At 44.4% G+C, this 49,829-nt stretch carries 52 protein-coding genes, 11 tRNA genes, 1 riboswitch and 1 other annotated feature (1 of these 65 cut by a window edge); of the genes, 16 read left to right on the top strand and 47 right to left on the bottom strand.

Going from position 1 to position 49,829, the window contains the following annotated elements; genetic code table 11:
- Window positions 1–28 precede the first annotated feature (28 nt).
- From P8596_RS01585 to P8596_RS01530, 12 genes are all read right to left on the bottom strand, one after another.
- Window positions 29–102, bottom strand: a tRNA-Gly gene (locus tag P8596_RS01585).
- A 14-nt stretch (window positions 103–116) separates the two neighbouring features.
- Window positions 117–193, bottom strand: a tRNA-Pro gene (locus tag P8596_RS01580).
- A 53-nt stretch (window positions 194–246) separates the two neighbouring features.
- A tRNA-Arg gene (locus tag P8596_RS01575) sits at window positions 247–323 on the bottom strand.
- 19 nt (window positions 324–342) lie between these two features.
- A tRNA-Leu gene (locus tag P8596_RS01570) sits at window positions 343–428 on the bottom strand.
- A 75-nt stretch (window positions 429–503) separates the two neighbouring features.
- A tRNA-Leu gene (locus tag P8596_RS01565) sits at window positions 504–585 on the bottom strand.
- 64 nt (window positions 586–649) lie between these two features.
- Window positions 650–725: transfer RNA gene (locus tag P8596_RS01560), tRNA-Lys, on the bottom strand.
- Window positions 726–729: 4 nt separating this feature from the next.
- A tRNA-Gln gene (locus P8596_RS01555) sits at window positions 730–804 on the bottom strand.
- Between the two features lie 80 nt (window positions 805–884).
- A tRNA-Asp gene (locus tag P8596_RS01550) sits at window positions 885–961 on the bottom strand.
- 52 nt (window positions 962–1,013) lie between these two features.
- A tRNA-Glu gene (locus P8596_RS01545) sits at window positions 1,014–1,085 on the bottom strand.
- A 16-nt stretch (window positions 1,086–1,101) separates the two neighbouring features.
- Window positions 1,102–1,192 (bottom strand) — tRNA-Ser (locus P8596_RS01540).
- A gap of 7 nt (window positions 1,193–1,199) precedes the next feature.
- A tRNA-Asn gene (locus P8596_RS01535) sits at window positions 1,200–1,274 on the bottom strand.
- 116 nt (window positions 1,275–1,390) lie between these two features.
- Window positions 1,391–1,861, bottom strand: coding sequence for a SprT family protein (locus P8596_RS01530; RefSeq protein ID WP_224521605.1), 471 nt, complete (start codon window positions 1,859–1,861; stop codon window positions 1,391–1,393).
- Between the two features lie 143 nt (window positions 1,862–2,004).
- On the opposite strand from P8596_RS01530, the gene cmpA reads away from it, so the two are divergent.
- Window positions 2,005–2,118: a cortex morphogenetic protein CmpA gene (gene cmpA, locus P8596_RS01525; RefSeq protein WP_094075192.1), complete on the top strand. Its 114-nt coding sequence runs from the start codon at window positions 2,005–2,007 to the stop codon at window positions 2,116–2,118.
- A 94-nt stretch (window positions 2,119–2,212) separates the two neighbouring features.
- Here cmpA and P8596_RS01520 read toward each other — a convergent pair whose 3' ends face one another.
- From P8596_RS01520 to acpS, 14 genes are all read right to left on the bottom strand, one after another.
- Complete coding sequence (locus P8596_RS01520) at window positions 2,213–4,396, bottom strand: Tex family protein (protein ID WP_481900316.1); 2,184 nt, start codon at window positions 4,394–4,396, stop codon at window positions 2,213–2,215.
- 138 nt (window positions 4,397–4,534) lie between these two features.
- The gene (locus P8596_RS01515) at window positions 4,535–5,131 is read right to left on the bottom strand and encodes a PP2C family serine/threonine-protein phosphatase (RefSeq protein ID WP_224521607.1); all 597 of its coding nucleotides are present in this window, start codon (window positions 5,129–5,131) and stop codon (window positions 4,535–4,537) included.
- On the bottom strand, window positions 5,131–5,928 hold the full coding sequence (sigB, locus tag P8596_RS01510; RefSeq protein WP_224521608.1) for an RNA polymerase sigma factor SigB: 798 nt from the start codon (window positions 5,926–5,928) through the stop codon (window positions 5,131–5,133). The genes P8596_RS01515 and sigB overlap by 1 nt, the downstream gene beginning before the upstream one ends.
- Window positions 5,906–6,373, bottom strand: coding sequence for an anti-sigma B factor RsbW (gene rsbW, locus P8596_RS01505; RefSeq protein WP_034763252.1), 468 nt, complete (start codon window positions 6,371–6,373; stop codon window positions 5,906–5,908). The genes sigB and rsbW overlap by 23 nt, the downstream gene beginning before the upstream one ends.
- A complete protein-coding gene (locus P8596_RS01500; RefSeq protein ID WP_224521609.1) occupies window positions 6,373–6,705 on the bottom strand; it encodes an anti-sigma factor antagonist in 333 nt (110 codons plus the stop codon). The genes rsbW and P8596_RS01500 overlap by 1 nt, the downstream gene beginning before the upstream one ends.
- Window positions 6,706–6,779: 74 nt before the next feature.
- On the bottom strand, window positions 6,780–7,790 hold the full coding sequence (locus tag P8596_RS01495; protein ID WP_224521610.1) for a PP2C family protein-serine/threonine phosphatase: 1,011 nt from the start codon (window positions 7,788–7,790) through the stop codon (window positions 6,780–6,782).
- A 10-nt stretch (window positions 7,791–7,800) separates the two neighbouring features.
- On the bottom strand, window positions 7,801–8,202 hold the full coding sequence (locus tag P8596_RS01490; protein WP_034763056.1) for an anti-sigma regulatory factor: 402 nt from the start codon (window positions 8,200–8,202) through the stop codon (window positions 7,801–7,803).
- A 2-nt stretch (window positions 8,203–8,204) separates the two neighbouring features.
- On the bottom strand, window positions 8,205–8,561 hold the full coding sequence (locus P8596_RS01485; protein WP_034763058.1) for an STAS domain-containing protein: 357 nt from the start codon (window positions 8,559–8,561) through the stop codon (window positions 8,205–8,207).
- The gene (locus P8596_RS01480; protein ID WP_224521611.1) at window positions 8,558–9,388 is read right to left on the bottom strand and encodes an RsbT co-antagonist protein RsbRA; all 831 of its coding nucleotides are present in this window, start codon (window positions 9,386–9,388) and stop codon (window positions 8,558–8,560) included. Before P8596_RS01480 ends, P8596_RS01485 begins: the two co-directional genes overlap by 4 nt.
- 405 nt (window positions 9,389–9,793) lie before the next feature.
- Window positions 9,794–10,144 (bottom strand): type II toxin-antitoxin system endoribonuclease NdoA, encoded by a 351-nt coding sequence (gene ndoA, locus P8596_RS01475; protein ID WP_034763063.1) that lies wholly within the window; start codon window positions 10,142–10,144, stop codon window positions 9,794–9,796.
- A gap of 4 nt (window positions 10,145–10,148) precedes the next feature.
- Complete coding sequence (locus P8596_RS01470; protein WP_032085355.1) at window positions 10,149–10,430, bottom strand: CopG family ribbon-helix-helix protein; 282 nt, start codon at window positions 10,428–10,430, stop codon at window positions 10,149–10,151.
- Between the two features lie 126 nt (window positions 10,431–10,556).
- On the bottom strand, window positions 10,557–11,762 hold the full coding sequence (gene alr, locus P8596_RS01465) for an alanine racemase (protein WP_279725596.1): 1,206 nt from the start codon (window positions 11,760–11,762) through the stop codon (window positions 10,557–10,559).
- Window positions 11,763–11,999: 237 nt separating this feature from the next.
- Complete coding sequence (locus P8596_RS01460; RefSeq protein WP_279725594.1) at window positions 12,000–13,013, bottom strand: LolA family protein; 1,014 nt, start codon at window positions 13,011–13,013, stop codon at window positions 12,000–12,002.
- A gap of 211 nt (window positions 13,014–13,224) precedes the next feature.
- Window positions 13,225–13,575: a holo-ACP synthase gene (gene acpS / locus P8596_RS01455; protein WP_279725593.1), complete on the bottom strand. Its 351-nt coding sequence runs from the start codon at window positions 13,573–13,575 to the stop codon at window positions 13,225–13,227.
- Between the two features lie 135 nt (window positions 13,576–13,710).
- Between acpS and P8596_RS01450 the strand changes: the two genes are divergently transcribed.
- A complete protein-coding gene (locus P8596_RS01450) occupies window positions 13,711–14,295 on the top strand; it encodes a rhomboid family intramembrane serine protease (protein ID WP_279725591.1) in 585 nt (194 codons plus the stop codon).
- A 43-nt stretch (window positions 14,296–14,338) separates the two neighbouring features.
- On the opposite strand, the gene P8596_RS01445 is transcribed toward P8596_RS01450, so the two are convergent.
- The 7 genes from P8596_RS01445 to P8596_RS01415 form a co-directional block, all read right to left on the bottom strand.
- The gene (locus tag P8596_RS01445; RefSeq protein ID WP_279725589.1) at window positions 14,339–15,796 is read right to left on the bottom strand and encodes a PH domain-containing protein; all 1,458 of its coding nucleotides are present in this window, start codon (window positions 15,794–15,796) and stop codon (window positions 14,339–14,341) included.
- Window positions 15,786–16,265, bottom strand: a complete 480-nt coding sequence (locus P8596_RS01440; protein ID WP_279725587.1) for a PH domain-containing protein — start codon at window positions 16,263–16,265, stop codon at window positions 15,786–15,788. The genes P8596_RS01445 and P8596_RS01440 overlap by 11 nt, the downstream gene beginning before the upstream one ends.
- Before the next feature lie 97 nt (window positions 16,266–16,362).
- A complete protein-coding gene (uvsE, locus tag P8596_RS01435; protein WP_279725586.1) occupies window positions 16,363–17,325 on the bottom strand; it encodes a UV DNA damage repair endonuclease UvsE in 963 nt (320 codons plus the stop codon).
- Between the two features lie 236 nt (window positions 17,326–17,561).
- Window positions 17,562–19,073 carry a degradosome RNA helicase CshA gene (gene cshA, locus P8596_RS01430; RefSeq protein WP_034763086.1) on the bottom strand — a complete coding sequence of 504 codons (1,512 nt, stop codon included), beginning with the start codon at window positions 19,071–19,073 and terminating at the stop codon, window positions 17,562–17,564.
- 261 nt (window positions 19,074–19,334) lie between these two features.
- Window positions 19,335–20,024, bottom strand: a complete 690-nt coding sequence (locus tag P8596_RS01425; RefSeq protein WP_279725585.1) for an alpha/beta hydrolase — start codon at window positions 20,022–20,024, stop codon at window positions 19,335–19,337.
- 87 nt (window positions 20,025–20,111) lie between these two features.
- Complete coding sequence (locus tag P8596_RS01420; protein WP_254652789.1) at window positions 20,112–21,488, bottom strand: UDP-N-acetylmuramoyl-tripeptide--D-alanyl-D-alanine ligase; 1,377 nt, start codon at window positions 21,486–21,488, stop codon at window positions 20,112–20,114.
- A 75-nt stretch (window positions 21,489–21,563) separates the two neighbouring features.
- The gene (locus P8596_RS01415; protein WP_079532958.1) at window positions 21,564–22,634 is read right to left on the bottom strand and encodes a D-alanine--D-alanine ligase; all 1,071 of its coding nucleotides are present in this window, start codon (window positions 22,632–22,634) and stop codon (window positions 21,564–21,566) included.
- A 299-nt stretch (window positions 22,635–22,933) separates the two neighbouring features.
- Between P8596_RS01415 and P8596_RS01410 the strand changes: the two genes are divergently transcribed.
- The 3 genes from P8596_RS01410 to P8596_RS01400 all read left to right on the top strand — a co-directional run bounded on the left by P8596_RS01410 (window position 22,934) and on the right by P8596_RS01400 (window position 25,898).
- Complete coding sequence (locus P8596_RS01410) at window positions 22,934–24,121, top strand: dicarboxylate/amino acid:cation symporter (RefSeq protein ID WP_279725584.1); 1,188 nt, start codon at window positions 22,934–22,936, stop codon at window positions 24,119–24,121.
- A gap of 125 nt (window positions 24,122–24,246) precedes the next feature.
- The gene (locus P8596_RS01405) at window positions 24,247–24,798 is read left to right on the top strand and encodes a GNAT family N-acetyltransferase (protein ID WP_224521618.1); all 552 of its coding nucleotides are present in this window, start codon (window positions 24,247–24,249) and stop codon (window positions 24,796–24,798) included.
- 14 nt (window positions 24,799–24,812) lie between these two features.
- Entirely contained in the window at window positions 24,813–25,898 is a 1,086-nt protein-coding gene (locus tag P8596_RS01400) for an FAD-dependent oxidoreductase (RefSeq protein ID WP_279725583.1), read from the top strand.
- Window positions 25,899–25,968: 70 nt separating this feature from the next.
- Here the strand turns inward: P8596_RS01400 and P8596_RS01395 are convergent, their stop codons facing one another.
- Genes P8596_RS01395 through P8596_RS01365 form a run of 7 tightly spaced genes read right to left on the bottom strand, consistent with a single transcriptional unit; the run spans window position 25,969 to window position 32,517 of the window.
- Window positions 25,969–27,393, bottom strand: coding sequence for a dihydrolipoyl dehydrogenase family protein (locus P8596_RS01395; RefSeq protein WP_279725582.1), 1,425 nt, complete (start codon window positions 27,391–27,393; stop codon window positions 25,969–25,971).
- A gap of 12 nt (window positions 27,394–27,405) precedes the next feature.
- Window positions 27,406–27,987, bottom strand: coding sequence for a CDP-alcohol phosphatidyltransferase family protein (locus tag P8596_RS01390; protein WP_224521621.1), 582 nt, complete (start codon window positions 27,985–27,987; stop codon window positions 27,406–27,408).
- 14 nt (window positions 27,988–28,001) lie between these two features.
- Window positions 28,002–28,661, bottom strand: a complete 660-nt coding sequence (locus P8596_RS01385; RefSeq protein WP_279725580.1) for a TVP38/TMEM64 family protein — start codon at window positions 28,659–28,661, stop codon at window positions 28,002–28,004.
- Window positions 28,662–28,673: 12 nt separating this feature from the next.
- Window positions 28,674–29,642, bottom strand: coding sequence for an ABC transporter ATP-binding protein (locus P8596_RS01380; RefSeq protein WP_224521623.1), 969 nt, complete (start codon window positions 29,640–29,642; stop codon window positions 28,674–28,676).
- Window positions 29,639–30,439, bottom strand: coding sequence for an ABC transporter permease (locus tag P8596_RS01375; protein ID WP_279725579.1), 801 nt, complete (start codon window positions 30,437–30,439; stop codon window positions 29,639–29,641). Before P8596_RS01375 ends, P8596_RS01380 begins: the two co-directional genes overlap by 4 nt.
- 7 nt (window positions 30,440–30,446) lie before the next feature.
- A complete protein-coding gene (locus P8596_RS01370) occupies window positions 30,447–31,307 on the bottom strand; it encodes an ABC transporter permease (RefSeq protein ID WP_279725577.1) in 861 nt (286 codons plus the stop codon).
- Window positions 31,288–32,517: an ABC transporter substrate-binding protein gene (locus P8596_RS01365; protein ID WP_279725576.1), complete on the bottom strand. Its 1,230-nt coding sequence runs from the start codon at window positions 32,515–32,517 to the stop codon at window positions 31,288–31,290. The genes P8596_RS01370 and P8596_RS01365 overlap by 20 nt, the downstream gene beginning before the upstream one ends.
- Window positions 32,518–32,732: 215 nt before the next feature.
- On the opposite strand from P8596_RS01365, the gene P8596_RS01360 reads away from it, so the two are divergent.
- The gene (locus P8596_RS01360) at window positions 32,733–33,221 is read left to right on the top strand and encodes a BsuPI-related putative proteinase inhibitor (protein WP_051758443.1); all 489 of its coding nucleotides are present in this window, start codon (window positions 32,733–32,735) and stop codon (window positions 33,219–33,221) included.
- A 42-nt stretch (window positions 33,222–33,263) separates the two neighbouring features.
- Here the strand turns inward: P8596_RS01360 and sfsA are convergent, their stop codons facing one another.
- A complete protein-coding gene (sfsA, locus tag P8596_RS01355) occupies window positions 33,264–34,007 on the bottom strand; it encodes a DNA/RNA nuclease SfsA (RefSeq protein ID WP_051758444.1) in 744 nt (247 codons plus the stop codon).
- Window positions 34,004–34,783 carry a hypothetical protein gene (locus P8596_RS01350; protein WP_174523042.1) on the bottom strand — a complete coding sequence of 260 codons (780 nt, stop codon included), beginning with the start codon at window positions 34,781–34,783 and terminating at the stop codon, window positions 34,004–34,006. The genes sfsA and P8596_RS01350 overlap by 4 nt, the downstream gene beginning before the upstream one ends.
- Before the next feature lie 662 nt (window positions 34,784–35,445).
- Here P8596_RS01350 and P8596_RS01345 point away from each other — a divergent pair.
- From P8596_RS01345 to P8596_RS01335, 3 genes are all read left to right on the top strand, one after another.
- A complete protein-coding gene (locus tag P8596_RS01345) occupies window positions 35,446–36,621 on the top strand; it encodes an FtsW/RodA/SpoVE family cell cycle protein (RefSeq protein ID WP_034763125.1) in 1,176 nt (391 codons plus the stop codon).
- A 52-nt stretch (window positions 36,622–36,673) separates the two neighbouring features.
- Window positions 36,674–36,878 (top strand) — a binding site (T-box leader).
- Window positions 36,879–36,925: 47 nt separating this feature from the next.
- Window positions 36,926–38,614 carry an arginine--tRNA ligase gene (gene argS, locus P8596_RS01340; RefSeq protein WP_224521627.1) on the top strand — a complete coding sequence of 563 codons (1,689 nt, stop codon included), beginning with the start codon at window positions 36,926–36,928 and terminating at the stop codon, window positions 38,612–38,614.
- A gap of 180 nt (window positions 38,615–38,794) precedes the next feature.
- Window positions 38,795–39,376, top strand: a complete 582-nt coding sequence (locus tag P8596_RS01335; protein ID WP_159361023.1) for a YqaA family protein — start codon at window positions 38,795–38,797, stop codon at window positions 39,374–39,376.
- 45 nt (window positions 39,377–39,421) lie between these two features.
- Here the strand turns inward: P8596_RS01335 and P8596_RS01330 are convergent, their stop codons facing one another.
- The 3 genes from P8596_RS01330 to P8596_RS01320 form a co-directional block, all read right to left on the bottom strand.
- Window positions 39,422–40,321 (bottom strand): diacylglycerol/lipid kinase family protein, encoded by a 900-nt coding sequence (locus tag P8596_RS01330; RefSeq protein ID WP_159361022.1) that lies wholly within the window; start codon window positions 40,319–40,321, stop codon window positions 39,422–39,424.
- Window positions 40,322–40,494: 173 nt separating this feature from the next.
- Window positions 40,495–40,779: a hypothetical protein gene (locus P8596_RS01325; RefSeq protein WP_224521628.1), complete on the bottom strand. Its 285-nt coding sequence runs from the start codon at window positions 40,777–40,779 to the stop codon at window positions 40,495–40,497.
- Between the two features lie 85 nt (window positions 40,780–40,864).
- Window positions 40,865–41,014: an Lmo0850 family protein gene (locus P8596_RS01320; RefSeq protein WP_098351100.1), complete on the bottom strand. Its 150-nt coding sequence runs from the start codon at window positions 41,012–41,014 to the stop codon at window positions 40,865–40,867.
- Window positions 41,015–41,179: 165 nt separating this feature from the next.
- Between P8596_RS01320 and safA the strand changes: the two genes are divergently transcribed.
- From safA to P8596_RS01290, 6 genes are all read left to right on the top strand, one after another.
- A complete protein-coding gene (gene safA / locus P8596_RS01315) occupies window positions 41,180–41,827 on the top strand; it encodes a SafA/ExsA family spore coat assembly protein (RefSeq protein WP_279726948.1) in 648 nt (215 codons plus the stop codon).
- A gap of 86 nt (window positions 41,828–41,913) precedes the next feature.
- The gene (locus P8596_RS01310) at window positions 41,914–42,327 is read left to right on the top strand and encodes a CBS domain-containing protein (protein ID WP_034763135.1); all 414 of its coding nucleotides are present in this window, start codon (window positions 41,914–41,916) and stop codon (window positions 42,325–42,327) included.
- 211 nt (window positions 42,328–42,538) lie between these two features.
- Window positions 42,539–42,706, top strand: a complete 168-nt coding sequence (locus tag P8596_RS01305; RefSeq protein WP_156030145.1) for a hypothetical protein — start codon at window positions 42,539–42,541, stop codon at window positions 42,704–42,706.
- Window positions 42,707–43,036: 330 nt separating this feature from the next.
- On the top strand, window positions 43,037–44,470 hold the full coding sequence (locus tag P8596_RS01300) for an alanine/glycine:cation symporter family protein (protein ID WP_224521629.1): 1,434 nt from the start codon (window positions 43,037–43,039) through the stop codon (window positions 44,468–44,470).
- Window positions 44,471–44,585: 115 nt separating this feature from the next.
- Window positions 44,586–46,034 (top strand): cardiolipin synthase, encoded by a 1,449-nt coding sequence (gene cls / locus P8596_RS01295; RefSeq protein ID WP_224521666.1) that lies wholly within the window; start codon window positions 44,586–44,588, stop codon window positions 46,032–46,034.
- Window positions 46,035–46,116: 82 nt separating this feature from the next.
- Complete coding sequence (locus P8596_RS01290) at window positions 46,117–46,374, top strand: YpbS family protein (RefSeq protein ID WP_224521630.1); 258 nt, start codon at window positions 46,117–46,119, stop codon at window positions 46,372–46,374.
- An 86-nt stretch (window positions 46,375–46,460) separates the two neighbouring features.
- Here the strand turns inward: P8596_RS01290 and P8596_RS01285 are convergent, their stop codons facing one another.
- Both P8596_RS01285 and P8596_RS01280 read right to left on the bottom strand, forming a co-directional pair.
- On the bottom strand, window positions 46,461–46,733 hold the full coding sequence (locus P8596_RS01285; RefSeq protein WP_051758445.1) for a DUF2187 family protein: 273 nt from the start codon (window positions 46,731–46,733) through the stop codon (window positions 46,461–46,463).
- Between the two features lie 477 nt (window positions 46,734–47,210).
- Window positions 47,211–48,383 carry an MFS transporter gene (locus tag P8596_RS01280; RefSeq protein ID WP_279725575.1) on the bottom strand — a complete coding sequence of 391 codons (1,173 nt, stop codon included), beginning with the start codon at window positions 48,381–48,383 and terminating at the stop codon, window positions 47,211–47,213.
- A gap of 261 nt (window positions 48,384–48,644) precedes the next feature.
- Window positions 48,645–48,749: riboswitch (SAM riboswitch) on the top strand.
- 82 nt (window positions 48,750–48,831) lie between these two features.
- Here P8596_RS01280 and P8596_RS01275 point away from each other — a divergent pair.
- Window positions 48,832–49,829, top strand: the 5' portion of a protein-coding gene (locus P8596_RS01275) for a Na+/H+ antiporter NhaC family protein (RefSeq protein ID WP_279725574.1). Its footprint extends 322 nt past the window's final position; the window shows 998 of its 1,320 coding nt (coding positions 1–998); it begins with the start codon at window positions 48,832–48,834; its stop codon lies beyond the right edge, outside the window.

Here is a 49,829-nt window from a genome sequence, read left to right as displayed (position 1 = left end):
TTCAAGGTTCAATGATTAAGGTTTAAATTGGAGCGGGTGAAGGGAATCGAACCCTCATCATCAGCTTGGAAGGCTGAGGTTTTACCACTAAACTACACCCGCATATAAAATTATGATGGTCGGGAAGACAGGATTCGAACCTGCGACCCCTTGGTCCCAAACCAAGTGCTCTACCAAGCTGAGCTACTTCCCGTCAGAAAAGCATATGTATAACCGTGAATCCGACACTCACTAGTAGAAGCAAGATGGCGCGCCCGAGAGGAGTCGAACCCCTAACCTTTTGATCCGTAGTCAAACGCTCTATCCAATTGAGCTACGGGCGCATATATTCTTGAAACCTTTTGGTGCGGCCGAGAGGACTTGAACCTCCACGGGGTCGCCCCCACTAGGCCCTCAACCTAGCGCGTCTGCCATTCCGCCACGACCGCGTTTTAAAGCGACAAACACTATTATAACTGAGGTGAATCTATTTTGTCAATAACTTTTTAAAAGGTTTTTAAAAGTGCGGGTGAAGGGACTTGAACCCCCACGCCTCGCGGCGCCAGATCCTAAGTCTGGTGCGTCTGCCAATTCCGCCACACCCGCATGTATTTCGTTTTTCACATTGGCGAAAAACAATTGTAAGATATTTTGCTTGGGCAAAAATCATTGGTGAGCCATGAAGGATTCGAACCTTCGACCCTCTGATTAAAAGTCAGATGCTCTACCAACTGAGCTAATGGCTCGCTATGGCTGGGCTAGCTGGATTCGAACCAACGCATGTCGCAGTCAAAGTGCGATGCCTTACCGCTTGGCTATAGCCCAATACTTTTTTAAAAAGTGACGAGGTTTTAATATTAACATGTCCACCTCAATAAAGTCAACTACTTTTTTAAAAATAAATCTGGCGGTCCGGACGGGACTCGAACCCGCGACCTCCTGCGTGACAGGCAGGCATTCTAACCAACTGAACTACCGGACCAAAGTTTTTTCGCGATAGCGAAAATAACGATCGTTACCTAAAGTAAGTAAAATGACCCGTACGGGATTCGAACCCGTGTTACCGCCGTGAAAGGGCGGTGTCTTAACCGCTTGACCAACGGGCCACGTTCTAAATAGAAATGGCGGAGAAGGAGGGATTTGAACCCTCGCGCCAGTTGCCCGACCTACACCCTTAGCAGGGGCGCCTCTTCAGCCACTTGAGTACTTCTCCATAAAAATGGCTCCGCAGGCAAGATTCGAACTTGCGACCGATCGGTTAACAGCCGATAGCTCTACCACTGAGCTACTGCGGAACGTGAAGTATTCTTACGCTTAACTCGTCTTATCGACTCTTTAGATTATAATGACTCATCAATTTCTTGTCAACTACTTTCAGTCACTTTTTCAACAAGAAAAACGCCTTTTATAACTACCCTTTTTCAATCACAACTTCTTTTACAAGGCGAAGTTTTCCTTTACAGCGGCCACACACATATTTCGTTGTATTGATTTTTCTTTTTCTTTCGAAGTTCAGACCGCACTCAGAACAGGCATAGTGTAACACCCGACTTCTCCTGTTCACATGTGGCAACGAAGAACAATGCCTTGGTCCCCCGACATGCTCGAGAAGTCTTTTAAAGTCCTGATCCCCATGTTTATATCCCTTTCCTTCAATATGCAAGTGATAATGACATAGCTCATGCTTTATAATTCCAATCAACTCTTCCATTCCATGCTCATCCAGATATCTTCGATTAATATCGATATCATGGCTGCCTAACATGTATCTTCCACCAGTGGTCCGTAATCTTGGATTAAAAAACGCCTTATGGCGGAACGGCTTGTTGAATGATTGGATTGAAATTCTTTCTACTAATTGCTGCAGCTCGGCATTCGTCATACAAATCCTTCTTTCTTAATTAGAACATGACAACCTATTATAGCATAAACTAGGTATCACCCTTATTGTTTCAAACTGACAAACTAATCGGAGAAAGACCGTTTTCTTTAGCGGCACTTTCAACGGGATAAGGAGGTTTACCCATGCCAAATTGGCTTGTCAATCAATTGCGGAAAGCTTATCTTGAAAAAGATCGATACCAGATCAAACTTCTTAATCAATGTTGGAATTTCTACAGAAAGAAGAACTGCTCTTAATGATGTTTTTCTATTATCAAGTAATTCCATCTTATATAAAAAAGAGCTGACCACCAGATAGCTCCCTATCATTCAGTCAGCTCCTATCCATTTCTTAATGGACCATCGTCAGTGCAACCCTGCCTTTTTGGACATCTACACTATCAACCCAAACAGTCACAACATCCCCGACTGAAACCACATCTAACGGATGCTTCACGAAACCATTTTTCAGCTTTGAGATATGGACAAGTCCATCTTGTTTCACACCAATGTCAATAAAGGCGCCAAAATCCACTACATTTCGAACGGTTCCTTGTAACTCCATTCCTTCAGATAGATCCTCCAGTTTTAGAACATCCTTCTTCAGTAGCGGTTTAGGAAACTCATCCCTCGGATCTCGACCGGGTCTAATCAGTGAATCGATAATATCCTTTAATGTCAGTTTCCCAATTTCCAACTCTTCACACACTTCATCAATATTCAATTGTTCCAGAGACTGTTTGAGTTTATCTGACCCGACGTCATTTACACCCATCCCCACTTTTGAGAGGAGCTTCTTTACATCGGTATAATTCTCAGGGTGAATAGACGTCCTATCAAGGACCTCTTTCCCATCCATTATCCTCAGGAAGCCAATGCATTGTTCAAATGTTTTCGCACCCAGCCTTGGGATTTTTTTCAATTGCGCCCTGGATTGAAATTTCCCTTCTTCCTCCCGCTTTTTCACGATATTATTGGCCACTGTTTTAGAAAGCCCCGCTACATATTGCAATAAGGAAGAAGATGCAGTATTTACATTTACACCCACTTGGTTTACAGCCGTTTCCACTACAAACGTTAACGATTCGTTCAACTTCTTTTGGGAAACATCATGTTGATATTGCCCGACCCCGACTGATTTAGGGTCGATTTTCACTAATTCAGCTAATGGATCCTGTAATCTCCGGGCAATGGAAACAGCACTTCTTTCTTCCACTTGAAGGTCCGGGAACTCTTCTCTCGCCACATCTGATGCAGAATATACGCTTGCCCCCGCTTCATTGACTATTAAGTAAGAGATATTCCCGCCTACTTCTTTCAATAGATCCACCACAAATTGTTCGGTTTCTCTCGACGCGGTACCATTTCCAATTGCCACAACCTCAATCGAATATGTTGTCAAAATCGATTTAAAAGCGTCTTCCGCTTTGGTTCGTTGGGATTGAGATGTATGCGGATAGATTACGTTGATATCGAGGGTTTTCCCTGTTTCATCAATGACAGCAAGCTTACACCCAGTCCGAAATGCAGGATCGACACCCAATACCATCTTCCCTTTCATCGGTGGCTGGAGCAATAATTTACGCAAGTTTTCAGAGAAGATATGAATGGCTTGATCTTCCGCTTTGTCAGTTAACTCATTTCGGATTTCTCTTTCTACTGACGGTTGGATGAGCCTTTTATAACTATCTTCCACTGCTTCCTTCACTAGGGGCACAGAAATGGAGTGGATATTCTTAATGACCTGCTTTTCCAAATATGTTTGGATGCCTTCTGTATCGGGCTGGATGTTCACTTTTAAAATGTCTTCCTTTTCCCCTCTATTCATTGCCAGGACACGATGGGGCACAACTTTGTGAATGGGTTCCTGATAGGAGTAATACATTTCAAACACTTTTTTTTCGTCTAACTCCTCTTTCTTTACCTTTGATTCTATTAACCCTTTACGGAATGTATATTTTCGTATGTAGTCCCGGTAAGAAGCTTCATCGGATATGTATTCAGCAATGATGTCCTTGGCTCCACCCAGGGCTTCTTCCACAGAAGTCACTTCATTCTCTTCAGAGATATAGTTTGAAGCTTCACTTGTAAGGTCTCCTTTTAATGGGAAGGTCAGAATCCATTCAGCCAGGGGCTCCAAGCCTTTTTCTTTTGCTACGGTTGCTTTGGTACGCCTCTTTTGTTTATATGGACGATATAAATCTTCCACCATTTGCAGCTTATCGGCTTTTTGAATGGACCGGGTCAATTCTTCCGTTAACTTCCCCTGTTCTTCTATGAGACGGAGGACTTCTTCTTTTCGCTGCTCAAGATTCAACAGATAATTCCACTTGTCCATGATATTGCGAATCTGGACTTCATCCAGTGCACCTGTCTGCTCTTTTCGGTAACGTGCGATGAAAGGAACTGTATTCCCTTCCTCCAGAAGAGAAATGACGTTTTTTACACTCTTTATTGATAAGTTCAATTCTTTAGATACTTGTTGAAGTAATGGCTCTTGCTTCGTTAATGTTGTTGCCAATAGTATTACCTCCATTGATAGGATTCTCTTTTATTTTACCATATCTGTCTTTAGGGACTAAAACGGTGACGTAGGTTATAGATGGATCTCTTATCCAGTTGCCCGAGGGGCGGGGAGTTGAACTTATAAACAAAAAAACTTACCCTAAGCCTGTTAGAGTAAGTTTCCAATGATATATGTTGTATCATCTGATGTGCCGTCTACTAATGATTGGATGTCTCCTAGCGCCCCATGAAGGGTCGGATATCTTTGAAGGATATTCTTTACGCCGGATATACTCAATCCATCTGAGTGAATGAGAAATCTTGAGTTGGTATTATATTGAAAACGTTGGGTTTTATATGTTTGAGGCCGTCCGGATAGATAGCCTGTTACCGGTAAGGGATAGGTCATCTTTCCTTCAGGTGCATACATATAAAATCGGATATTACCTACACAACTATACACAAATTCTTTGGAATGGTAATATGCTTTAATGATCGCCACGGCAGCTCCACGTTTCTTCTGAAGGACATCATTGCAAAGACTCATGAGAGTCTCGACATCTTCATGATGATTTTTTTCTACAATCTCCACGACAGCATGTGACGACTCATAGGCAAATTTACCACTACCTAAACCATCGGCCAGGACACAGATGAAGTAATCGTTTGTGGAAGTATAGAAGTAACTATCACCACAAAAGGGATTCCCATTTTTCGATACTTGTTCTGCATAAAGCTCTATTTCATTTTGTTGAAGATAAGCCATTAATAATGACTCTCCGAATCGTCCATCTCTTCTTGAATGGCTTCCCTAAGTTTCTTAATCGCTCTTCTTTGCAGTCGGGAAACATGCATTTGTGAAATACCGAGCTTTTCCCCAGCTTCTTTTTGGCTTAGGTTTTCTAAATAAGTGTGTTGTATAATCGCTTTTTCCCTGTCGGAGAGAACATGAAGGACTTTCTCCAGAACGAGTCGCTGATTCACCTTCTCATAACCTTCATCCTGATCTCCTACGATATCCAGTATTGTTACCGTACTTCCTTCTGAATCAGCCTCAATTGAGTGATCCACAGATAAAGCCTGATAACTTCTACCCATTTCCATCGCTTCCAGTACCTCTTCTTCACTTACTTCCAGGTACTCAGCAATCTCATGAACCTGCGGAGAGCGTTCCAATTTATTGGTTAATTCTTCAACCGTCGATTTAATTTTCGGACCAAGTTCCTTGATTCTCCGGGGAACATGTACACTCCACGTTTTATCCCTTAGAAACCTTTTAATCTCCCCGATAATGGTCGGAATCGCGAATGCTTCAAATGATCTGCCGAACGATTCATCATACCTTCTGATCGCTCCAAGCAGTCCGATCATCCCTACCTGGATTATATCCTCATGAAAGGATCGGCCCTTTGAATATTTCCTCGCAATGGATTCAACAAGGTTTTGATAGTGTAAAATGAGCTGACTTTGGGCATCATCGTCCTGGGTTTCCTGGTAATCCTTGATCCATTTGAGTACCTTTTCTTTTTGAGCCTGCTGGTTAGGTTGAGATAGTTTTTTCATCCCTCTCCACCTGCTCCCCTGATAGGAATTTAGTCATAAAGACTGTCACTCCCTCCTTGTGATGCACTTTTACATCATCCATAAGGCTCTCAATAAGGTAAAGGCCTAACCCACCTTCTCTTAAGAACTCAACGGAATGATCGGCATGATAAGGACCAACAGCACTGCGAATTTCTTTAAAGTCAAAACTTTCACCGTGATCAGCCACCATCACTTCAAGGCGATCCCCATACAGCGCGAATCCGACAACGACTTCTCCGTCATTATCTTTGTAAGCATGCTGGACCGCATTAGTGATCGCTTCACTTGTGGCAATCTTCAAATCCTCAATTGCATCATAGTCAAACCCCATACGACTTGCAATTCCTGAAAGCGTCAAACGAATGACCCCGACATATTCCGGCTTTGCGGGGATCTTCATCTCGATGTAATCAAAAGCTTGCATCATTCCACTCCACCTTCTACTTTGGAATTGATATTCATAATATCCCCTAAACCTGTAATATCAAACAGCCTTTGTAAACGGTCAGATAATCCGACTAAATTAAGCTGACCACCACGGGCCTTAACCGTCTTAAACAGACCAACGAACACGCCGAGTCCCGTACTATCCATGTATGATACTTCTGAAAGATCGACTGTTATATCTTTATTATCAGATTCAGCAGATGGCTGAAGCGTTTCTTTAAGCTTTGGAGCTGTATATGCATCAATTTCACCGGCTACTTTGACGAGCAGCTCGTTTTCTTTTTCTTTCATATCTATTGATAAGTTCATAAAAAGACCACCTTTTTGGCAACATTATAATACGTCCCTATTCATTTACCCTATTTCTGATAAAAATAAACACATTACGAATTTCTTTTTATGATGATCAAGGTAAAATCGTCCCTAAGCTCAAAATGCTGCAGCTTCTCAAGTTGCTTATACACATTATTGATGATCTCCTGGGTGGGAAGGTGTGTATATTGGCTGATCAACTGAACCAGATCCTCCCTCTCGATGAAACCTTCTTCCGTGCGGCATTCTGTTACTCCATCGGAAAGGAGAATGATCATATCCCCCACTTCCACACGTCTTTCATATTGTCTGTACTTTGCTTTTTTATCGACACCTAATAGAAGGCCTTTTGCATCAAGGTCTTCATATTCATTGGTTGACGCTCTATAAAAAAAGCCGGGTTCGTGCCCAGCTGATGAGTATGAAAACAGATGCTTCACAGGATTATACACTCCGTAGAACATGGTAATGAACATACTGGCGTCCACGTTTTGTTCGACTACCCTGTTCAAGCTTTCCAAAACAGCATTCGGCTCATGGCGATACTCTGGTAAACTGTCCATCGCATATTTGATCATGGACATACAAAGTGCCGCTGGTATACCCTTCCCAATCACGTCCGCAATGGCCACACTGACGCTGTCATTTTCATCCTGAACAAAATGATAATAATCACCGTTCATCTTTTTTGCCGGTACACTCACCGCTCCGATATCCAACCCTTCGACTGACGGAATGACTGTACCAAGAAGGGTTTGCTGCATATTGGAAGCTACATCTATTTCATTATTCAATTCCTGCTGTTTCGTTCTCAAGCTTTGATGTTCACGATAGGCAAAACCATACCCTATCATGACTTCCAAGAGAATATCGAAAGAATGCAGCACCTGATGCGGTATGTTTGGTTCCATCTCCAGAATGACATTCTTGTGGAGACTGATGATTTCTTCCGGTGATACGTGATGCTCAATTGATTTGCGACTAAATTTCTGTCCCAAATAAAGAGCCTTCTCATCCTGGTCGTTTAAATAGTGCTCAATAATCTCTCTATATTTTGAATCCATCAATTCTCTGAAATTCATATAACTCCCCCTAGCGGAGCCACTTGGTCGCCCTTATATCTGTCCCTTCACCCGGTACAGATTCGACGTTAAATTCGTCCATTAAACGCTTAACTCCAGGCAAACCTGCTCCTAATCCGCCTGATGTGGAATATCCATCTTCCATTACTTTTCTGATATCGGCAATACCAGGGCCTTCATCTAAGGCGATGATGCGCACGCCCTTTTTTCCGGCGTCGAATAATTTTTCAATACAAATTTGACCATAGCCGGCATATAAATAAATATTCCTTGCTAATTCGCTGATAGCCGTAGTGATACGAGCCTGGTCAACTGTGCCGAATCCGAGCTCTTTCGCTACATTCCTCCCTAACTGGCGGGCAGCAACGATGTCCCATTCATTCGTGATCTTCACGCAGGATTGGCTATCCATACCTAGTCCCCCAGTTCCAATTGTAATTTCTCCAGACCTTTTTCCAGATCCAAAGCGGTCAGAACGTCCTCTAACCTGATTCCAAGCTCGATCAACGTTATCGCTACAGCAGGCTGAATGCCTGTGATGACAACTTTTGCTCCCATCAGCCTGGACATATTGATCACATCCCCAAGCACTTTAGCGATGAACGAGTCTATAAAATCAATGGAAGTAATATCGATCACTACTCCCCTCGCACTTGTTTCGTGAATCTTCTGGAGAAGATCCTCTTGAAATTGAAGGGCTGTCTGATCATCCAGCTCCCACTGAATGGAAATCAACAAACAATCATGCAGCTTTAAAATTGGTATTCTCACTCTAATCCCTCCGCCGAAACTATTTTTCGATTTGTCATTTCAAGAGCTTTTTCTATTCCTTTTCGTAACGTACTGTTTGTGCTGAACTGATTAAGATCAATTCCCAAATTAACGATCGTCTGGGCAATCTCCGGCCTGATTCCCACCAGCATACACTTCGCCCCTACTAAACGTACGGCTTCAGCAGCCTGGATGATATGGTGGGCGACCATCGTATCGACCACCGGAACACCGGTAATATCAATCAGGACGACTTCCGCCCTGTGCTTTACCACACCGTTCAAAAGGTTTTCCATTATCAAACGGGCACGTTCAGTATCGATGGTGCCGACAAGCGGCATAATGGAAATCTTTTCAAACACCGGTATAAGTGGTGCAGATAATTCCTGTAATGCTATCTTTTGAAGAGAAACCGTTCTTTCCCATGATTCTGTGTAAGCTTTAACCACTTTGTTGTACATTGGAGTAAGCCACTGATCGAACTTCTCAACCTGTGAAGCGTGATTTTCTTCTGTGATCAGCCGATCCTCCGTCATGCCTTCGTATACCACTTTACCAAATGTCCCTAAAGCGGTTGTTACAAATGTTAATGGCCACCCTAATCTAACAACCTTTTCAGCGAAATCCTCAAGGCGGCTGTTGAATTCTTTCGAATCTCTCAAATTAGCGGCAATCATTTCAACAAACTCATGGCTTGTCTTGGTGAACACCTGATCTGAAACGACTTGAAGAAACTTCTCATCCGCTTCATTTCTCATGCGGTCCATCCAAGTACTAGTGATTTCTGATTTATTGTCCTGAATATAAGCCGTGACTTCACTAAACATTTTGTTCTCTCCATTCTATCATATGAAATTTAACCCTAGTATTTAGACCGATTGATGTAACCCAATCTTAAAGTAGTTTACAACAAAGAACGAAAATGACTTAATTACTTTAATACTAACAAATAAATATGGAAAAGAAAAAGCCTATGCCTTTTCGGGTATTTTCATTGCTTTCTTTTCCCATTATAAATTGTTTACCTGGTTTTGTCATAAAATTGTCTATATTTCCATTATCCAGATTCTTCTTTCAAGGCAGAATCAGGCTTTATTGGGTATGAAACCAAAAAAAGCAAAACAAAAAGGCTCGATGATCAAGCATTTGTTGATCAGCAAGCCTTCTGGTTTGCAGTTAAACTGTCTCTATTATATATGTGATAATGGATTCACACGAAGGACGGATATGAGTTAAAACTGGATCAGACCCACACTGATTTGCAGGGCGTCGTCCACTTTCTCCATCATCTCGTCATCCAAGTGTGTGATCTTATCGGTAAGACGTTGTTTATCAATCGTTCGAATCTGTTCAAGCAAGATAACGGAATCACGTTCAAAGCCATAACGTTTTGCATCAATTTCAACATGAGTAGGCAGTTTTGCTTTTTGAATTTGTGCGGTAATGGCAGCTACAATAATTGTGGGACTAAACCTGTTCCCTATATCGTTTTGAATAACAAGTACCGGCCGAACTCCGCCTTGTTCTGAACCTACAACAGGAGAAAGGTCTGCAAAATATACGTCACCACGCTTTACAATCAAAGGATTAACCTCCGCTTACTAAGCGTTCGACTGTATGTTCTGCCTCATATTCTGCTTGAATCGCTTCTGAAGCGATCGCGAGATTAATCTTCGCCATTTCCATATAGCCGCGTCTCATAGATTCACGTAATTGTCTCTTCTTACGCTCTCGTAAATACATTTTGGTTGCACGATAAATAAACTCATTGCGATTCACATTTTCTTGATCTGCAAAGCCGTCCAATTCTGTAACGAGCTGTTGCGGTAGACGAATTAAGATTTCTGTTGTTGCGCTGGATTCAGACACAAACTACACCTCCACCAATCACTACATACCGTTTCTGTTCATTAACATACTTATCATACCATCAAATACAGGGAATGAAAAGTTAATTTATCAATCTCTTCTATTATCCACCAGTTAAAATACTAATTATTCATCAAACGGGGAGTTATTTTCCTGTTGACTGTGCACCCCTGCCGGTAAGAGCTTATTCGACACTTCCGTCGCTTCTCCATTTCTTATATAAATGCGCGGTACTCTGGTCGAGATGATGCAAGGGATCTCATAGTTGATGGTATCAAGCTTTCGGGCGATTTCATCCATCGTTATGGCAGCTTCATCCTGCTTGCCGATCAACGTGACGCGGGTACCGATCGGCCGGGATTCAGGTAGCCGGATCATACATTGATCCATACATATCCTTCCAACAATTGGAACTCTTTCCCCATCCACTAAAACGTCCTGACCCTGTAATTTCCGCAGCCATCCATCTGCATATCCAATCGGAATCGTCCCGATCCATTCTGATTCGGAAGCTTCATACGTAGCTCCGTAACTGACCTTCTCACCAGCTGCAAGTTCTTTGGTATGAATGAGTCGGGAATGTAGCGAAAAGACTTCCTTCAATGGAAATGGCAGTTCAGGTTTCATCTCGATCGATGGTGTAAGACCATACATGGCAATTCCCACTCTTACAGAATTAAAAAGGGTATTCTTTTTCCTTAAAGTAGCAGCACTATTGGAAGAATGGATATAGGCTGGAAGCGATTCCAGTTGTTGTAGCATATATTCGAAGCGCCTCAACTGTTCTTCAAGATAGTCATCATTCAGTTCATCCGCCGTAGCAAAATGGGTAAAGATCCCCTGAAGCTCGAACTGTGGGTGAGAATGAATATATCCCTCGATCCCCTTTAATTCTTCCGAGGTTCGAACGCCTATCCTCCCCATACCTGTATCACATTTGATGTGAAGGCTTAGATGATCTTCTTTCGACAGCTGTCTTTCAGCTTCCACGAGCCATTCCTTATGGAAGACCGTTAAGGAAATGTCCAACTGTGAAGCAATCTTCACATCTTTGGGGCGCGTAGCCCCCAAAACAAGGATCGGAGCGGTGATGCCTCCCCTTCTCAAAGAGATCGCTTCATCCAGGAAGGCCACGGCCAACCCATGCGCCCCTGCAGCGAGTGCAGTGAGAGCTGTTTGAACATCCCCGTGCCCATAAGCATTCGCCTTTACAACGGCAAATACATTCACGTCATCCGGGATATGACCTTTAATATTTTTTACATTTTCATATAAATGATCCAAATTGATTTCAGCCCATGTATCTCGAAAAAATTGCGTCTGGGTTTCCACTCTGTTCACTTCCTCATATCGTTACACAAAACATTGTCATTCTATTCAAGAATACCATGGATTATTCATATTATCATTTATTGTGGTGAATAGATGTTGGGTTTTTCAGCAGAATGAAAGTTGAACTTGGGGTTTGATGGGGAGTATTGGAGGGGGTTATGGTTGGAGTAGAGACTTTACTCTCTATCCCTTGATCGAAAAGAGGCGGACCCGATAGGCCCGCCCCGATCATATACATCATTTCACCATTGAACCTTGCACGGATTGTGCCACCATCACCATTTCCGAAGGGGTGAGGTCATTTGATGCGAGCATATAATCCACACCATTATTCGTCCATCGGATGGTTTGATCCGTCATGGCCGCTACGGTGAAGCCAAGGTCCACCAATTCCCCCTTAAGAGATGTAGAAACGGTCATCGTAGGGACGACAGTCGTCTTCTCTTGAACGATCGTAAAGGATTTTTCACCGTCATAGGTTAAAATGACGCGCTTTCCTGTATCCGTCGCCACTTCTTTTTCTTCTATCAATTCCGTACCGGTGATTTCAGACATCGGGTAAAGAACGGTGAATTCCGTATCTTCCACTGCCGCTGTCACTGGAACCTCAAGCTGGGCGCCGGTCATATTTTTCTTCATATCGAAATCTTTTTTGTCAAACGCGGCTTTCATGTCCATCTTAGAAAATTCCACTTTTACAAGCGGGTTTTGATCTGAATCCATCACATTGACAGATGCAGGCGTCAGGTCTTTTTTGTTGAAAGCAATCTCCTGTGTAGGGAGCATCTGACTGTTCTGGTAACGTGTTTTCGTTGTGAAGACATAGTGACTCTTCGTTTCTTTGAAGGTCGCATCTTTGTCTTCTAACACATCCTTGACAAGTGATTCATACAAGTATGCCTGACTGCTGTTTTCTGGCCAGTTGCTTTGGAATCGGAAGCTTTTATTCAGAGCCGGTGTCAGGACGAACACTCCCTCATCATTACGCAGGATCATTTGGCTTTGATCTTTCGTAGCATTCTTAAGGGCTACACGATAATAATTAGGGTCATTATGCCATACTTCCACATCATAGGTTTGGGGTTCTTCTCCCACCTGCAGGGTCATTTTCGCATCTGCTTTGTACCCCTTCATATCTTCTACTTTTGCCTTAAGGTCCTTGGTTACATCGTCTTTCGATTTCTCTCCACAGGCAGCGAGTGCAAGCACCGCCAACATGGCCATCACTAGTATCACTAGCTTTTTCTTCATTTTTTCAACCCCTTTTGTCCCAGGATAAACGTAATTGAGAGAGGGGAAGGCCACTTGTCAAAGAATGGACGATCCTTGAAAGAATGCCCGGTTCCATTCGCCAACGAACCGCGATTGTTAAACAACTGGCCTTGTCTCTCCTATTGCACTACTGAATATATGAGACAACCTGAGGGATTATGCTAGTGAAGATGACAAGCTTTAAATTTAATTACTCTTGTATGACGACCTGGGCCGCCGCAAACTCCCTGCTGTGCGTGATGGATAAATGGGCATGCGTTTTCTCGGGCTTCGAAAAATAAGGCTTGCCGTTCCCATCCTTACTGATTTCAATATCCTGAAACGAAAGCATCGTCCCGATCCCGGTTCCATTCGCTTTCGCGTACGCCTCTTTCGCTGCAAAACGACCGGCCACATATTCAATCCTGCGCCCTTCACTCAACGAAAAGAACGTATCCTCTTCCCTGTCCGTCAGGATCCTCTTCACGAACTTCGGCTGCCGTTCCAGTAATTCCCGTATGCGCCCGATCTCTACAATATCCAACCCTATTCCTTTAATCATATGCGTCTCCCCTTCTACTCTTGTCCTGTCCTGCATATTTTAATAATGAACTCCACTCGTGATTTTCATCTTTTTCTTATACTATAGTACTAACGGTTATTTTTTGAGTACCAAGCCCATTTAGGAGGATACACTATGTTTGTACGAACGGAAAGTTTTTCTCAATTTCTACGATACTATCCTATTATTTCCTTGATCGTCCTGATTCATATCGCCCTATTTGCGGTCAGTGCCCTTCCCATCTTCCCTCAATTGTGGGTGTACGAACAACTCGCTGGTGTGAATGTATTCATAAAAGAAGGCGAATGGTGGAGACTGATCACTCCGATCTTCGTTCATATGGGTTTTGCCCATCTATTATTCAACTCGTTTTCTCTCGTCTTATTCGGACCACCACTTGAGAAACACCTTGGAAAGGCAAAGTTCCTTGCCCTTTACCTAGCAAGCGGTGTGTTTGCCAATATCATCACTTATCTAATCAAGCCTCTTACCTATAGCCACGTCGGTGCTTCAGGGGCCATCTTCGGGTTATTCGGCTTTTATATTGCCATGATCGTGGTGAAAAATCATTTCATCACCAGGGAAAGCCGGCAGATCATCCTTCCTATCGTGATCATCGGGGTCGTAATGACCTTCATGCAATCAGGCATCAACATTACTGCCCATATCTTTGGGTTGATTGCAGGCTTCGTCATCGGATTGATTTCTGGAAGGAAATAAGAATAAGCAAGAAGCGGCCGGAATGAACAGGCCGCTTCTTTGTTTATATACTATGGGAAAACCAGGAGACGATCCTTTTCAGATCTTCTTTCTTAAGGTCCCTCACCTGACTCGCATAACCGGTTGCCCCTGATTTCACCGTAGTCGTGAGACTCCCCAATTCTTTCCTTTCCTGAAACCAGCTCTCTTTCGTATCAAGGGACTGAATCCGATTTTTCTTCATATACATCGTATTCTTCAATACCCCTCTATATTGTAAAGATAACTGCCCCCCATCGATTCTGAATCCGCCTGCGCGGTATTGATAGTATCCGAGCACTCCAAAAGGCAGGATCAAGAGCGCTGCCCAAAGACCATACGGCCAAAAGAAGTAGCAGGCGGCAGCAACAGGGACCAATACCCAGACCGTTTGCCTGAATACATATCTCCTCATGGCACTTACCGGCAGCCCTTTAAAATCATCTTGGATGATATATTCTGGAAACAATCCATTTAACAACTCCGGTACTTGTTCCTTTTTAATAATCGGGAATAACTTAATACTCGTACTGTCTTTCTCTAAAACAGATCCACCGGCATTTTCAATGTGCACGGTACAATACCCAATCAGCTGCCTGATCGGGTTCTCCACTATCCGGATCCCCTGCACCCGGTTTAACGGGACCGTCACCTGCTTCTTTTCAAGCAGCCCTCTTGTCATAACAATATGTTCATCCACTATTCTGATCTTAAAATCACCATAAATGATAAATGTCCAGACAATCGATAGGAACCAGGCAAGAACCAGCCCTAAAAATGCCGTCAATGCGACGATGAACACGCCACTTTTTATAAACACGGCCACTTCTTCATATACAGCCTTATAGGGAATGAGTTCATTGAATTGCGATAAAAATAACGCAACCCCTGAAATAATGACCCCTACTCCTCCCGAGGTCGCCGCAAGAACCCAGATGTCTTTTTGGCCTAGGGTGAAAAAAGGTTCATCTTCATGAATGGCAGCCTGCTCCAGAGAAGAATCCTCCGTCACGCTCTCACCCTTCTTCTCCCGATAAATCATCTGTTCTAAATCCAGTGCTTCCTCCTTAGAAATCGCGGTCAGTTCCGCTTCCGACTCCCTGGAACTTGAAGATCCCGCTGTTTCGACCTTCACCTTTACAAGCCCAAAAGGACGGTGCAAAATACCTTCCGAGAAGTTCAGACTCTGGATCCGTTCAATCGGGATATACCGCTTCTTTTTCACAAATAGCCCATACTCTATCCTCAGTTCACCACTTTCAAGCCGGTAAGTAAAACGAAGCCACTTAATGATTCCGAAAACAAGAACGATGACAAGGACTATCGCCATGGATAGAAGCGGCATATAATCCCAAAATCCATTCTTCTCCCCCCGATTGTTTATGACAAACAAAAATACGAACGGAACAATCAAATCTTTCAGTTGTTTAACAAAACTCGCCACAGCGGATATTGGGTGAAGCCTTTTATGTTCAGACATCATCTTCCGCCACCCTCGCCAGCTGCGAAATCGAATTCCTCAGTTCATCCGCTTCTTCCATGTCCAAAGCAGGGATCTCGTGGACGTTTGCTGCAGTGGAGATGGTAATCGTCGACAGCCCGTATCTTTTTAGAATCGGCCCCTGTACCGTATCAACATGCTGAACTCTCACCATCGGAACCAGCGTACGTTTCACAATCAGGATTCCCCTCTGCAGTTCAATCTCCTGTTCCCTCACTTCATACCGCCACCTTTTCCACTTGATGGTCGGAAGTAAAAACACGAACAAATATGTAAAAAGGATCACTACACCTACAGCTATTGCGGTCACCCAATTGGACCAATCAAATATATTCGTTAACACAATGGCGCCGACTGCCAAGGCAGCCACGATCAACGATTCCAGCACTCCATATATCTTCCATACTTTCAAAGCCATTGGAGATATTCTCTTTTGCGGTTCCCCTATCATTCAAATCCCCCTCTCTCTTTTACTAAATCTTACAGTAAATATACGTTTCGGAACAGAGATGGTTTCAGATTGTGGGGAGAATTAAATTTCATAACATCTACTTCACTATAAAGGAACTTTTATCGACCCATTCAATTCCTTCCTTTCCTTGCAGATCTTCCACCAGTCTGAACAGTGCATCATCCTTTTTCTTGGCTTCGATCATACAATTGATTTCATCGACTGAGCCTTTCATTCCGTGTAAGAAGTCAAGGAACATCCCGGGCTCGATGAAATCCGCATGGGCCTTGTACTCTTCCCGGGACCGGGGGCTGGATATATGCATCTTCACCGGCAAAGGCGATTGGCTCCACGTCCCAACCACTCTATCCCAATCCAGCAGCCAGTCCCTTTCGTTATTGGCCAGATGGTGATGATAATCAAACACAAGAGGAATGCCGAGTTTCTCACACAAATAAAGGGCATCCGCCGCGCTGAACACCGTATCATCGTTCTCAAGGATGATCATCCGCTGAAGAGAGACCGGAGTCAGCCCCCAATTATGAATAAATTGCTCAAGCGCCTTTTCCTTATCCTCATACGCTCCACCCACATGAAGAACACAGCGGTGGGTCGGATTGATCCCCATCCCCTTTAACAAAGCTTCGTGCATCTTCAACGTCTTCAGCGTATTTTTCAACACATCCACATCACTGGAATTCAGCAGAACAAAGTGATCAGGATGAAAGCCCACCCTCATGGGATGAAGCTTCAAGTATTCTTCAATCTCCTGGAGTTCTTCCTGTAACGGAGAGATAAAATCCCATCCCTTCAATTCAGGATGATTCGCAAGAGGGATCAGTTTCGAACTGAACCTGAAGAAGTGGATTTCATTCAGGACATTATGCTTTAAAAGCCTGAGGCAGTTTTGTAAATTCGACCGGGCAATCCGTTCTAATTTATGGATTGCTGCCTCTCGATCCTTTATGCCCGCGAATTGCTTATAGGTCATCGTTTGGGAGGGGGATGCATTTTGAAGGTTCATGCTCATGGCCACATAGCCGAGTTTTACGAGTGTCATGGATGTTGGACTCCTTTTTGGGTTAGTATGTGCGCTCTCTGGGGGAATTATCTTGCGGGTTTTGAATAGATGACGGATTTCGTTTCTCCTTGGGTTTTATATTGAAGGGAATCTTTGCGTCATTTCAGATGGTAATTGAGGATTTTAACATAAATTGGAATACAAGACTCCCTCAAAACCCAACACAACAAAAAAACACGACAACCCCTAAAGGTCATCGTGTCCTATTGATCTAATCAAGAATTGTTATAAGATTTACGTTTGCTTGAAGATTGTGGTCTGCCGCCGCCAGAACGGTTGCGGTCTCCGCCACGGCTTCCGCCTCCGCGATTTCCACCGCCGCTGCGTGAAGATCCACCGCGACTTCCGCTGCGTGCTCCACCTTTGTATCCACCACGGTTACCGCCGCCACGATTTCCACCTCTTGATGGTAGTGGACGTTCTTCCGTAATCTCTACAGGAGTCGTATCAGGCTCTTTCGTCAATACACGGATCGCTGCCGCTACTGCTTGAACAGGATCGTGATCGCCTAGGAATTCTTCTGCTAATGGATAGTAATCTTTAAGATCGCTTTCCTTCGCAGCTTCAACCAGCTTCTCTAAAGCCAGGCGTTGTTGACCTTCAAGAGCTTCGTTTAAGCTAGGTGGCTTAAGGGCCGTCATTTTCTTCTTCGTTGTTTGTTCAACAATTTTCAGGTAACCCATTTCTCTTGGTGTAACAAAAGTGATGGACATACCCTTCTTACCTGCACGACCTGTACGTCCGATACGGTGAACGTAGCTTTCAGGATCTTGAGGAATGTCAAAGTTGTAAACATGCGTTACGCCTGAGATATCTAATCCACGGGCAGCAACGTCTGTTGCGATCAGGATATCGATGCGGCCTTCTTTGAATTTCTTAAGAACTGTCATACGACGAGCTTGAGAAAGATCTCCGTGAATACCTTCAGCCAGGTAGCCGCGGATGCTTAGAGCACGTGCTAATTCGTCAACTCTGCGTTTTGTACGACCGAATACGATCGCAAGCTCAGGTGATTGCACGTCGATTAAACGGGAAAGTGTATCGAATTTTTCTTTTTCGCTTACTTTCGTGAAGTACTGTTCAATGTTTGAAACCGTTACTTCTTTTGATTTAACCTTGATGACTTCCGGCTCTGACATGAAACGATTGGCAATGCGGCGGATTGGATCCGGCATTGTGGCAGAGAATAGAAGTGTTTGTCTTGTGCTTGGAACTGTCTCAAGGATGCTTTCGATATCCTCGATGAAGCCCATGTTCAACATTTCGTCTGCTTCGTCAAGTACAAGTGTCTCAACGTTTTCAAGGTTAAGTGTTTTACGTTTGATATGGTCAAGAAGACGGCCTGGTGTACCGACGATGATATGAGGGTTCTTTTTCATCGCACGGATTTGACGCTGGATGTCTTGGCCTCCATATACGGATAGTACACGGGCACGCTTGTCAGCACCGATACGGTATAACTCTTCAGAAACCTGAATGGCAAGTTCACGGGTTGGTGCAATGATCAATGCTTGAACTTTAGGGTTCTTTACATCGATTTTCTCGATCATTGGAATACCGAACGCTGTCGTTTTCCCTGTTCCTGTTTGTGCCTGACCGATGATATCCTTACCTTCTAAACCGACTGGAATCGTACTCGCCTGAATTGGTGTTGCTTCTTCAAAGCCCATACGTTTAATTGATTTCAACGTAGATGCGCTTAAGTTTAAATCTGCAAACTTAGTCAATGTTACATTCTCCTTTAATTTACATCTTTTATAACTAATCAATATCTGATTATATTTTTAGGTCGGAACGAAATCTTACCCACCGAAAGACTTCGGTATCTAATCTAAAACCGTCTATATGAGATGTTTAGTTTTATGTTTGGTACAAAAAAATACACTCTTCAAAATAGAAGAGCTAGCACGTCCAACAAATTAAGAACTATGTTGTAGTTATGTTACCACTTCTAGAAACGAATTTCAATCTAATGTCAAATAGTCAATCTATTCAATTTGAAGGAATTGGTAGATCTTATCAAAAAGTTCGTGCTTATCTTGGCTATGACATATCAAGTGTTTGGCTTCAGGGGAATAAAATAGGTTTTTCTTCTTTGAGGAAATAGTCTCATATATATATTTCGCAGCTTTAGGGGGGACTATTCCATCATTCTTTCCTTGGGCGATAAAGGTTGGGATGCTTACCTCCCGAAGGAGCGGACGAGCAATACGGACGACTTTCCTGAATTCGTATGTGGACAGGATCGGGGTTTGGGTCACTTTGAATTTGTACCGTTTGTACAGCTCGTTTTCCAGTATATTTCCCTGCATTCCTTCTTTAATTAAATTTCCAATATCTTTCAGTAATTGCTTGGCATTGATATAGTAGGCCGCCGCACTTAACAGGACGAGCTTATCTACATCGTATTTGACCGAAAGATACGAGGCAATCAATCCGCCCATTGAAAATCCGATTACGTACACTTCGTCACATGTGTCCAACAGGACTTTCAGCTCGGACTCAGCATGTTCGATCCATTCTATATGCTTAATCCCTTTCAGTTCGAGGGTTTCCCCATGACCAGGAAGAGTCGGCACGACGATTTTCCAATCGGTTCGATCTTGGAGGAATTCAGCCAGGGGTTCTACTTCAAACGGACTCCCTGTGAAACCATGGATTAATAAACAACCGATCATGTTATCCCTTCTTACTTATTAAAAGGTAGGGAGCGAGCCACTCTCCCAGCTTAAGCTCATTTTGCTCATTTCAAAGAAGGTTTAAACTTATCCCTTTAATCCTTCAATGATTTCTTCCAGTTTCATTCCTCTGGAAGCCTTAAATAGGATCAATTCATCCCCTTTGATTAAGGAAGACAGTTCCTGAGCCAGACTCTCTTTATCCATATAAGAGTGCACGCGCTCTTCAGGGAAATTCTCCAGGGCACCTTTTGCGATGAACGTTCCAAGCCGTCCAAACGTGAACACTTGCTGGATCTTTTCCTGATCGATCAAGTGTCCGATCTCTTGATGAAATTCTTCTTCTTGATCTCCAAGTTCGAGCATATCACCAAGGACGAGGATTTTTGTGCGGAATCCTTCGAGCTCTGACACCAGTCCGATGGCCGCTTTCATGGAAGTGGGGCTCGCATTATAGGCATCGTTGATGATGCTTTCGCCTTTCTTCCCTTCCACCATTTCCATCCTCATCTGGGTCAGCTTCAATGATTGCAAGCCTTCTTTCATTTCTTCCACGGTGAGTCCGAAATGACGGGCGATCAGGATCCCGGCAAGGGCGTTATGGATGTTATGCTGTCCCAATACAGGCAGGAAGAACGTTTCGCCTTCAGCGACAGAAGTCTCAAAATAACTTCCTTGATTGTTCATTTCGATCTTTGTCGGGTAAATATTATTGGATTCACTTCTTCCGAAGGTCTCCATATTCTTGAGGCCAATTCCCTTTACGCCCTCCTGCAGAAGCGGTTCGTCTCCGTAGTATGCAAACAGCCCGTCAGGTTTAAGCCCTTTGACAATTTCGAGCTTAGCCTTGGCGATGCCTTCACGGGAACCAAGATCCTGAAGATGGGATTCCCCGATGTTCGTGATGATGGCAGCATCCGGCTGAGAAATTTCAGATAGGAGTTCGATCTCTCCAAATCCGCTCATCCCCATTTCAAGCACAGCCACTTCCGAGTCCTGGGGCAGGGAAAGGATCGTTAACGGCAGACCGATATGGTTATTATAATTCCCCTGTGTTTTATGCACACGGTATTTTACAGATAATAGATTGGCGACAATATCCTTGGTCGTTGTTTTCCCATTGCTTCCAGTAATCCCGACTACCTTTAAGTCAAGCTCGTGACGGTATTGGTTTGCCAAAGACTGAAGGGCAAGCAGCGGATCTTCCACCACGATGACCGGAATATCTTCCGGGGGATTAGGGACATTGATATCCCATAAGGCAGCGGATGCTCCATTGTCGATCGCCTGACGGACGAACTCGTGACCGTCGACGTTTTCTCCTTTAAAAGGAACAAATAGGTTGCCACTCCCGATTTTTCTCGTATCGATGGAAACGCCTTTTACAATCACCGGATCAAATGCAGAAGGGTCATTTTTCACATCAAGCATGGTACATATCTCTCTAATCGTCTTTTCGAACATTCGTTTTCTCCTTTTACTCATTTTTCATCAAAATAGACCAGGGACTGCCTCTAGATGTGGTCAGTCCCAAGTTGTTTACATCGTATGTTTAATCGTTTGTTTGTCTTGATAGCGTTCCAAACCAAGCTCCACGAGTTTCCCGATCAGGGTAGGATAATCGACTCCAGTGTGTTTCCAGAGAAGCGGGAACATGCTGTACGGTGTGAAACCTGGCATCGTGTTCACTTCGTTCATGTAAATCTGACCGTCTTCCGTCAAGAAGAAGTCTGCACGCACAAGTCCTGAACAATCCAGGGCTTTGTATGACTGAATCGCAATTTCCTTCATTTCATTGTAGATGCTTCCTTCTACTTCTGCAGGAATGATGAGGGCTGTATCCCCATCTTCATATTTGGCTTTATAATCGTAGAAATCTTTCTTAGGTACGATCTCTCCTGCCACGGAGCATTCCGGCTGATCGTTGCCAAGTACGCCAAGCTCGATTTCCCGGGCCTTCACGCCTTCTTCAATGATGATCTTACGGTCGAATTGGAACGCTTCTCTGAAGGCAGCCGCTAATTCCTCACGGGACGTACACTTGCTGATCCCTACAGATGAACCTAAGTTGGCAGGTTTCACGAAGCATGGGTAACCAATCTCTTCTTCCACCTGTTTATAGGCAGATTCCGGGTTCCCCTTCCACGTGCTGCGGATGAACCACGTGTAGTTGACTTGAGGAATGCCAGCCTGAGCAAATAGATTCTTCATGATGACTTTATCCATTCCGGCAGATGAAGCAAGGACACCGTTTCCTACGTATGGAAGATTCAACAGCTCAAGCATGCCTTGAACCGTTCCATCTTCACCATTCGGTCCGTGAAGCAATGGGAAGATCATGTCATATCCTTCAGACTCAGAAGGAGCGATGGACGTACTCAACGCATTAGGAGCAATTTCTTCCCCTTCTTTAAATTGCAATGCTTTCACATCTTCAACAGGGGCATTCAATTGTGGCCCTTTTATCCAATTACCTTCCGTCGAAATAAAAATAGGGTGGATTTCATATTTATTTAAGTCCAGGGCACCGATTACGGCCTTGGCTGTTTGCAGGGAAACATTATGTTCAGCGGATTTACCGCCGTACAGTAAGCACAACTTCGTTTTCATGTATTTCGTTACCTCCAATATTCACAATAGATGTTTCTATTTTATCACTTTCACCGGAAAGGGAAAGAATGATTCCTTTGGAAAATAAAAATTACCACATTTGTCTTGATTCAAATGGCATTCGGATTACGGCCCATTATATATGTATGCAAACGAAAACCAGTCCGGCGACAGTTCTTTCAATTATTATTCTGAATACACTTAAGATTTCGCCTATTTAAAAAGCTATTAAATTATCACTCTATTAGGTGTATAATCCTCGTATTAAAAACATTTGTACTTTCAAGGAGGACACCCAGATGAGAAAGCTCGGTTTACTGCCTAAGATCCTTTTAGGTATCGCGTTAGGTATTATCATTGGAGCATATGCACCAGAATGGTTTGTGAAAATCTTCGCTACATTCAATGGACTATTCGGTAATTTCCTCGGATTTGCAATTCCATTGATTATCATCGGCTTTATCGCTCCGGGGATTGGCTCCATGGGTAAAGGTGCAGGGAAACTTCTCGGATTGACCACTGCCCTTGCGTATGGTTCCACCGTGCTAGCCGGTTTACTCGCCTTTACGGTTGCGAAGTCTATTTACCCATCTTTACTCGCCAATCAAACGTCCCAATCATTTGAAAATCCAGAAGAAGCTCTTCTCAAAGGGTTCTTCACAGTGGACATGCCTCCAATCATGGGCGTGATGTCGGCACTCCTCATCGCGTTCACCATTGGACTGGGAATGGCCGCCATTAAAGGGGATACCCTTCAAAAAGGGATGGATGAATTCAGGAACATCGTGGAACTTGTCATTGAAAAGATCATCATTCCACTTTTACCGATTCATATCCTTGGGATCTTTGCCAATATGACACAAGGCGGACAGGTGAGTGCCATCATGTCTGTATTTGCAAAAGTTTTTGTCATGATCATTCTATTACATCTTGTCTTTTTAGTTGTTCAATATACAGCCGCCGGTACACTGAGAAAGCAGAACCCGCTTTCCATGATGAAGGGGATGCTCCCCGCTTATTTCACGGCACTCGGAACACAATCATCGGCGTCAACGATTCCCGTCACCCTTGAACGTTCAAAAAAAATCGGTTCAAGAGAACGGATTGCAGACTTCTCTGTCCCGCTCCTTGCCACCATTCATTTATCAGGAAGCACCATCACACTCGTCAGCTGCGCCATGGCCGTCATGTTCATCCAGGGTGAAGCTCTGCAATTCACTCAGCTGTTCCCATTCATTTTGATGCTCGGCATCACGATGATTGCAGCACCTGGTGTTCCCGGTGGAGCCGTTATGGCAGCCCTTGGATTACTTGAAACGATGCTTGGATTCGGACCGACTATGACGTCTCTCATGATTGCCCTTTACCTTGCACAGGACAGCTTCGGAACTGCCTGCAACGTAACAGGCGACGGTGCCATCACATCCATCGTCGACAAACTGACCCAAAAGAAAAAAGCACGGGTCTCGTCCATTAAAGCAAGTTAACCAAACAGAGGTCCGTCCCTCACTTTAGAGGGACGGACCTCTGTTTTTTCTTACTATCTATTCTGATTATTCAAGGTATTTTCTGTATAATGGAAATAGTAACACAATAAAGGAGTGCTCATGAATTGAAATTAACTGGTCAGCGTGTAACACTTAGAAAAATAGAAGAGAGAGACCTTCCCCGTCTATGGGACTATATTTACGGCGACCCTTCCCCTGAGTGGAAAAAATGGGACGCCCCTTATTTTAAACATACGTACGTCCCCTTTGAAGAGTATATGGAATCATCCATCAGAAATAAAAGTCGCAGCGATGAGTTCCAACGGGTCATCGAGGTCGACGGTACCATCATCGGAACCGTCGGATACTATTGGGATTACGAGCCTACCAGATGGCTTGAAGCGGGAATCGTCATCTACGATCCTGCCTATTGGAACGGTGGATATGGAACCGAAGCCTTATCCCTATGGGTCGATCACCTCTTTACAACGAAGGAAATCGGGCGGGTCGGCATCACGACGTGGTCAGGGAATGAACGGATGATGAAGGCCGCAGAGAAAATCGGGATGCAGCTTGAAGGACGTATGAGAAAATGCCGGTACTACAACGGGGTTTATTATGACTCCATACGCATGGGTATGATCAGGGAAGAGTGGGAAGAGAAACGCTCTCTCTAAAAAGGAGTTCCACTATGAAAACAATCATCTTAGTCGGTGGCGGACACAGCCACCTTCATTGCTTAAAAAAGAGTCAACATCAGGGTGAAAACGTGAAATGGATCCTGATTTCCCCTTCCCGTTATCAATATTATTCCGGAATGTTCTCCGGATACACGGAGGGAATCTATTCATTGGAAGAAACCCGGATCGATTTAGAGAACTTATGTAAAACTGCCGGCTGTGACTTTGTCAAAAGCACCGTTCTCTCCATCGATCCCGATCAGCAGCATCTGTTAACAGACAAAGGGGAGATCTTCACCTACGACTTTGTTTCATTCGACATCGGCTCCCGAAATGATTCAACGGAGATCAAAGGATTACATAAACACAACCTGCCTATCAAGCCAAATTACCGATTTCCCGAGCAAATCCAGAAACTGCAGAAAAGCCGAAAAACCATTTTCATCGGTGGCGGTGCAGCAAGTATTGAAATGGCATTATCCCTGAAAGCATGGAAAAGGGACAAAGGGTGTGACAATCATGCTGTCATAGTCGCCCACTCCTCTCCACTGTTAGAAGAAGCCGGTATCTTTTCGTCTAAAAAAATGACGGCTATCGCCCTTACAAAAGGCATCGATCTGCATCAAGGGCGCGTGACGAAAGTGGAGGAGTCCCAACTGTATACAGATAAAGGGGAGATCCTCGATTATGAAGAGGTCATTTTCCTGGGAGGACCTAAAGCACCCCCTCTATTCGCGAGCAGTGTGCTTCCGACAGATGAACAAGGATATCTGCTCGTGAACAGCTATCTTCAATCAGTTGAATACCCAAACGTGTTCGGAACCGGTGATTGCGCTACCTTACAAGACTTTCCCGATGTGCCTAAAAACGGCGTAACAGCCGTCAGACAAGGGCCCGTCCTATGGGAAAACCTGAACGGCGCCGCAGCCAATGGAAAAATCATTCCCTTTGAGCCCCAGAAACGATATCTCGCTATCATGTCTGTCGGGGACAAGCGTGGCTTCCTTACCTACGGATCCTTTTCATTGGTCAGCGGATGGGCCTGGCGGTTGAAGGACTGGATTGATCAGCGGTTTATGGGAAAGTATGGGGAGTGAGGGTGAGGGTTAAGCAGCTAACCCCACAAAAAAAACACGACCACCTCCCAGCAGTCGCGCTGTAAACACCTTATCTAAACAATTCCACATACTTCTTACTAATCACAGGGAGTACCCCGTCGAACAGCTTCTCTCTCCAGTACAGGTCCGCTGTCTGCTGGACGGCTGCTGCGTGATTCGGGTAAGGATAGACCATGTTGGAAAGGGCACCGATCTTGCTTCCCTTTTCCATTGCGAACACGAGCGGCTGCATCCAGTCTCCAGCGCCGGCGCCGACTGCGTGGGCACCGAGGATCCTGCCTTTCGGGTCTGTGATGATTTTGACGAGACCCTCTGTCTTCTGATCTGCCACGAACCGGTCTACCTCGTCTAACGTTTTCTTATAGACCTTGTATTCTATTCCTTTTTCCACCGCTTCTTCCTCGGTCAAGCCGATATGGAAGATTTCCGGTGTCGTATAGGTTGTCCAGGGCAGCTTGTTATAGGAGACATTTCGTTTCAATCCGAATACGGCGTTCTGGACGACCAGCTTCCCTTCCATTCCGGCACCGTGAGTGAATGGATAACGGCCGTTCACATCTCCTATCGCGAAAATATGGGATTGATTCGTTCTTAGTTCGTCATTCACTTTGATGAACCCCTGATCGTCTGTCTCCACACCGGCAGCGGAAAGATTCAAGGAATCTGTACCCGGCTTGCGACCTGTCGCGAGGAATAAAAGGTCCCCCTCAACCGACTGCTCTTCTCTATCTTTCACGTAATGAACCACCTTCTGTCCATCCCGCTTCGACACACGTTTAATTTCAGCTCCAAAAACAAACTGTATATCCTTTTCCAATAACCCGGTGGCCATTTCCCGGATTTCTTTATCTTCTTTCACCAGGATTTCATCATGCTGTTCTAGCACTATGGCTTCTGAGCCTAAATGGGAGAATGCCTGTGCCAATTCCAGACCAATTGGACCTCCCCCGATGAAGACCACCCGGCGAGGGAGGTCATCCACTTCGAATACTGTTTCATTCGTATGGTATTCAACATCGCCAAGGCCATCGATATCGGGGACAAGTGGACTTGATCCTGTCGCCACAACCACCCTCTTCCCGGAGATCCGGTCCTCTTTCTCCACCAAAATGGTATGGGGATCCAGGAACTCGGCTGCTCCGAAATAAATATCGACCCCAAGCTCCAGGAAGCGTTCGGGATCATCGTGCTGTTGAATGTGTGAAATGGCTCCTTTGACTCGTTCTTTTACCTTCTTCATATCGACGGATCCTTTTGTTTCGAATCCGTAGTCCCCGGCTGAACGTATGGTCGCCACTTCTCTTGCCGATTGGATGAACGCCTTGGACGGGACACAGCCAAAGTGAAGGCAATCCCCTCCCAGAAGGCCGCTTTTTTCAACAAGTGCCACTTTTGCTCCCAGTGAGGCAGCCCCAGAGGCGACGGTCAATCCGCCTGCCCCTCCTCCTATGACAATTAAATCGTATTGTTCCATCTGAATCTCTCCTTATGAAAGTAGTCGTTTCGCTTCTAGAAATCGTTGGATTCCCGTATATAACTCCACTGCAAAAAACAGGAGGGTGGTCCACAAGACAATGGATGGAAATATCATCATGAGGCTGAACAGGATGAAACCTTCCGTTCTCTCAGCCAGTCCCGCTTGATAATAGAAGGACTTCATACCCTGCTTCTCTGATACAGCCCCCACGGTCAGGAAAATGGTCATGGAAATGATGATGGAGACACTGAGTAAGAGGAGGGCCCACATGATGTCAGGATGAAGGAAAGCAACCCCGAGGATGACACTGATTTCAACGATCCGATCAAACGTGACATCCATGACGGTGCCAAAGGGAGATGGCTTGGTCAATCGGGCCATGGTTCCATCCACCGCGTCCAGGAAGCCCGAAAGCCATAATAAAAGGACGGCCATGATCGGGAAACCCAGGTAATAGACCAGACCTGTCACAGACCCTATGACGAAGGCGGTGACCGTCACTTGATTGGCCGTTAATCCTTTGTTCAGGAACAGACGTGCCGTCCCCTCTATACTTGGCTGAACCCACTTGCGGGCATGCGTGTCTAACATGTACTTCCCATCCTTTACTTATCTTCTTTGCCAGATAATCCAAGCCATGCTTTCATCTTCTTTTTAAAAATGAGTGGTCCGATGATCATGGCCAGGAAAAACCCAATGGCAATATACAAATTCGTCCGGTCTTCTCCCACCAAGCTTGACCCTAAAAAGACATAGCCAAACGTTCCTGGCAAAATTCCGATGGCTGTGGCAAGAATGAATGGAAGGTATCTCACTTTCCCCATTCCAGCGAGGTAACTGATCAAATCAAAGTTCAAGAACGGGACCAGACGCAATACAAGGACATAGATGAAGCCGCTCTCCTCCATCTTTTCCCGTATTTTCACGATGCGGGGGGAAGGTCTCTTTAACAGTTTCGCCCCCAGGATGCTTGCTGCATAATAGGCAACCGTCGCACCCCCCAGTGCCCCCAGTACAATATAAAAGAAACCTTCCACCGCACCGAAAGCAAGGCCCGCAGAGAACGACAGGATGGAAGCAGGGAAAAGGATCAATGGGCGGACCGTATAAACGACAATAAATACAATCGGTGCCCAAATACCGAATGACACGATCCAATCCCTGATGTCATGGGGCTTTATATGAAAGAAATTTCGGCTAAGCCACATGAGGAACAGTAATATCGTGATGAATAGAAAGATCTTGCCGATTTCCTTCTTCTTCAATGTTCTTCCCTCCTATTCCTCGTTCTGAAACGTTTGAATGTTCTCTTCCTTGGCATATAGCCAAACCGTCCCGTGGGAGGATTCCCCATCAAGGGGCAGATGGAGTTTCTGCTTCAGTTCTTCCACCCATATTTCATGAATGTTCGTTCCCGCTACAAACAGCTTTTGCTGGATCTTGCCCTTCCACTTTGGGTAAGGCAGATCCTGTCCCGAAGAGCTTATGGACAGATGGGAAGCATGAATGAATTGTTCAGGAGACAGAATGAGTCCGTCACTCATAAAAGAAGCGACAAAGGAGGAGCCCGGACGGTAATAAATTTCCTCCGGTGTCCCCGCCTGCAGGAATCGTCCCTCGTGTAACACCGCCACCCGGTCTCCCACCTCATACGCTTCATCACGGTCATGGGTGACGAACAAGACTGTGGTTCCTTCTTCTTTAAATACGGTCAGTACCCACTGCCTCAACTCTCTCCTCCGTTGCAGATCGAGGCTGCTGAAAGGTTCGTCCAAGAGTAACAGCTTCGGTTTCAGAATGAGGGAGCGGATTAGGGACACCCGTTGCTGCTGGCCTCCCGATAGCTCAGAGGGGTAATGATGCATGACTTCACCTAAACCGACTCTTTGAATATAGTCTTTCGCCTTCCTTTTATTTTCACGTTTCTTTTCCCCTCTCATTTCGAGACCGTACATGACGTTTTCAAGTACATTCATATGAGGGAATAACAAAGGCTGCTGAAAGACCATTCCAATCGGTCGGTTTTGAGGTTTGGTTGAAGAAATATCGTTACCATCTATTAATACCTTTCCCTTTGTAGCAGATTCTAAGCCTGCGAGAATCCGCAAAAAGGTTGATTTCCCCGAACCCGACGCTCCCACTAATGAAAGGATTTCCCCTTTCTTCAATGAGAAAGTTACATCATTCAAAATCTCTTTCTCTTTAAAGGTTTTGGACACTCCCTGGATATGTATGAATGGACTCACTTCCTCTTCCTCCTTCTTAGATGCTGGTAAGGGAGTATGAATGTCAAACACCCTTCAATTATGATGTATAAGATGAGGGGGATAAGGGCGAACACGATGGAGAATGCCGCCATCACCGCTTCATCTGCCGTATCGGTAAATGGGTAATAGACCATTGCAAGGGTGACGACGTTCCCCCCGCCTATAATCGCCGTCAACACGTATTGACTTAAAGAGATGACGATCGTCAGGAACAATACACTGCGTATGCTTGGAAGGAGCAATGGCAATTCGATATGGTATAAGCGCTTGATGGCACTCCCTCCCAGGATGGTTGATTGTTCGAGTAATTTCGAGCCGATCCGCTCATAGCCTGTTTTAAACATTTTAATGCTGTAAGGAATCGTCGGCACCAAATGAACGAGGGCGACCCCGAGCCAGTGATCGGAGAGGCCATATCGTATGAAGGTAATATGAAGGCCGATGGCAACGACTAACACAGGAATGAACAGGGGCAGCATCATGAGCGCTTCCATCAACGCTTTCCCCCTGAAAGAAGAAAAGGAAAACACCTTTCCCGCTGTGATGCCGATCAGAAGATTGAGACCTAATACGACTACTGCAATCCATACTGACACCCCTACTGAATTCAGAAACTTTCCTTCGTTCATCAAGAGTTCCCACGCCCTTACGCTTGGTTCACCTAGAGCAGGACTCCCCCATGCCGCTACACCATAAAAGCTTTTATACACTAAAAAGAAAAGGGGAAAGGCAAAAAGGATAAAGGATATGCTGTAAAATGACGTTTTTTTCATCATGACACCCCTAATTCCCAATCCCTTTAGTAATGTGCATCCGTTTCTTGTTCGTGAAGTAAAGAACGAGCCACATAAGGACTCCGATGCCGAGTCCGGTCATGACTAGGGAGGCAAACGCTAGTGGACGGTCACTCCAGTTACCGCTATAAAACCAGTCGTATGCAAGGATCGCAAGCATTTGTGGAGACGTTACCCCCAACAGCCGTGGAACTTCAAAGGCGGTAAAGATAAAGGCAAAAAGAATGGCCCCTGTTTCGATGAGGACAGGATAGATGAAGGGCCATTCTGCCACTCTGAACGTTTGATAAGGGCCCGCCCCCAATAATGAAGCCACCTCTTTATACCCTTTGGATAGGGTGGCATACACGGGTAACAGCATGAGGGTCACAAAGGGAACTTCTTTCCACACATACGTCAACATGATCCCGATCCCATTCCGGTCCTGTACCAATATGGGAAATTGACTGCGATCGTCAATCCAGCCCGTCACCCCGGCGATACTTGAAAAAAAGCCGCTCTGATTAAAGAGTAAGTAGACGAGATACGCCCATACAAAATGGGGGACCAGCATCGGGATCCACACCAGCAGTTTATGCCTGGTTTCCATTAACAATGGAGAGAAGGCCTTGACGATACCCAAGCCAATGAAAAGGGACAGGATCGTTGAGACCGCTGTTACTGTCAGACTGAACAGGACAGATGTAATAAAACGATCTTGCTCAAACAATTCCCGGTAATGTTCGAGTGTAAAGACTCCTCCGCCCCTTACACTTTCCCACATCGCAAGAACGATCCCGAGTCCCGGGATCAGGAGGAAAAAGAGGAGTCCCGGCAGGAGGAGAAGTGCGTTATTGGTTGGCCACTTCACGTATCCAGTTCTCCTTCAACCATTCAACATAGGCAGCATCAAGCTCACCCTTGAAGTTTTTTTCAAGCTTTGAGGCCTCCAGTACACTTTCACCGCGATCGATCTCCATGAATTTCTTCCTCCACTCTTCATCAAGCTTGTTATAGGAAATGGGCGAACTCTCTCCCCAATAATCCGGCTTGAGCTTCTCATACTGCGCTTCCGGGGACAGAAATTCATTGATGGCCACCAGGGCACCCTCTTTATTGGGACTATTGAAAGGAATGGCCAGGAAATGAGTGTTCCCGATGGATCCTATGTCACTCAATATGAACGGCTTCGTGCTTGCCGGAAACACGCCATCCTTGATCAAATGTTCCGCCCTTGCCTCGTTATATCCCATCGTCATCCATACCTCTTCCTGACTATACAGCTTATCAAGGTCCGTCAAGGTGGATGGATACGTCTCCCCTTTTCGCCACAGATAAGGCTTCATGGTGTTTAATTCGTCCCATACTTCCGCTCCTATTTCTTCTGACTTTTCCTCATCAAACCCGTCCCGGGCCAGATTCGAATCCGTTTTGGCATAGAGGAGATGTCTTAGAAATGCATTCCCAGTGAAATCACTTGGGTTTGGGTATGTGAATTTCCCGGGATTCTCTTTCATGAATGTTTTCAACTCTTCAAAGGTAGCCGGCGGGTTTTTCACTTTTTCACTATTATAGAAAAATACGAATTGAACTTTTCCCCAAGGGGCTTCGAATCCTTCTGTTTCCGTTCCGAAGTCATATTGAAATGCGTCATTGTCCGTATCATAGTATTGGTTGTAGTTAGGCAATTTGTCCGTAACGGAACCTGCCAACAGATCTTGTTCTTTCGCGTTTTTAAAATTTTCACCGTTGACCCAGACGATGTCGATCGTCCCCTTTTCTTTTCCTGCCCGTTTCTCGGTTTGCAGCTTCTGCAGGATTTCAGGTGTGTCTAAAGGTACCCTGTTCAATTCGATATTGTTCTTTTCTTTTAACATGGGGGCCATGACCTCATCAATATATCGATTGATCCCGTCATCTCCTCCCCACATGAACATATTCACTTTGGTCCCTTCTGCTTTCGAGGTGATCGTTCCCCACTCTTCATCAGGAATTTTCCCGCTATCGTTTGCATTTGTCGAACCGCAAGCCGATACTAATAGTAAGGAAAATACGCTTACAATTGCTAACCATATTCTCATCCATTCTGCTCCTCTGCGCTTTTCTATAATTATATAGTACTAAACCGTATAATATAAAAAAGTAATCTGCCTTACATATGTAAATGAATGCCCCAATAGTGGGTGAAAGAAACCGGAAGAGCACATCCCCCATGCCTTCCCGTGCTCATTTTCTCAGAAGGCTTGTAACCTTTTTGATCAAACTCTGTCTAATACAGTAAGGAGGTGACTCTAGCGTGAAGCGATTCATGATGATCATAATCATTCTACTAACGGGAATGGCCGGATGTGGAACAGCTGATGAAAACGACAGCCAGCCGGTCAAAAAAGAGACCGAACAGAGAGCGGGTGAAGATATTTCTGTACAGAAAGGAATTGTCGCAGGCGATATGGTACCTTCATTAACCAAGAAAGATGCAGATGGTCAAAGTGTATATGTATATAGTGTAAAAAACCAAACAGAGCAGGAGAAAACATTTTCGTTTTCATCCGGCCAGACAATCGACTATGAACTTCGCAACGAAAAAGGCGAGATCGTTTATAAAGATTCAAAGAATAAAATGTATACCCAGGCGTTACAGGACATCACTGTGAAACAAGGGGAAGCGTTTTCCCGCGAAATCGTCCTTCCTAAGGTTGAAAGCGGCTCTTACACATTGACCGTCTGGATGACTGCCAAGGGGGAACAGGATTATAAAGCGACGGCTAAGGTAGTGGTTGAATAGGGACACGCAAAAAGGATTAATCTCGGCCGGGGCACGGCGAGATTAATCCTTTTCTGTGTAAACGGGGATAGACCCACTGAGGGAGATGCGTTCTGGTGTCACGATGCATTTTCTTCCGAAGAACCTGACCCCGTGTCTCGCGGCTTCTTCCATGACCCGGGCAAAATGGGGATCAATTTCAGGAGCGGAAGTGATTCCCCTGAGATCTGTGCGCTGGGCAATGAATAGGACCGCCGTTTGATAGCTTCCCTTCATCTGTAAGTGGGTCAGTTCCTCTACATGCCTCGCACCCCTTGCTGTGACGGCATCGGGAAATTTACCCATTCCGTCCTCGACCATGGTGACACTTTTGACTTCGAGTAGTAATTTCTCATCATTTTGTTTATGTTTGAGGAGGAAGTCAAAACGTGAACCTCCCACCTTATATTCGGCTTTTTCCAGACCCCACCCCTTCAGCTCCTCCAGTACTTCCAACTGCAGGGCTTCCAGTACCAACCGGTTTGGATATTGCGTATTCAAGGAAACATACATATCGTTTACGGGATCATGGGTCATGACCGCTGACCACCTTGTTTTCCTTCTTGGATCCTTGGATTCCTGGAGCCAGATCGGCCCTCCAGGTACCAATAAGTCTTTCAGCCTGCCCGGGTCCGGTAAGTGGACCTTTTCTTTTGAACCTGAAGGGAGTTCGCATTCCAGCACAAACCGATTGAGCCGTTCAAGAAAGACGGCTTGGACCAAAGTGTCATGGAATGAAATATCTGCTAAAACGTCACGGTCCCTCATTTAAGTAAGGCGCTCCAGCTCTTGGTTTTACGGTCATAAGAAAGTAACCCGTTCGCCGGTAATTTGCGAATCTGCTTATAATCCTCTGCCATTTCATCCATGTCATAATAATCACCGATCACCCATATGGGTATCTCGATCTTCCCTCTCGTCAATACTGCTTTTTCAAGGGAGATGACCATTCCTTCTTTTAACTTATCCTGGAAGGAATGAATGACTTCCTTTCCGATCACAGGGTAGGGTTTCTCCTTCTTCATACCGAAGAGGCCCTTCCCACTCTTCATCGTACTGAGCTTTGATGAAAGGGTCGCTCCCAGCATATAATAGAAGTCCTCAAAATCCCGGTAATAAACCTTATTGAACCAGCCATCATCATGGGAAAGGTAGGCGTAGCGGTTATTCAGTTTAGAATAAAATGGAGGGTTCAATGGCTGCTTGATATGCCCCATATAAAGGAGTTCTGCAATTTCCTGTCCGTTCAATTCATCGACTCCGACCTCTTCTTCAAAATCGATCCAGCAGAAGTCTCCATAGCTCTGAACCCCGTCATCGATGATCTTCTTCATTTCGTCCTTTTCTACATATTCCATATGGGTATGTATATTGAAAGCACCATGTTCGTACTGATGCTTGATGAGAAGTAAGTTCTTTAAGGGTTTACGGGCATTCATTGCAAACTCGTTGAAATGGATTCCGTACGAAACGACATAGTGACGATCCGGATTCTTGTGAACATAGATGATATCTTTCATTTGGTTATTTGCCTTCAAGAACATTCCCTCCATCTGTTTAACACGGTGCACAGTTCATATTTTCTATTTTATCAAATATAGAACCTACTTGTTCTTTTCTATTTCATTTCAAAATGATGACAAAAGTCGCAGGGAATTGTCGAAAATAGTCATATTTGAGTGGTATAAGTGGAAGTTATACTTCTATTTCCTACTTTTCTTTTGGAATGCGTCGGTTGATTTCCGTTCCAGGTGCTCGCTTTCCGCGGGGCTGGCGGTGAGCCTCCTCGGGCTTTGCCCTGCGGGGTCTCACCTGTCCAGCGTTTCCCGCAGGAGTCGAGCACCTTCCACTCCAATCAACTTTAAGGATGTGATTTTTAAAATAGACAACTCTTAACACTTTGGTTTGAATAACTTCATCTCAAAGTATTTTGCGTCGATATTAGCTTCTAACAACATTTATAAATAGAATCTATTTCAATATCAAATACCTTTATAAACATGTAATAAATGGAATATTTCATCTCTGTTTTCCTCCTAATCCCTTCTGCCATCAACATTCCCAGTGAATACAAATATTCACCTGTTCCAAATACCTGTCATGTCCCGACAGAAGTTCTTGAATTTCTCGGGTCATGAGTAGAAATTTCCTTTCATTTCTATTAGACTAGGAATGTGAAATCTTTAGAAATTCAGGTGAATAGATTATGGAAACTCGCCAGCGATTTGCTGATAAGATCGATTGGGGTCTTCTCTTTTTATTGATGCTGTTCTTTATTGTAAGTGCAATGGGAATCAGCAGTGCCCAGACCTCAGGGCAATATGGGACAAACTTTGTGATTAGACAGGCTTTTTGGTACGTAGTGGGCGGTATCATCATCGGCGCTGCGTTATTTCTCGACTCGGATCAGTATAAACGGCTTGCCTGGTACATATACGGCGCAGGAATCTTCTTGCTCGTTTTATTATTGATTTCTCCGGAAAGCATTGCACCTCACCGGAATGGGGCCAAAAGCTGGTTCATGCTTGGACCGCTTGGATCGATACAGCCTTCAGAGTTCATGAAGACATTCTTAATCCTTGCTTTGGCACGTGTCATTACCAATCATCATGAACTTAATCCAAGAAAAACAGTGCAGACAGACTTTCAGTTATTGATTAAAATCGGCTTGACCACCCTTCTCCCCCTTGCTTTCATCATGCAGCAGCCGGATTTAGGGACATCACTGGTCATACTAGCCATCATGACGGGTATCATCCTCGTTTCAGGTATTACGTGGAAGCTGATTGTGCCTATCTATGCTTCGATCGGAGTATTAGGTGCAGGCATCCTTTCACTGGTCATATGGGCACCACAATTATTGGAGAAATATTTAAACGTGAAACCTTACCAATTCGGACGGATTTATGCCTGGCTCGATCCGTACAATTATGCGAAATTAGAAGGATTTCACTTGATCAACTCCCTTAACGCCATTGGTTCGGGACAGATTTTCGGGAAAGGCTACAGTGACCGGGAAGTGTATATCCCGGAAAATCATACAGACTTTATTTTCAGTGTCATCGGTGAAGAGTACGGATTTATCGGCGCAAGTGTCGTCATCAGCTTATATTTTCTGCTGATCTACCACCTAACCAAGACGGCCCTTGATACGAAAGAGCCTTTCAACGCTTATGTGTGTGCAGGGATCATCAGTATGATCACGTTCCATGTGTTCCAGAACATCGGAATGACAATCCAGTTACTCCCGATCACCGGTATCCCCCTTCCGTTCATCAGTTATGGAGGGAGCTCCCTCATGGGGAACATGCTGGCCCTCGGCCTTGTGTTCAGTATGAGGTTCCATCATAAGACGTATATGTTTTCTTCAGAAGATTCCTAATTACCGGTTGCATTCATCCCTGAAATGTGTAAAATAATAGTAATTAGATATGGAATATTCTGTGAAGAAGAGAGTAATCCCGACGTGGATCATAAGCGAGCCGGGGGCGGTGGGAGCCCGGTATGAAGCCCTGGATGAACCGCACTTCTGAGAAGTTCTTCTTGAAATCAGTAGGGAAGGACCGGGATCTCCCGTTATACAATGAGTGTCCTTAATCGGGAATAAGAGTGGTACCGCGAGCTAAACTCGTCTCTGTATAGAGACGGGTTTTTTTGTGTTTTATACTAATGGGAGGTGTAACAAGATGGACTTGAAATTAATATTTGCTCAAGAATTAAAGACTCAGCTCCTGCAGGACTGGAGCGAGAAAGAACTATACGATTTGATTGAAACTCCGAAGCACAGCCATTTAGGGGACTTAGCCTTTCCTTGCTTCCAGTTGGCCAAAACCATGAGAAAAGCTCCTGCACAGATCGCGAAGGAAATGGCCTCTGCGATTACCTCTCCCCTTTTCACCAAGGTAGAGGCGGTTGGACCTTATATCAATATTCACTTTAACGGGAGTAAAGCAGGAAAAGAAATCGTGTCGGGGATTTTGGCGAAAGGAAAGGACTATGGAACCCACACCTTTGGAAAGGACAGAACCGTCGTATTAGACATGTCCTCCCCCAACATCGCCAAGCCGTTTTCCATGGGGCACCTCCGTTCAACGGTCATCGGGAATGCCATTGCCACCATTGCCGAAAAATGCGGCTACCGCACCGAAAAAATCAATTACATCGGAGACTGGGGCACACAGTTCGGCAAACTGATCGTCGCTTTCAAAAAATGGGGAGACCCTGATAAGGTCAAAGAGAATCCCATTGCTGAGTTGTTCATTCTTTATAAAAAATTTCATGAAGAAGCAGAACTTGACGCTTCCCTTGAGGAAGAAGGAAGAAAAGCCTTTAAGCTCCTCGAAGACGGGGATGAAGAGATTACCGGGCTTTGGAGATGGTTTAAGGATGAATCACTCCAAGCCTTTAAGACGATTTACTCTTTACTTGGCGTCGAGTTCGATTCCTATAACGGTGAAGCATTCTTCAATGACAAGATGGAAGAAGTCGTGACCTTGCTTCAGGAACATCACCTTTTAGAGGAATCCCAAGGGGCTCAAGTCGTTCGGATGGATGATGGGAATCTGCCTCCCTGCCTGATCAAAAAGTCTGATGGAGCAACCCTTTATGCCACACGGGACCTGGCTGCTGCCCTTTATCGTCAGCGTCAATATGCCTTTGATGAAGCCCTGTACATTGTAGGCCAGGAGCAGACGATCCATTTCCAGCAAGTGATGAACGTGTTGAAAAAGCTCGGGTACACTTGGGCGGATGAAATGAAGCATATTCCATTCGGTTTGTATTTAAAAGATGGAAAGAAGATGTCTACAAGAAAAGGAAGGGTCATCCTCCTTGAAGAAGTGCTTCACGAAGCCATCAAAATGGCAGAGGACAACATTAAGCAGAAAAATCCTGACTTAAAGAATGCTTACAGAGTTGCAAGAGATGTCGGGGTCGGGGCAATCATTTTTCATGACCTGAAGAATGACCGTCTCAATGATATTGAATTCTCCCTGGAACATATGCTCACCTTCGAAGGTGAAACCGGTCCTTATATTCAATACACCTATGCGAGAGCCCAGTCCCTTCTCAGAAAAGCAGGACAGATCGATCCCCTGACATTTGAAGGTCTTGAAGATGCTGAAAGCTGGGACGTGATAAAGCAGCTGCGGTTATTTCCGGAAATGATCGAAAAATCATGGCAGCATTATGCTCCATCTATCATTGCCAAATATTTAATCGTCACATCACAAAGCTTTAACCGTTATTATGCTAAAACCAAAATCATTTCAGATGACAGCCAGCAAAATTCTCGTCTGGCCCTGGTTCATGCCGTGGGGATTGTCCTTGCCGAAGGATTACGATTATTGGGGATGAAATCTCCTGCCGAAATGTAGAATCCGAAAGAATACTGTCACTATTTCCCGAGAAATAGATTTATTTCGAGAATGTGTCCTGTTCAGTTCTTTAAGTGAGGGATGAATAGGATAATTCATGACTCCCTTTATGAAAAGTGATATACTTCTTATGTTCTATTAAATTCTAAATTAACGCTTTATTCATAAAGGAGATTACTTATGTCTGAACTACTTCACACGTTCGAAGCATGGTTAATGGATTACGGTGTATGGGGACTGATCATCGTCTCTTTCGCAGATTCATCTTTCTTCCCGATTCCACCTGATGTATTACTGATTCCATTGGCGATTGCTAACCCTGGCAGTGCCCTGCTTTACGCACTTTATACGACGATCGCTTCCGTCATCGGAGCCCTTTTTGGATGGTTGATCGGGAAAAAGCTGGGTCGCCCGATTCTTGTTCGTCTATTCTCTGAAGCAAGAATTCAAAAAGTAGAAGAGTACTTTACAAAGTTCGGCCCTATGGCCTTACTGATTGCAGGTCTGACACCGGTCCCTTATAAGATTTTCACCATATTCGCAGGGGTTTCCGGTGTGAAGATCCGGGTACTTGTGATCTGGTCGATCATCGGCAGGGGGATACGCTTTTTCCTGGAGGGTGCAATCATTCTCACACTGGGAGCAAAAGCAAAACCTTTTATAGAAGAGAACTTCACTTTACTGACACTTGCTGCAGGCGGTGTACTGATTCTTGTCTATCTCGTCTACTTGGTCATCAAAAAAAAAAAGCAAACTCCTTGATCAGCTGATCTAAAAAGGAGCATGGGATGATCCCATGCTCCTTTTTTATTCGGAAGTTCCCACGACAAAGCGCAGATGCTTATGTAATACGCGCAGGGACTGCCTGCTGCCTTCATAGAGTTCCCCATCCATATCAAGCTTCTCATCCTGTCCGAGTTCAATATGGGCTTCTTTTGCTTGTATGTGCATGATATCGTCATATTCTTCGCTGATATTACCTGTACTTTTAATGACGAGAAATTCCTTCAGCAATGGAAATCCACTTTTCTTCACTACATATATGTCCATCAATCCATCGTCCATATTGATACACGTAGGCAGTGGATTGGATCCGATCGAACGTCCGTTTGCGACCAACAGCATGACGACCTCTTCTTCCACTACCTCATTTTCCGTCGTGACCTTCACATTCAAGATAGGTGAATCCTGAATCGATTGGAAAGCACTGATATAATAACTCAGTTTCCCGAGGACGCTCTTTGATCCTACATCAATATTATCGCTCGTCTGGGCAACCAGTCCCGTGCCCCAGAAGTTACTGAAATACCTCTCCCCTGCTTTCACAATGTCGATTTCCTGTTCATAAGGCTGTTCGGTTATAAGACGGACAGCTTGTCCAATATTCATCGGAATGCGCAGGGAGCGGGCAAAATCGTTACATGTGCCACCAGGAAGAATGGCGACAAGCGGACGATCACTGAGAACTGACAGCCCATTGATGGCTTCATGGATCGTACCGTCCCCGCCCATGATGACCACCAGCTCAAAACGACTCCCTGATTCCCTGCAGACCCTTTCGGCATCTCCCTTTTCTTTTGTTTTATGAATGATGAGTTCGTTGCAGATATCCAATAAAGGGGGAACGGCATCCTTCAACAGGATTTCGAGTGTCCCTTGACCTGCCTTGCCATTGCATATAAGCAATACTTCCGAAAATCTTGCCATGAATATCGTCACCTAACCTATAGATTTAGTATGGTACATAAAAAGAGGCTGACCCAAAACGATGAGTGATGATCATCCTTATCGGACCAGGCCATATGATTAGAAAATATTTCAACCTATCATGGGTACTTACCGGCTTTTGAAGCCAATGAATCTTGGGTCAACCTCTTTTACTATGCCGTATTCGAGTCTTCCTGAGGGACTTGGAGTACAGATCGATAGGCAATTCCGAGACGCCCTTTGATATAGCTTTGGGGGTCATAGGGAATATGCTGATGCTGCATGCGATGAAGCTCCATTTCTGCAAACATAGCCAGTGCACGACAGACCTGATCCAATGCCATGCTTATACGATGTGGATCTGCAAGCTGGTCCCGGCTCATACAGTAGTATGAAATCTCATCTGCCTTCTTTCTGATTTCCTTTAATGCTTGTGGATCAAACATCATTCTTTCCATGCCTAACCCTCCCCTTTACCTTTAGCTATAGTATATCGGGAAGAATCGGGAATTATGTCTGTCCTATATTTCGGATAAGCATGGATTATGAATCTTGTGTTAACGTCTTAGGTAATGGTTGATACTGCTTTAGTGAATGAAGAATTTCCCGTCTTGATTTCGTTTTTGAAATATTCACACCGACGTTCGACAATTTCGTTATCACTTTTTTAAAGCGATCGTTCTCCTTTACCACGTTATTCACCTCTTTTTAAAATATCGTTACCTATTTGTACGTTTTACTCCGTAAAAGGTTTCACTTATTGTAATATGGTTTTCCTTTTCCCTAAAAATGAAACGATAATCCTACTTTTACACATTTCAGAAGAATAATTTGTTTCGAATTACACAATTTATACTCATGAAAACTAAATTGACATGTATTCTAATCACAACGTCCCTTTTTTTTAGTCTAATTGGTCTACATAAAATAAATGCCGTAAGCACGTATATTGTAAAAAAAGGAGATACACTTTGGACCATTTCCAGGGAGTTCCAAATCGGATTATCTGAAATGATCCGTGCGAACCCCCAGTTGAAAGATCCAAACATCATTTATCCGGGTCAAAACATTAAGATCCCTGGCATCACATCCCAAAGTTCATTCGAAAACCAAGTCATTGAATTAACAAATAAGGAACGGGAGAAAAACGGCCTCCCTCCTCTTCACTCTGACGGAAATCTCTCTCGGGTCGCCTTGTATAAGTCCCGTGATATGAGGGATGCCGGGTACTTCTCCCATAGAAGCCCGACCTACGGAACTCCCGATGAGATGCTGACACGTTTCCACATCGTATATAGCGAAGCTAGTGAAAATATCGCTGCCGGTCAAATGAGTCCTGAAAAAGTTGTCCGGGACTGGATGGACAGTCCGGTTCACCGTAAGAACATTCTCAACAAGTCCTATACACATGTTGGCGTAGGATATGCCGATGGTGGGACTTACGGGTCGTACTGGACACAGCTATTTATTGCGAAAGAAGGTCCGTCCCTCCAAAAGCTCAACTAAGTTTGGAAAAACATGTTCAGAATAAGAGTGGGATATAGGATGGATAATAAGGGTGTACTGCCATTATGATCAAGGGGGAATATTTCATGCAAGTACGTGATATTATGTCGACAAATGTGGAAGCAGCTTCTAACCAGGATTCACTTGAGAGCGTCGCTTCCAAGATGAGTTCCAGAAATGTTGGTTCCGTTCCTGTCGTTGAAAATGGGCAGGTTGTCGGGATGATTACGGACCGTGATATTGCCACTCGTGGACTGTCTCAGGGTGCACAGGGAAATGTCTCTCAGGTTATGTCACAGCAAGTTGTGACCATTTCTCCTGATGCATCCGTAGAAGAAGCATCGGCTTTGATGTCCCAGCATCAGGTGCGCCGTTTGCCTGTTGTGGAAAATGGTCAGCTGGTCGGGATGCTGGCTTTAGGAGATTTGGCAGTACAGCAGAAATCCGATCAAAGTGCCGGAAGTGCCTTAAGCGGAATCTCCCAGAATCACCTTCGCTAATAAAGGCTTAAGAGCAAAAACTTCATAGCTTCCTTTTACTGAATAAGGGGCTTCTGCAGCCCCTTATTCAGCATGTAAAGAGGTCTTAATCGACTTATTGTGACGAAGAGATGGGTATATCGTAATTTTTTTCATGTTCAGGAAGGATTTTCTTTGTTTGTGACGAATTTGTGATTAATGCAAAAGGTGTTTATGGAGGAGGAGGTTTTGTATGAGTCGTGCTGCACGATCGTACCGTAAGGAAGTTCGTCATTTTAAACGTGAGAACCGCAAAAGAGTCTTCGCCGACAGCATTCTTGATTTCTTATTTATGTTATTTGGTATTTCAATGATCACGGGGATTTTGTTATTTGTTTTAGGATTTTGGAATTTTTATTAATCAGATCTCTGCCATTATTTATCCTATTTTAATAGCTTGAACGCTTAACCGTCGCCATGGATTTCTATGGCTTTTTTTGTGTTCCGAGCTGCACTCACTACATAAAAAAACATTATTCAAATAAACACAAATAAGTTATTTCACAATAATTATCCACGCTATTACTTTCGTCATTAACGTAGCACGAAAACCTTTATTACTATGATGAAATAGTTCGACCCACTAAATAATATCTGGTAATATTTTAATATTCAGATAATAACTTGACTTTCATTTTAAATTTTCAGATAATAATACATGTAACCGACACAAATTTTCGAGGGGGTTATCATGGATATTTTAAACAATTTAGTTACGGAAGCAAACTCCATATTATGGGGGTATATTTTAATCGGTGTACTGCTCATTTTAGGATTATACTTCACAATCGGATCTAAATTTGTTCAAATTCGCCATATAGGTGAAATGCTTCGATTATTAGGGGATAAAGATGTCGTTGAAGCAGAAGGGGAAAAGCAGATTTCTTCCTTACAGGCATTCTTTATTGGAGCAGGTACTCGAATTGGTACAGGTAATTTAGCAGGAGTAGCCATTGCCTTAGCAATTGGGGGACCTGGAGCGGTCTTCTGGATGTGGCTCGTTGCCATTCTTGGAGGAGCCAGCGCCTTTGTCGAAAGCACATTGGCACAGATTTATAAAGAAAAGGATAAGGTAGGATTCAAAGGCGGCCCCGGCTACTATATGAAGAAACAACTGGGCAAGCCCTGGATGAGTTCGATCTTTGCGGTTACCATCATCCTTTCCTTCGGGACAACCTTTAATGCTGTCCAAAGTAATACCATTGCAACGGCCTTCAGTAATTCATTTGGCATCAATACGTTTGTCATTGGAATTGTACTGGCCGGATTGACTGCACTCATCATCTTTGGCGGTGTGAAACGCATAGCCAACTTTTCATCTTTCATTGTACCGATCATGGCAGGCTTTTATATTATTCTAGCTCTATTTGTAGTCATTACGAATATCACTGAAATGCCCGGCGTCATCGCCATGATTTTCAAGAGTGCCTTCGGCTTTGAACAAGTCGTCGGTGGGGGTATCGGAGCTGCGATCATGAACGGTGTAAAGCGTGGGCTATTCTCCAATGAAGCCGGAATGGGTAGTGCACCGAATGCAGCGGCTACGGCATCGGTTTCCCACCCTGTCAAGCAGGGGTTCATCCAGGCACTGGGGGTATTCTTTGATACGATTCTTGTATGTTCCGCGACGGCCTTTATCATTTTAACATCAGACGCATACGGTTCCGGTTTGACTGGAATTGAACTTTCTCAAGCAGCCATGTCTGAACACTTTAACTCATGGGCCGGAATCTTTCTGGCGATTGCCATCTTTACCTTTGCCTTCAGTTCCATCATTGGGAGTTATTATTATGGTGAAGCCAATCTTCCATTCATTAATAAAAGCAAGACCGGCCTTCTGATCTACCGCTTCATTGCACTGGGAATGGTGGTCTTCGGGTCTGTCGCAAGTCTTGATATCGTCTGGAGCCTCGCTGACTTTTCAATGGCCTTGATGGCCCTTACGAACTTGGCCGCCATCGGTGTCCTTGCACCGATCGCCTTTAAGGCTTTGGACAACTATATGACGCAACGTCGTCAAGGATTGGATCCTGTCTTCTATGCAGATGATATTCCTGGTTTAAAGAATGTCGAATGCTGGCCAAAGCGTCAAAGTGATATGCCTAAAAAAGCCGTAAATGAATAATCAACCTTATACGAAAGAGCAGGACCAGGTCCCTGCTCTTTTTTCTTGTCATTTTTTTCTATTCCATTCTCAGGTATACTATTGATAGAAAGTTAGTCAAAGGAGCCATAACATGATGAGTATCCTATCTGCTCTTCTAGGGGTATTATTTTTTCTTAACCTGATCCTTGCCGCTGTCATCATATTCTTGGAGCGGAAAGATGCGGGAGCGACCTGGGCCTGGCTGATGGTGTTGTTCTTCATTCCATTTCTGGGGTTCATCCTCTATTTGGTGTTCGGGCAGAACTTGAGCAGGAAAAGGTTATTTGACTGGGAGGATATGAAGAAGATCGGAATTGAAAGCTTGATTCACAATCAGATTCGATCCTTGAAGGAACATCGTTTTCCTTTTAAAAATGAAATCGCCTTTCGTTATCAGGATCTTATTTATATGCATCTGATCAATAATGAGGCTCTACTGACCCAGGATAATGAGGTCACCTTTTATACACACGGAGAAGACAAGTTTGAAGCGCTGTTAGAAGACATCGACGCAGCAGAGGATCATATTCATATACAATATTATATTTTCAAGAAAGATCAGCTAGGTATGCGCATCTTGAAGAAGCTCTCGGAAAAAGCTAAGAAAGGCGTAAAGGTCAGGGTCCTATACGATGAAATGGGGTCCAGGCGAACGAGGCGGGGGTTCTTTAGAGACCTCCTCTCTGCCGGTGGTGAGGTGGAAGTGTTTTTCCCTTCGAAGATCCCCTTTATCAACCTTCGCTTAAACTATCGAAATCATAGAAAGCTTGTGATCATTGATGGAAAAGTTGGCTATGTAGGCGGCTTTAATATCGGAGATGAATACCTGGGCTTGAACCCCAAGTTCGGTTATTGGCGGGATACCCACCTCAGAATTGCCGGCAGCTCTGCACTCGCCATGCAGACAAGATTCATCCTCGATTGGAATCAGGCAAGCCGATCAAAGAAGATTGCCTATGACCTGCGATACTTTCCCCCGCCATCTTTCACGGGGGATGCAGGGGTTCAGATTGTCACATGCGGTCCCGACTCGGAATGGGAGCAGATAAAAAATGGCTATATCAAAATGATTTCATCAGCCAAGGAATCCATCTACATCCAGACCCCATACTTCATTCCAGACGTCAGTCTCCTCGATTCTTTGAGGATTGCTTCTCTTACGGGGGTGGATGTCCGGATTATGATCCCGAATAAACCCGACCATCTATTTGTCTATTGGGCGACGTATTCGTATATCGGGGAGCTCCTGAAAGCCGGAGCGAAGATTTATATTTATGATAATGGATTTATACATGCCAAAACGATTGTCGTCGATGAGGTCATTTCCTCTGTCGGTACAGCCAATATCGATGTACGAAGCTTTCGTTTAAACTTTGAGGTCAATGCCTTTTTATATGATCAGGCACTCTCTGAGGGTCTTGGAGTAGTGTTTAGAAAGGACATTGAAAAGAGCAGGGAATTAACGTTGGAAGACTATCATCAAAGACCTTTGACGATCAAAGTCAAGGAATCCATATCAAGGCTGTTGTCCCCGATCTTATAGATGGGATGATTGGACATTGCCATCTGCGGATAGAAAAAGGCATAATAGACTTATTGTGAAAGAAAAAGAGAGGGATGAGATCATGAGTGTGCACAAAGAAATTTCCAAGCATTCCAACATGCAAAATCAGCTTGTTCAGCAATTTATGAAACTGGATGAGCAGAGAGAAAAAGCGATTGACGAAGCTGTTCAGCTTTGTTATGCCGGAAAACCTTTTACAACAGATCACATAAATCAAGTAACAAATGAAATCAATACCCTGGCAAGACGCGGGGTCGTTCCGCAAAGAAAACTTGTGACAACGGAAATGGTTGAGGAATATGTCGCGAGACTAAAATAAGCTGGACAACATAAATAACCCTGATTCGTCTGCAACCATTCTGATGGTGAGATCGTTTCAGGGTTACTTTATTTGAAGGCTGAAATTTAGGCTTTTAATGCGCTATTCCACCCATCATAAACAAATACAGGCTGTGTATCGTTTTCTGCTCGCTCTGTCACCACATAGTTTTTATGTGCTACGACCGTTTGATCATCTGGTAAGTCCAGTTTCTTCGCAATTTCCCTATCCATTTTGACGATGACGGTATTTTCTCTCAAGGTCGTGACGACACCATTGATGACATGTTTCTTTCTTTTAAACTGAATCGTATCCCCAAGGTTTGCATTCTCTTTTGAATAAACGAATGTATTTTCCATTTTAAAGTCCCCTTTTTAGTTAAAATGATCGTTCTCTTTTTAATTGAAAGAATTTTCTAATAATATTATTTTAACTTGTATTTATATAAATTTCAATGAATGACTTATCCTTTTTGTACCACAATTACATAAAGTCAAAACCTTTTGATGTCTTTTTTCAAAATCTTTTACAGCCAAAGCGATGCCTGGCTGATTTTCGCTCCAGGTGCTCGCTTTCCGCGGGGCGTGAGTTGAGCCTCCTCGGGCTTTGCCCTGCGGGGTCTCAACTTTCCCGCAATTCCCGCAGGAGTCGAGCACCTTCCGCTACAATCAGCGTCAAAGTGAAGTTTAAAGACTTGTTTAGCAGTGCCCTTCAAGATAAACACTTTCAAGGTAAAATCATTTCTCTATATATACTTTTACATTCCATAAGGAAAATCCTTCCTTTTTGTATTTTTATATAAAAACAGGCATCCGTGGGTAGCGGATGCCTGTTTTTTAGTAAGCTAATGCCTTCTTCTTTTCTTCTTTCATTAGGACGAAGCAGAGAAAGATGCCTAGGAGTGACAGGACTGCGAAGAAGAGGTATACCGTGTAGATGGAATAGGTTTCATAGATGAAACCTCCCACGAAGGTACTGAACCAATTCCCGAGACCATTTCCGATGGCGGAATAGACGGTGACGGCAGTAGCTGTAATATGTGCCGGCGTGATTTCTTTGATGTAGCGTAGCCCCGCAGGAATGAATAATCCGATGGCAAGCCCCTGCATCACCGCTGAGGAATAGACCAGCCATAGACTTGGTTCTGTGAAGTAAAATAGCCAGCGGATCATGGATGCAGCACCTGCCAGCGCCGCTACGGTCAAGAGACCGAACTTATCAATCCACCCTCCCGCGATTCTCATAAACGGTACTTCTGATAGGACGGCAATCAGAAATGCGAGACCGATTCCGGCGTACGTACCACCTGAATCTTCTACGAATAATCCGAAATACACGTTATTGGCTAAATTTGGGCCGAACACCAGGAACGTGACGGCCAGGAAGATCAGAAACTTCTTCATCGTGAATAATTCCTTCATCCCGGCTTTTAGATCAAGCTTAGCTGCCGCTCTCTCTTTAGGAAAACGGAAGGATAGGAATCCGGATAGGACCAGACAGATAAAGAAGGAGTAGAAAATGATCGTCGGTCCGATGAATCCCTCTGAAAGCCTCCCCATGACGAACACGGCAATCCCGAATCCCAATGAGCCGAACAGACGAATATTTCCGTAGTTATAACCGACTTTACTTGTATACTTCAAGCTGATGCTGTCAGACACGGGAATGATGGCACTTTGGAAGATCGCAACTAAAATCGCGACCACCAATAGTCCATAGTAAACATCCATGAATAAATAACCAAGAGCAAAGATCCCTGCAACTAAGGAGGTTAATCCCAACACGACGGTTGGCTTATTGGTTGTGTCACTGACCATCCCCCATATCGGCTGGAAGAAAATCATCATGATCGGGCCGACAGACATGATGGTTCCGATCTGATATCCATTTAACCCCACACTTTCACTTAAATATACACTGAGTAAAGGATATAAACTTCCAACCCCGAAGAAGGTCAATAGATAAAACCCTTGTAACGTAAAAATTTGATTTCGCACATTTCTTTCCACTACCGTATCCCCCAAGATGTTTTTTGTCTATCTTATAGTAGACCTTGACCGTTCAATTGTCTATGTGTTTATGCCTTTTTATGGATAAACTCCCGCGTTTTATGATGCATGCCTTGCTACGGCGATCTCCCGCCGCTTTCGTTTGATCCAGCTGTGGCAGTCATGCCCTGCATGTATATTTCCAATAAATTACCGTTTGACTTTTTCGATTAAACCCTTTAAAGTATGGAAGTATATTTTAAGTGAACTGAATAACATATCTTCTTATCCAGAGAGACGGAGGGACTGGCCCTGTGATGTCTCGGCAGCGGACTCATGATGAGTGCTGTGCCACATCCAGCAAGCGTAATGCTTGAAAGATAAGAGGAGTGTTTCGTTTGAATGAAACCTCTTCTTATACTGGAAGAGGTTTTTTTATTTGATTTCACACGACAAAGGAGTGTTTGACATGAACCAAGAAAAAGGTAATTTACTGGCTTTATTGCCCTTGATCATATTTGTTTCACTGTTCCTTGGAGCGGGGATCCTTTCAGGAGATTTTTATGCATTCCCTGTACTGGTATCCATCATCATTGCCTCCATTGTAGCCCTTGCGATGAATCGGAAAGAGTCGTTAACCTCTAAGGTTGAACGGTTCGCAAAAGGTGCCGGGCACCCGGACATTATGATTATGGTCTTTATCTTCTTATTAGCCGGTGCGTTTTCCGGTGTAGCAGAAAAGATGGGCGCCGTTGATTCAACCGTCAATTTTGCCCTATCCGTGCTTCCTGGTAATCTGATCATTGTTGGATTATTCATCATCGCCGCTTTCATTTCCCTATCAATGGGGACATCAATGGGGACGATTGCAGCACTTGCCCCAATCGGAGTAGGCATCAGCTCAGGAGCCGACATTTCTATGCCACTTGCTATGGCCACCGTCATCGGGGGAGCGATGTTCGGGGACAATTTATCGTTCATCTCGGATACAACGATTGCAGCCGTACGCACACAGAAAACCGAAATGAAGGACAAGTTCAAAGTGAACTTCTTCATTGTCTTACCCGCAGCCATCATCACGATGGTCATCCTTTTTTTCCTTACGATGGGGACTCCATCCTCCGTCGACGCAGGAAGCTTCGACTGGATTAAAATCATCCCTTACCTCGGAGTGATCATTGGGGCCCTTGCAGGATTAAACGTATTTGTCGTTTTAATCGGCGGGATTGTGTTGGCAGGGGTTATCGGATTTTCGGATGGAAGCTTTACCCCATCGAGTTACTTTGGTAGTGTAGCCGACGGGATGACGGGCATGGCAGAGATTGTGATCCTTTCCATCCTGATCGGCGGAGTCGTCGAACTGATTCGTCATAATGGAGGGATTCAAGCTATCCTTTACCATGCCACACGTAAGATTAAATCTCCTCAGGGAGCACAGCTTGCAACAGCAGGCTTGGTCAGTTCGAC

It is taken from the genome of Rossellomorea sp. DA94 (assembly GCF_029834455.1).
Classification (GTDB): domain Bacteria; phylum Bacillota; class Bacilli; order Bacillales; family Bacillaceae_B; genus Rossellomorea; species Rossellomorea vietnamensis.
The sequence above is the reverse complement of the archived record's forward strand: the minus strand, read 5'-3'. Positions and strand labels throughout refer to the sequence as shown.

What these genes read in the sequence shown, in the direction of transcription:
- P8596_RS01530 (WP_224521605.1), bottom strand. Translation starts at nt 1,861, where the DNA reads ATGACGAATGCCGAGCTGCAGCAATTAGTAGAAAGAATTTCAATCCAA.
- cmpA (WP_094075192.1), top strand. Translation starts at nt 2,005, where the DNA reads ATGCCAAATTGGCTTGTCAATCAATTGCGGAAAGCTTATCTTGAAAAA.
- P8596_RS01520 (WP_481900316.1), bottom strand. Translation starts at nt 4,396, where the DNA reads ATGGAGGTAATACTATTGGCAACAACATTAACGAAGCAAGAGCCATTA.
- P8596_RS01515 (WP_224521607.1), bottom strand. Translation starts at nt 5,131, where the DNA reads ATGGCTTATCTTCAACAAAATGAAATAGAGCTTTATGCAGAACAAGTA.
- sigB (WP_224521608.1), bottom strand. Translation starts at nt 5,928, where the DNA reads ATGAAAAAACTATCTCAACCTAACCAGCAGGCTCAAAAAGAAAAGGTA.
- rsbW (WP_034763252.1), bottom strand. Translation starts at nt 6,373, where the DNA reads ATGCAAGCTTTTGATTACATCGAGATGAAGATCCCCGCAAAGCCGGAA.
- P8596_RS01500 (WP_224521609.1), bottom strand. Translation starts at nt 6,705, where the DNA reads ATGAACTTATCAATAGATATGAAAGAAAAAGAAAACGAGCTGCTCGTC.
- P8596_RS01495 (WP_224521610.1), bottom strand. Translation starts at nt 7,790, where the DNA reads ATGAATTTCAGAGAATTGATGGATTCAAAATATAGAGAGATTATTGAG.
- P8596_RS01490 (WP_034763056.1), bottom strand. Translation starts at nt 8,202, where the DNA reads ATGGATAGCCAATCCTGCGTGAAGATCACGAATGAATGGGACATCGTT.
- P8596_RS01480 (WP_224521611.1), bottom strand. Translation starts at nt 9,388, where the DNA reads ATGTTTAGTGAAGTCACGGCTTATATTCAGGACAATAAATCAGAAATC.
- P8596_RS01460 (WP_279725594.1), bottom strand. Translation starts at nt 13,013, where the DNA reads ATGAAGAAAAAGCTAGTGATACTAGTGATGGCCATGTTGGCGGTGCTT.
- acpS (WP_279725593.1), bottom strand. Translation starts at nt 13,575, where the DNA reads ATGATTAAAGGAATAGGGTTGGATATTGTAGAGATCGGGCGCATACGG.
- P8596_RS01450 (WP_279725591.1), top strand. Translation starts at nt 13,711, where the DNA reads ATGTTTGTACGAACGGAAAGTTTTTCTCAATTTCTACGATACTATCCT.
- P8596_RS01445 (WP_279725589.1), bottom strand. Translation starts at nt 15,796, where the DNA reads ATGATGTCTGAACATAAAAGGCTTCACCCAATATCCGCTGTGGCGAGT.
- P8596_RS01440 (WP_279725587.1), bottom strand. Translation starts at nt 16,265, where the DNA reads ATGATAGGGGAACCGCAAAAGAGAATATCTCCAATGGCTTTGAAAGTA.
- uvsE (WP_279725586.1), bottom strand. Translation starts at nt 17,325, where the DNA reads ATGACACTCGTAAAACTCGGCTATGTGGCCATGAGCATGAACCTTCAA.
- P8596_RS01425 (WP_279725585.1), bottom strand. Translation starts at nt 20,024, where the DNA reads ATGATCGGTTGTTTATTAATCCATGGTTTCACAGGGAGTCCGTTTGAA.
- P8596_RS01420 (WP_254652789.1), bottom strand. Translation starts at nt 21,488, where the DNA reads ATGTTCGAAAAGACGATTAGAGAGATATGTACCATGCTTGATGTGAAA.
- P8596_RS01415 (WP_079532958.1), bottom strand. Translation starts at nt 22,634, where the DNA reads ATGAAAACGAAGTTGTGCTTACTGTACGGCGGTAAATCCGCTGAACAT.
- P8596_RS01410 (WP_279725584.1), top strand. Translation starts at nt 22,934, where the DNA reads ATGAGAAAGCTCGGTTTACTGCCTAAGATCCTTTTAGGTATCGCGTTA.
- P8596_RS01400 (WP_279725583.1), top strand. Translation starts at nt 24,813, where the DNA reads ATGAAAACAATCATCTTAGTCGGTGGCGGACACAGCCACCTTCATTGC.
- P8596_RS01395 (WP_279725582.1), bottom strand. Translation starts at nt 27,393, where the DNA reads ATGGAACAATACGATTTAATTGTCATAGGAGGAGGGGCAGGCGGATTG.
- P8596_RS01390 (WP_224521621.1), bottom strand. Translation starts at nt 27,987, where the DNA reads ATGTTAGACACGCATGCCCGCAAGTGGGTTCAGCCAAGTATAGAGGGG.
- P8596_RS01375 (WP_279725579.1), bottom strand. Translation starts at nt 30,439, where the DNA reads ATGATGAAAAAAACGTCATTTTACAGCATATCCTTTATCCTTTTTGCC.
- P8596_RS01365 (WP_279725576.1), bottom strand. Translation starts at nt 32,517, where the DNA reads ATGAGAATATGGTTAGCAATTGTAAGCGTATTTTCCTTACTATTAGTA.
- sfsA (WP_051758444.1), bottom strand. Translation starts at nt 34,007, where the DNA reads ATGAGGGACCGTGACGTTTTAGCAGATATTTCATTCCATGACACTTTG.
- P8596_RS01350 (WP_174523042.1), bottom strand. Translation starts at nt 34,783, where the DNA reads ATGTTCTTGAAGGCAAATAACCAAATGAAAGATATCATCTATGTTCAC.
- P8596_RS01345 (WP_034763125.1), top strand. Translation starts at nt 35,446, where the DNA reads ATGGAAACTCGCCAGCGATTTGCTGATAAGATCGATTGGGGTCTTCTC.
- argS (WP_224521627.1), top strand. Translation starts at nt 36,926, where the DNA reads ATGGACTTGAAATTAATATTTGCTCAAGAATTAAAGACTCAGCTCCTG.
- P8596_RS01335 (WP_159361023.1), top strand. Translation starts at nt 38,795, where the DNA reads ATGTCTGAACTACTTCACACGTTCGAAGCATGGTTAATGGATTACGGT.
- P8596_RS01330 (WP_159361022.1), bottom strand. Translation starts at nt 40,321, where the DNA reads ATGGCAAGATTTTCGGAAGTATTGCTTATATGCAATGGCAAGGCAGGT.
- P8596_RS01325 (WP_224521628.1), bottom strand. Translation starts at nt 40,779, where the DNA reads ATGGAAAGAATGATGTTTGATCCACAAGCATTAAAGGAAATCAGAAAG.
- safA (WP_279726948.1), top strand. Translation starts at nt 41,180, where the DNA reads ATGAAAACTAAATTGACATGTATTCTAATCACAACGTCCCTTTTTTTT.
- P8596_RS01310 (WP_034763135.1), top strand. Translation starts at nt 41,914, where the DNA reads ATGCAAGTACGTGATATTATGTCGACAAATGTGGAAGCAGCTTCTAAC.
- P8596_RS01305 (WP_156030145.1), top strand. Translation starts at nt 42,539, where the DNA reads ATGAGTCGTGCTGCACGATCGTACCGTAAGGAAGTTCGTCATTTTAAA.
- P8596_RS01300 (WP_224521629.1), top strand. Translation starts at nt 43,037, where the DNA reads ATGGATATTTTAAACAATTTAGTTACGGAAGCAAACTCCATATTATGG.
- cls (WP_224521666.1), top strand. Translation starts at nt 44,586, where the DNA reads ATGAGTATCCTATCTGCTCTTCTAGGGGTATTATTTTTTCTTAACCTG.
- P8596_RS01290 (WP_224521630.1), top strand. Translation starts at nt 46,117, where the DNA reads ATGAGTGTGCACAAAGAAATTTCCAAGCATTCCAACATGCAAAATCAG.
- P8596_RS01285 (WP_051758445.1), bottom strand. Translation starts at nt 46,733, where the DNA reads ATGGAAAATACATTCGTTTATTCAAAAGAGAATGCAAACCTTGGGGAT.